At 43.9% G+C, this 48,733-nt stretch carries 36 protein-coding genes, 3 tRNA genes and 1 rRNA gene (1 of these 40 running past the window's edge); 15 read left to right on the top strand and 25 right to left on the bottom strand.

Going from position 1 to position 48,733, the window contains the following annotated elements; translation table 11 throughout:
- Positions 1-135 (bottom strand): 16S ribosomal RNA (locus tag A3GI_RS0108905); the annotation flags it as partial.
- A gap of 127 nt (positions 136-262) precedes the next feature.
- Between A3GI_RS0108905 and A3GI_RS0108900 the strand changes: the two genes are divergently transcribed.
- Positions 263-571 carry a hypothetical protein gene (locus tag A3GI_RS0108900; RefSeq protein WP_018360710.1) on the top strand — a complete coding sequence of 103 codons (309 nt, stop codon included), beginning with the start codon at positions 263-265 and terminating at the stop codon, positions 569-571.
- A gap of 305 nt (positions 572-876) precedes the next feature.
- On the opposite strand, the gene A3GI_RS0108895 is transcribed toward A3GI_RS0108900, so the two are convergent.
- From A3GI_RS0108895 to A3GI_RS0108865, 7 genes are all read right to left on the bottom strand, one after another.
- Complete coding sequence (locus A3GI_RS0108895) at positions 877-2,556, bottom strand: SulP family inorganic anion transporter (protein ID WP_018361105.1); 1,680 nt, start codon at positions 2,554-2,556, stop codon at positions 877-879.
- A gap of 108 nt (positions 2,557-2,664) precedes the next feature.
- Complete coding sequence (gene folB, locus A3GI_RS0108890; RefSeq protein WP_018361104.1) at positions 2,665-3,030, bottom strand: dihydroneopterin aldolase; 366 nt, start codon at positions 3,028-3,030, stop codon at positions 2,665-2,667.
- Entirely contained in the window at positions 3,020-3,949 is a 930-nt protein-coding gene (locus A3GI_RS0108885; protein ID WP_018361103.1) for a cation diffusion facilitator family transporter, read from the bottom strand. The genes folB and A3GI_RS0108885 overlap by 11 nt, the downstream gene beginning before the upstream one ends.
- 57 nt (positions 3,950-4,006) lie before the next feature.
- The gene (locus A3GI_RS0108880; protein ID WP_018361102.1) at positions 4,007-5,476 is read right to left on the bottom strand and encodes a potassium/proton antiporter; all 1,470 of its coding nucleotides are present in this window, start codon (positions 5,474-5,476) and stop codon (positions 4,007-4,009) included.
- 73 nt (positions 5,477-5,549) lie between these two features.
- Positions 5,550-6,371, bottom strand: a complete 822-nt coding sequence (locus tag A3GI_RS0108875) for a purine nucleoside phosphorylase I, inosine and guanosine-specific (protein WP_018361101.1) — start codon at positions 6,369-6,371, stop codon at positions 5,550-5,552.
- Between the two features lie 15 nt (positions 6,372-6,386).
- Complete coding sequence (locus A3GI_RS0108870; protein WP_018361100.1) at positions 6,387-7,652, bottom strand: amidohydrolase; 1,266 nt, start codon at positions 7,650-7,652, stop codon at positions 6,387-6,389.
- Between the two features lie 12 nt (positions 7,653-7,664).
- Positions 7,665-9,029, bottom strand: coding sequence for a dipeptidase (locus A3GI_RS0108865; RefSeq protein WP_018361099.1), 1,365 nt, complete (start codon positions 9,027-9,029; stop codon positions 7,665-7,667).
- Between the two features lie 439 nt (positions 9,030-9,468).
- Here A3GI_RS0108865 and secDF point away from each other — a divergent pair, with 439 nt between their 5' ends.
- Both secDF and A3GI_RS0108850 read left to right on the top strand, forming a co-directional pair.
- Positions 9,469-12,360, top strand: a complete 2,892-nt coding sequence (gene secDF / locus A3GI_RS0108855; RefSeq protein ID WP_018361097.1) for a protein translocase subunit SecDF — start codon at positions 9,469-9,471, stop codon at positions 12,358-12,360.
- Positions 12,361-12,538: 178 nt separating this feature from the next.
- On the top strand, positions 12,539-13,633 hold the full coding sequence (locus A3GI_RS0108850; RefSeq protein ID WP_018361096.1) for a TlpA disulfide reductase family protein: 1,095 nt from the start codon (positions 12,539-12,541) through the stop codon (positions 13,631-13,633).
- A 1,011-nt stretch (positions 13,634-14,644) separates the two neighbouring features.
- On the opposite strand, the gene A3GI_RS0108845 is transcribed toward A3GI_RS0108850, so the two are convergent.
- Together A3GI_RS0108845 and ftsH are read right to left on the bottom strand one after the other, a co-directional pair.
- The gene (locus A3GI_RS0108845; RefSeq protein ID WP_018361095.1) at positions 14,645-15,490 is read right to left on the bottom strand and encodes a phosphatidate cytidylyltransferase; all 846 of its coding nucleotides are present in this window, start codon (positions 15,488-15,490) and stop codon (positions 14,645-14,647) included.
- Positions 15,491-15,507: 17 nt separating this feature from the next.
- Positions 15,508-17,616, bottom strand: a complete 2,109-nt coding sequence (gene ftsH / locus A3GI_RS0108840; RefSeq protein WP_018361094.1) for an ATP-dependent zinc metalloprotease FtsH — start codon at positions 17,614-17,616, stop codon at positions 15,508-15,510.
- A 612-nt stretch (positions 17,617-18,228) separates the two neighbouring features.
- Between ftsH and A3GI_RS0108830 the strand changes: the two genes are divergently transcribed.
- The 5 genes from A3GI_RS0108830 to A3GI_RS0108810 all read left to right on the top strand — a co-directional run bounded on the left by A3GI_RS0108830 (position 18,229) and on the right by A3GI_RS0108810 (position 22,965).
- The gene (locus A3GI_RS0108830; RefSeq protein WP_018361092.1) at positions 18,229-19,230 is read left to right on the top strand and encodes a tetratricopeptide repeat protein; all 1,002 of its coding nucleotides are present in this window, start codon (positions 18,229-18,231) and stop codon (positions 19,228-19,230) included.
- Between the two features lie 11 nt (positions 19,231-19,241).
- Positions 19,242-19,868, top strand: coding sequence for a ribonuclease H1 domain-containing protein (locus tag A3GI_RS0108825; RefSeq protein ID WP_018361091.1), 627 nt, complete (start codon positions 19,242-19,244; stop codon positions 19,866-19,868).
- A complete protein-coding gene (locus A3GI_RS0108820) occupies positions 19,865-21,022 on the top strand; it encodes a hypothetical protein (protein WP_018361090.1) in 1,158 nt (385 codons plus the stop codon). Before A3GI_RS0108825 ends, A3GI_RS0108820 begins: the two co-directional genes overlap by 4 nt.
- Before the next feature lie 11 nt (positions 21,023-21,033).
- The gene (locus A3GI_RS0108815) at positions 21,034-21,366 is read left to right on the top strand and encodes a nitrous oxide-stimulated promoter family protein (protein ID WP_018361089.1); all 333 of its coding nucleotides are present in this window, start codon (positions 21,034-21,036) and stop codon (positions 21,364-21,366) included.
- Positions 21,367-21,471: 105 nt separating this feature from the next.
- Positions 21,472-22,965: a helicase HerA-like domain-containing protein gene (locus A3GI_RS0108810; RefSeq protein WP_018361088.1), complete on the top strand. Its 1,494-nt coding sequence runs from the start codon at positions 21,472-21,474 to the stop codon at positions 22,963-22,965.
- 247 nt (positions 22,966-23,212) lie between these two features.
- On the opposite strand, the gene A3GI_RS0108800 is transcribed toward A3GI_RS0108810, so the two are convergent.
- The 10 genes from A3GI_RS0108800 to A3GI_RS0108755 all read right to left on the bottom strand — a co-directional run bounded on the left by A3GI_RS0108800 (position 23,213) and on the right by A3GI_RS0108755 (position 37,724).
- Positions 23,213-24,121, bottom strand: a complete 909-nt coding sequence (locus A3GI_RS0108800; protein WP_018361087.1) for a TIGR01212 family radical SAM protein — start codon at positions 24,119-24,121, stop codon at positions 23,213-23,215.
- 17 nt (positions 24,122-24,138) lie between these two features.
- Entirely contained in the window at positions 24,139-26,019 is a 1,881-nt protein-coding gene (locus tag A3GI_RS0108795; RefSeq protein WP_018361086.1) for an ABC-F family ATP-binding cassette domain-containing protein, read from the bottom strand.
- Positions 26,020-26,025: 6 nt separating this feature from the next.
- Positions 26,026-27,441, bottom strand: a complete 1,416-nt coding sequence (locus A3GI_RS0108790) for an MltF family protein (RefSeq protein ID WP_115087312.1) — start codon at positions 27,439-27,441, stop codon at positions 26,026-26,028.
- Between the two features lie 961 nt (positions 27,442-28,402).
- Complete coding sequence (locus A3GI_RS0108785; protein ID WP_018361084.1) at positions 28,403-30,070, bottom strand: hypothetical protein; 1,668 nt, start codon at positions 30,068-30,070, stop codon at positions 28,403-28,405.
- A gap of 21 nt (positions 30,071-30,091) precedes the next feature.
- Positions 30,092-32,065 carry a fimbrial tip adhesin FimD gene (gene fimD / locus A3GI_RS0108780; RefSeq protein WP_018361083.1) on the bottom strand — a complete coding sequence of 658 codons (1,974 nt, stop codon included), beginning with the start codon at positions 32,063-32,065 and terminating at the stop codon, positions 30,092-30,094.
- An 18-nt stretch (positions 32,066-32,083) separates the two neighbouring features.
- Entirely contained in the window at positions 32,084-33,400 is a 1,317-nt protein-coding gene (locus tag A3GI_RS0108775; RefSeq protein ID WP_018361082.1) for a fimbrial protein, read from the bottom strand.
- Between the two features lie 21 nt (positions 33,401-33,421).
- Entirely contained in the window at positions 33,422-34,309 is an 888-nt protein-coding gene (locus A3GI_RS0108770) for a FimB/Mfa2 family fimbrial subunit (RefSeq protein ID WP_256592979.1), read from the bottom strand.
- 165 nt (positions 34,310-34,474) lie between these two features.
- On the bottom strand, positions 34,475-35,605 hold the full coding sequence (locus A3GI_RS0108765; RefSeq protein WP_018361080.1) for a fimbrial protein: 1,131 nt from the start codon (positions 35,603-35,605) through the stop codon (positions 34,475-34,477).
- A gap of 53 nt (positions 35,606-35,658) precedes the next feature.
- A complete protein-coding gene (locus A3GI_RS0108760) occupies positions 35,659-37,128 on the bottom strand; it encodes a DUF3868 domain-containing protein (protein ID WP_018361079.1) in 1,470 nt (489 codons plus the stop codon).
- Positions 37,129-37,139: 11 nt separating this feature from the next.
- Positions 37,140-37,724, bottom strand: coding sequence for a DUF3575 domain-containing protein (locus A3GI_RS0108755; protein WP_018361078.1), 585 nt, complete (start codon positions 37,722-37,724; stop codon positions 37,140-37,142).
- An 821-nt stretch (positions 37,725-38,545) separates the two neighbouring features.
- On the opposite strand from A3GI_RS0108755, the gene A3GI_RS0108745 reads away from it, so the two are divergent.
- From A3GI_RS0108745 to A3GI_RS0108730, 4 genes are all read left to right on the top strand, one after another.
- Positions 38,546-39,232 (top strand): tetratricopeptide repeat protein, encoded by a 687-nt coding sequence (locus A3GI_RS0108745; protein ID WP_018361077.1) that lies wholly within the window; start codon positions 38,546-38,548, stop codon positions 39,230-39,232.
- Between the two features lie 27 nt (positions 39,233-39,259).
- Positions 39,260-39,790 (top strand): 6,7-dimethyl-8-ribityllumazine synthase, encoded by a 531-nt coding sequence (gene ribH, locus A3GI_RS0108740; RefSeq protein ID WP_018361076.1) that lies wholly within the window; start codon positions 39,260-39,262, stop codon positions 39,788-39,790.
- Between the two features lie 44 nt (positions 39,791-39,834).
- A tRNA-Tyr gene (locus A3GI_RS0108735) sits at positions 39,835-39,917 on the top strand.
- A gap of 30 nt (positions 39,918-39,947) precedes the next feature.
- Positions 39,948-40,020, top strand: a tRNA-Gly gene (locus A3GI_RS0108730).
- Between the two features lie 79 nt (positions 40,021-40,099).
- Here A3GI_RS0108730 and A3GI_RS0108725 read toward each other — a convergent pair.
- From A3GI_RS0108725 to A3GI_RS0108705, 5 genes are all read right to left on the bottom strand, one after another.
- Positions 40,100-40,759 carry a YceI family protein gene (locus tag A3GI_RS0108725; RefSeq protein ID WP_018361075.1) on the bottom strand — a complete coding sequence of 220 codons (660 nt, stop codon included), beginning with the start codon at positions 40,757-40,759 and terminating at the stop codon, positions 40,100-40,102.
- A 293-nt stretch (positions 40,760-41,052) separates the two neighbouring features.
- Positions 41,053-41,127: transfer RNA gene (locus A3GI_RS0108720), tRNA-Met, on the bottom strand.
- Positions 41,128-41,219: 92 nt separating this feature from the next.
- Positions 41,220-42,764: an MBOAT family O-acyltransferase gene (locus tag A3GI_RS0108715; RefSeq protein WP_018361074.1), complete on the bottom strand. Its 1,545-nt coding sequence runs from the start codon at positions 42,762-42,764 to the stop codon at positions 41,220-41,222.
- 6 nt (positions 42,765-42,770) lie between these two features.
- The gene (locus A3GI_RS0108710; protein WP_018361073.1) at positions 42,771-44,006 is read right to left on the bottom strand and encodes a GDSL-type esterase/lipase family protein; all 1,236 of its coding nucleotides are present in this window, start codon (positions 44,004-44,006) and stop codon (positions 42,771-42,773) included.
- On the bottom strand, positions 43,993-45,447 hold the full coding sequence (locus tag A3GI_RS0108705; protein WP_018361072.1) for a GDSL-type esterase/lipase family protein: 1,455 nt from the start codon (positions 45,445-45,447) through the stop codon (positions 43,993-43,995). Before A3GI_RS0108705 ends, A3GI_RS0108710 begins: the two co-directional genes overlap by 14 nt.
- 776 nt (positions 45,448-46,223) lie before the next feature.
- On the opposite strand from A3GI_RS0108705, the gene guaA reads away from it, so the two are divergent.
- The 3 genes from guaA to panB all read left to right on the top strand — a co-directional run.
- Complete coding sequence (guaA, locus tag A3GI_RS0108690; RefSeq protein ID WP_018361069.1) at positions 46,224-47,750, top strand: glutamine-hydrolyzing GMP synthase; 1,527 nt, start codon at positions 46,224-46,226, stop codon at positions 47,748-47,750.
- Positions 47,751-47,825: 75 nt separating this feature from the next.
- Positions 47,826-47,969: a hypothetical protein gene (locus A3GI_RS11670; RefSeq protein ID WP_018361068.1), complete on the top strand. Its 144-nt coding sequence runs from the start codon at positions 47,826-47,828 to the stop codon at positions 47,967-47,969.
- 172 nt (positions 47,970-48,141) lie between these two features.
- Positions 48,142-48,733, top strand: the 5' portion of a protein-coding gene (gene panB, locus A3GI_RS0108680; protein WP_018361066.1) for a 3-methyl-2-oxobutanoate hydroxymethyltransferase. The gene runs 233 nt beyond the window's last position; the window shows 592 of its 825 coding nt (coding positions 1-592); it begins with the start codon at positions 48,142-48,144; its stop codon lies off the right edge, out of view.

The raw sequence follows: 48,733 nt of genomic DNA, 5'->3' as shown, positions 1-48,733 counted from the left end.
AGTTACATACGCGTTACGCACCCGTGCGCCGGTCGCCATCAATCTTAGCAAGCTAAGACCATGCTGCCCCTCGACTTGCATGTGTTAAGCCTATCGCTAGCGTTCATCCTGAGCCAGGATCAAACTCTTCTCTGTTATATCTTTTTATTTCGTTTTTTCCTTATACGCCCAAAAATAAACCACCGTTATCGAATCTTATCGAAACCTTTAAGTTCTGACGGGAAAATATATATTCCCCTGTACTACACTTTTCGTTTCTAATATGAATTATGTCGAAGATCGCTTGTGCAACAAAACCCGAACCTTAAAAAATCCAAAACGGGTTTCGGCTTGCAAAGGTAAACAAATTTTTGTCTGCCGCAAGACTTTCGGAAAGAAAAAATCAAAAACAAAAAAAATATTCAATAAAATACATCCGTTCCTGATCTCACCATACCGCGAATCGATGTCAAAACAAACAACTCTCGTCCGAATTGCGATTGCAAAGGTAGAGATTATTTTCATTCCTGCAAGAGATCAAAACAAACATTTCAAACAAAAAGACAAAAACAAACAAACTAAAAACCTATGAAACAAACAGATAACCAACAAAAATATTTTTCAAAAAAATTAAAAAAATTCACAATAAACACGCATAAACAACCATAACAGATCTATTCCCCATGGAGCCGGATAAACAAACAACCCGGTTTTCAAAACATGAAATCAACCTCATAACACTTTATCACCCCGCTTTCTCCTATACCCCCCATCAAATAAAACAACGCTTAAACGCAAGAAGAAAGAGGGTGAGCTGAAAATAATTTCGACACCCCCTCTTTTGAAATATTTATGAAATACTTTTTACAGCAATTTGCGAAAATCGAAAAAAGCCGGCTACTTGTCCGGCAGCAAAGCCTTTGCACGCTCCAAAGCTTTATAGATATCTGCGCATATATCCTGCTCATCAAGTAGTGTTTGTACTTCTCCGGCAATGAGCGTGTTTCGTACATCTTCATTTACTCCCGACAAAACCACATGGATATGTTCTTCGCGAGAGATTTTAATCAGCGATGTAAGGTTATTGATTCCGGTAGAATCCATAAATGGCACCTTTCTCATTCTAATGATACGCACTTGCGGCTTACTGCCCAGCTGTCGAACGATTTCATCGAATTTATTGGCAATCCCGAAAAAGTAAGGACCGTCGATTTCGTAAACCTCTACCTGTTTGGGTATGATAAGATGCTCTTCTTCCGTTTTTACTTCAGCACCTTCATTGGGTTTCAACTTATCCCGGAATACAGTGATGCGTGTGCTTTCGGTAACTCGCTTAAGCAGCATCACCATAGCAAGCAGCATACCCACTTCAATGGCAATGGTAAGATCCAGAAGGACTGTTAAAGCAAAAGTTATCAACAAGATGAGAACGTCGCTTTTGGGATGCGAGAGCAGTTTTCTGAATGTATGCACATTACTCATATTATACGATACGACCACGAGGACACCGGCGAGACAGGCCATAGGAATATGTTTGGTAAGCGGAGAAAGGAACAGCAGGATAAGCAATAAAACGAAAGCATGAATAATACCGGCAACAGGCGTGCGTCCCCCATTGTTTATATTCGTCATGGTTCGGGCGATGGCTCCCGTGACGGGTATCCCCCCCAGAAACGGAATCACCACGTTGGCCATACCCTGCGCTATCAGTTCGGTATTGGAATCGTGCTGCTCTCCGATAACACCATCGGCCACAGAAGCGGACAGCAGAGACTCAATGGCTGCCAGCATAGCTATGGTAAAAGCAGAGGGAAGAAGCAATCTGAAAGTAGCAAAATCCATGGACAAGGATTGGATAGCCGGCAGAGAAGCCAAAATCTGAAAGCGATCTCCGATCGTTTCAATCTGCTCCACACCCAGATTCGTCTTTAAGAAATACGAGGCTACGGTCATTAAAATAATGGCAATCAACGACCCGGGGATTTTTTTAGAAAATTTCGGAGTGTACACAATGATCAATATGCTGACAAGACCGATGCCCAGCGCCCAAAAGTTTACAGAGGAGATACTGCCTGCATACGCTATCCATTTGGCAATAAAACTGCCGGGGATTTTCTCGATCTGCAAACCCATCAAATCCGGTATCTGGGTCGTAAAAATGGTCAACCCGATACCAGCCGTGAAACCCACAATGATAGGATAAGGAATAAACTTAATTATGCTGCCCAACTTTAGAAATCCCATAACCAGCAACAGTACGCCTGCCATAAACGTGGCAACAGCCAGACCGCTCAGGCCGAAAGTTTCGATTATGCCATAAACAATGATGATAAATGCGCCGGTAGGCCCTCCGATCTGCACAGAACTTCCGCCCAACGCAGAAACGATGAAACCACCCACAATGGCGGTAATCAATCCTTTCTCTGGGCTCACCCCGGATGCTATACCAAAAGCAATGGCCAAAGGGAGGGCCACGATACCCACAATAATCCCGGCCATCAGGTCTTTATAAAAATGTTGCCATGAATAATTTTTCAGACATAGCAACAAACGCGGAGAAAATACAAAAGAAGACATTTCTTTATTATATGTAATTAAATTAAAATACGGTTACTTAAAATAACGACTGTTAGAGACATCTCTCTAAACAAAAAACTTTACGGCAATCAGCAAAGCACAGGTCGCTCAGGCAGACTGAAATACTCGTTTGATTCTGACGGCGGCTTCCTTGACATCTCCGCCAAAAGGAGGATTGAGTTTGGCCAGTCTTACGTCCACGGATCTTACCTGCGTTTCCCATCGTTCATGAATAGCAGAGATGATGCGTCCGCACACATGTTCCAACAATCCGGACGGTATCCGCATCTCGGCCTGCACTATTTGAAAAATATCGGCATAACTGATCGTATCGGACAAATCATCACTGATTACAGACTGTTCGGCATCCGTTTCCAGACCGATATCCACAAGGAAATTATTCCCCACTTTGCGCTCTTGCTCCATTACGCCATGATAGGCATAGAATTTCATCTGTTTTAATTCAATCTGCATCACGATCTACTTCTTCTTCAGGTTCAACATGTATGATAATATGTGTTTGCTCTCCGAATTTTTCTCTCAGCCTGTCCTCTATCTGTTTGGTTATGTCATGCGCTTCGGAAACGGAGATATAGCCGTGTACCCTGATATCGACTTCGATAGCATAGCGGCTGCCGATGCTACGGGTACGCAACCGGTGGTAACTCAATATCTTTTTTTCTTCCAGAAGCAACGCATGTATTTGATCTTCCACTTCTCTGGGCAAACTTTTCTCCAGCAGCTCTTCAAATGCAGGAATTAACAGTTTGATACCGGTATAAATAATAATTATACTGACCAGGGCTGCTGCAACCGGCTCCAGAATAGCCCATCGGTTATCTAAAAACATGGCAGCACAGATGCCGATCAAGACGGCCAAAGAAGTAAAAACATCATTCCAGTGATCATAAGCCTTGGCACGAAGGCCGGAACTCTTCAATACCAGGCTTTCCTTTTTAGTATACCTGAAAACGATGAATTTGGAAAGAATCGATATGATAGCGATGATAAGCGCAAATTTTTCGGGATGAAGAATATTCTCTTCCCGATAGAGAACACCCGTTATCGTTTCCGCGGAGTTGGCAAGAAGCGATGCACCCACCACGATCATGGCGACAGCTATCAGGGCAGAAGATAAGGTCTCATATTTTCCATGCCCATATCGGTGTTTTTCATCCGAGGGTTTACTGGATATCCGGATAAAAATCAGCATGGCTATATCCGTAATGATATCGGAGAGCGAATTAGCCGCATCAGCTATCATCGCGCTGCTATGCCCCCAAATACCGGCGACAAACTTCAATCCCATCAAAAGGATGTTGAGTGTGCTGCCTATAATTGTTACACGAAAAATTTCTTTTTCTCTTTTTGTGTAAAAGAAACTTTTGAACATGAATACTTGGTATATCGTTTAAGTGTAAAGCAAAAGAGAAATGAATAAATTCCATTTTTAATTACCGGTCTGTTCCTTGACCGCAGTGCTATCGGACACGATGAGGAGTATATCCTTCGGATAAAGCTCCAGTTTCCCTTTCGGCACCATGAATTTACTCCCCCGTTTTACCAAAATGACCAGTTCTTCATCCTTCAGGTCCAAATCCATCAGCATACTGCCTTCTTTTATCATTTCGGGCGTAACCTTCCGTTCTTCCATTTTTGTTCCGATTTCATCGGGAATTTCAACACCAAAAAAAGTTTTCTTATCCGGTACCGGCTCATCGAGTTTCAGCCATTTGGCCACTACTCCGATGCTGCTGCCCTGTATAGTCAAAGACAGTATCGTAATGAAAAATACGATGTTGAACAGCGTTTCGGCTCCCTGAATATCACTCATCATCGGATAGGTAGCGAAAATAATAGGCACAGCGCCCCGCAGGCCGACCCACGACAAGAAAACCCTTCCTCTGATGCTGTATCTTTTGAATGGCAACAAACTGACAACAACGGCCAAAGGCCTTGCCACAAAAATCATCACAAGACCGGCCAGTAAAGCAAAAGGCGCAACGGTCAAAAGGTTTTCCGAATTGACCAGCAGGCCAAGCATTATAAACAGAATGATCTGCACAAGCCAGGTAATACCGTCGAAAAAGGTTTTAATACTTTTTTTGTGCACCAGCCGACTGTTACCCACGATGATACCGCTGATATATACAGCCAAATAACCGTTTCCTCCTAATACGGCGGTAACTGCAAAGGTCAGAAAAACCATGCAAAGCAGTACGATGGGATACAGCGAATCATTGTAAATATCTATCCGATTGAGAAAGAATACACTCAAACGCCCCATCAGGAAACCGATCAATCCGCCCAGAAAAAACTGCATAAAAAGCGTTCCGATAATGAGCCAGATGCTTCCACCACCGCTCGATACGAACTGTATCAAGGCTATGGTCAACATATATGCCATAGGGTCGTTACTTCCACTTTCGAGCTCCAACGTAGGTTTCAGGTCTTCTTTCAAGTGCATCTGCCGGCCGTTAAGCAAAGCAAAGACAGAGGCAGAGTCCGTACTCGACATGGTAGCCGCCAAAAGCAAAGCAATGGGAAAAGTCAGATGAATGGGTGAAACGGGAATAGTACCCATTAAATAAAGGATACCGCCGAAAACCAAAGTCGTAATCACCACGCCCAGAGTGGAAAGAGTGATACCGGGACCCATTACCCGCTTGATATCGCTAAAACGGGTATCCATACCACCGGAGAAGAGAATGACACTCAAGGCCAAAACACCCACAAACTGTGCCGAACCGGCATCGTCAAACTGTATGCCGAACCCTCCGGAACCAAACAGCACGCCTGTGGCAAGAAAAAGGAGCAAAGCCGGCAATCCGAACTTCGTTCCGATTTTTCCGGCCATAATGCCAACCAAAAGAACAATCGAGCCGATTAAAAGGAAGTGTTCCGGAGCGATACTAACCATTCTGTTAAATAAATAGAGGTGTACCCCATTTCTTTCGATTAAGAGTACACCATAAATAGATTATGAGTAATTATTAAATCTCTTGAACCAGTGCTATGAATATTTCACCCATTTTTTCAGAAGCCGCATTGGCTGCATCGATAACATCCTGAGCATCATTCACGAAATCATCGGCAAAATGATATCCTTCATTGGTGATAACAGACATACCGAAAACCCTGATGTCTGCATGGCGGGCCACGATAACCTCAGGCACAGTGCTCATGCCGATGGCATCGCCTCCTACTTTACCCCAGAAAGCATATTCCGCCGGAGTCTCATACGAAGGGCCGGTCAGTCCTACATAGACACCTTTTTTAACGGGAATCCCCTTCTTGCTGCAAATGGCTTCTACCTTCGCAATGAATTCGCGATCATAGGCGCGGGTCATATCCGGGAAACGAGGACCGAACATTTCCATGTTTCTACCAATCAGGGGATTGGGCAAATTGTTGATATGATCGCGAATAATCATTAAATCGCCCACCTTGAAAGTGTTGTTTATCCCTCCGGCAGCATTTGAAACCAAAAGGTTCTCTATACCTAAAAGTTTCATGGTACGAACGGGGAATGTAACCTGATCCATGCTATACCCCTCATAGTAGTGAAAGCGTCCCTGCATGGCCAAAACCGGCACGCCTCCCAAAAGACCGGCGATCAGATTTCCTTTATGTCCCACTGCCGTAGATTGTGCAAAGTGGGGAATTTGCGAATAGGGAATAACAGTAGCCTCCTGAATGCTGTTTGCCAGATTGCCCAAGCCGCTACCCAATATTATTGCGGTACGTGTTTCTCGAGAAATCCTCGAAGCCAGAAACGAAGCGGCCTCGTGGTAATGTTCTTCTTGCATGTTCATACGTATATCTCTTTATTATCGTTTTATAAGTCTGCGAGCTATCGCTCTTACTTTTTCTTTTATTTCTTCTTCTCCTTCCACTACCCGATCCAGCATCACAATCCGACCGTTAATAACAGTCGTTTTCACACAACTTCCGTTGGCCGAATAAACCAGATTGGAAGTAAGATCATGCAGCGGTGTCATTTCCGGCAAGCTCAAGTCCACAAGACACAAATCGGCCTTGTAGCCCTCTTCCAGTTTACCAGCACCGGTGCGCAGTATGCGAGCACCCGTTTCCGTGGCACTGCGGAATATTTCAGGAGCACTTACTGCCGTGCTGTCATAACGCCACACCTTGCCCAAAAGAGAAGCTAACTTCATGGCCTCCAGCATATCCAAATTGTTGGACGAAGAGCAGCCATCGGTACCCAGACCGACATCTATACCCCTGCTCCTCATCTCCTCATAGAGAAATTTGTATCCACTGGCCAGCTTCATGTTCGACGCCGGATTGTGTATCACATTCACCCCATTGGCAGCCAGCAAATCCAATTCTTCTTCATCCATCCAAAGACCATGCGCAATGGTGAGGTTCGGACTCAAGACGCCCAATCGATCAAGATACCTGATAGGAGTAGTATTGTGCAACTTCATACACTCGTCCACCTCTCCTTTCGTTTCCGACATGTGCAGGTGAATAATCACGTCATGCTCTTTTGCAAAGTTATGACAAAACCGGAGTTGTTCTCCGCTAACCGTATAAATAGCATGAGGTCCCACTGAAAAACGGATGGTATCGGGGTACATCTCCTGAAACTCATACAAATACTTCAAAGAATTGTCACGATCCTTTGCAGCACGTTCTTCACTGCCCTGATCAAACAGCGTATAGGAAACCACTGCTCTCATACCCGTATCCACCGCTGCTTGTGCTGTGCTGTGCGGGTTCATATACATATCCATAAATGCCGTGGTGCCGGATTTGATCATCTCCAGGCAGGCCAGCCGGGCTCCCCAGTAACAATCTTCCTCCGTCATCTTTGCCTCCACAGGCCAAATATATTCTTCCAGCCACTTCATTAGAGGCAGATCATCTCCATAACCTCTGAAAACAGTCATGGCCGAGTGCGCGTGACAATTATGGAAGCCGGGAACGGCTGCCGTATTCGCCCCGTCGATAATCCGTTCACAGTCGGCCGGTGTTTCGATGATCGGAGCAATTTTAGCTATGCGATCTCCTTCGATCAAAATATCTTGAACGATACCGTTCAATAAGGTATTCTTTATCAGAACTGACATGTCGTTCAGAATTTACCGTTCGGGAAAATAGTTATAAAACTCGGCTGCGGCTTCTATACCTTTACGCCAAATATCCAGCCTCATATTCTCATTGGGTGAATGTATCGCATTGCTCTCCAGACCGAACCCCATCAGTACGGTCTTTACCCCCAGCACTCTTTCAAAAGCTGCTATAATAGGTATGCTACCCCCTCTGCGTACAGCCAGCGGACGTTTTCCGAATGCCACTTCGCAGGCTTTCTCTGCAGCCTGATATGCCGGCAAATCGATAGGACACAAATAGGCTTCGCCCCCGTGCATCGGTTTGACCTGAACCCGTATATATTTCGGCGCAATGGATTGAATATAGTCTGCAAACATTTTACTGATTTTCTCATGATCCTGACTGGCTACCAAACGGCAAGAAACCTTGGCATAGGCTTTACTCGGCAATACGGTCTTGGCGCCCTCTCCGGTATAACCGCCCCAAATGCCGCAAACATCGAAACTCGGACGACAGCTGTTTCTTTCCAGCGTATGGTATCCTTTTTCGCCGAACAGTCCATCCACGTCCAAAGCTGCTTTGTATTGGTTTTCATCGAATGGCACCTGCGCAATCATGTTACGCTCTTCATCGCTCATGGGCACGACATCGTCATAAAAGTGCGGAATAACGATACGGCCGTCGGCATCCACCACCTGGGCAATCAGTTTGCAAAGTTCGTTAATGGGGTTTGCCACAGCTCCGCCGAAATGGCCGCTATGCAAATCCCGGTTAGGCCCGGTAACCTCTATTTCCCAGTAAGCCAGACCTCTTAAGCCCGTGGTCAAAGAAGGGGTTTCGGCACTGACCATACTGGTATCGGAAACCACGATAACGTCGCTTTTGAGCATTTCCTTATGTTTCTTGCAGAAGTCTTCCAAGTGGGTAGAGCCGATTTCCTCCTCCCCCTCGAATATGAACTTCACGTTGCATCTGATGAGTCCTAACTTAAGGGCTGTTTCGAAACCCTTTACCTGTATCATGGATTGCCCTTTATCATCATCGGACCCGCGCGCCCAGATTCTACCGTCTCTGACAACTGCCTCGAAAGGTTCGCTGTTCCAAAGCTCCAGGGGCTCCGGCGGCATTACATCATAGTGGGCATATATTAATATGGTAGGCAGGGAAGCATCGATGATGTATTCTCCGTAAACAATGGGATTGCCGTCCGTAGGGAAAACTTCGGCTTTTTGTACCCCCACTCCCAGCAAATGAGACTTCCAGTGTTCGGCACAGCGGATCATATCCGGTTTATGTTCACTTTTTGCACTTACAGAAGGTATTCTGATCAGGTCAAACAGCTCTTGCAGGAAACGAGGCTCGTTGGCAGCTATATACTCTTTGATTTGAGACATGATGAATTTGTTTATTTATGATTTTATCAAAGATAGGAAAATAAGTAGTATTTATGTTCAAAAGATTTTGTAGGACTTCCTCGGACAGGCAGCAAGACATCGAGTAGTACTTTTTATTTATGCGCAAAACATCCTTTTTCAGCACAAGTCAACTCCTTACTGATAGCAGAAATTCTTTGTCTGAAGAATTTTATCCATCAGGCAAAGAATTTCTGCTCCTCCCCGAGATAGAAAATTTTCAAAGAAAAAACAACTCGAAAACAACCCGTCGATATCCAAAAAGAACACGGCACGCAAAACGGCCGTCATAACGCATCCGGCTATTTAATAAATGCTCGTCTGTGTTTATTCCTTTGTTTTAGAATTTTAGCTAAATTTGCACCCTAATAAATATGGTACAGGATTAATACTAAAAAATATAAATAAAAGGACAAACACGATGCAAAACAAAGGATTTGTGACTTTTGTCACAACAGCTCTGGCCCTTATCTGCGCGTTCTACCTTTCTTTTTCTTTTGTAACCAAACATTATGATAAGAAAGCAGAAGCCATGGGCGAGCAAGCCGGAATGGCCTACCTCGATTCAATGGCTTCGGAAAAAGTATGGATGGGCTTTACCCTGAAAGAAGCGCGAAATCAACAAATCGGCCTTGGCCTTGACCTCAAGGGAGGTATGAACGTTGTTCTGAAGCTGAATGCCGCAGATTTATTACGCAACCTCGCAAACAACAGCACAGACCCCAATTTCCTCAAGGCTCTGGAGCTGACTTCTGCAAGTGCAGCTCAAAACAACTACATTGACGAGTTTGTAAAACAATACGCAAAACTGAACCCGGAAGGACGCCTGACCGTACTGTTCGGTGCCGGAGACCTGCGTGATCAAATCAACTCGAAGACCACAGATGCACAGGTAGTGGATATGCTGAAGCAAAAGTACAACAGCGCTGTGGATGCATCGTTTAACGTATTGAGAACCCGTATCGACCGTTTCGGTGTGGTTGCACCGAACCTGCAACGCCTGGAAGGTCAAGGACGTATCCTCGTGGAGCTACCGGGAGTAAAGGATCCGGAGCGTGTGCGCGAGCTACTCCAGCGCAGTGCGAACCTGCAGTTCTGGCGTACCTATAACTATAGCGAAATCGAGGAAGACCTCATCAATGCCAACGCCCGTCTCAGCGCCATGACAGCAACAGCGCCGGTAGACACAACGGGTATGAATGAAGAAGAAAAAACGGCAGCCATGGGAAAACAGGCCAAAGAGAACAATGTTCTCTTCAGCTTGCTTACTCCGTACAACGGAGGTGGCGCAGTGGTCGGTATAGCACCGCGGGCTGCCATGAATCGTATAGACTCTTTGCTCAAAGTAGCCAAAGAACAGAAAATGATTCGTGAAGATCTGACTCTGATGTGGGGCGCAAAACCCATGATAAACTATCAGACCAACAAACTGACAGACAACTATGAGCTGTATGCGATCCGCACAAACCGCACCGGCGAACCGGATCTTAGCGGCGACGTGGTAACATCGGCAAAAAGCGATATTATCAACAACTTCGGTAAATCGGAACCGATCGTATCGATGTCGATGAACGAAGAAGGCAGTCGCAAGTGGGCACGTCTGACGAAAGATAATATCAACCGTGCTCTGGCCATCGTACTTGATGGCGTAGTATATTCCGCCCCTAACGTATCGAATGAAATCACAGGCGGACAGTCTCAAATCTCAGGACGTTTCTCCATAGAAGAGTCCGGCGACCTGGCAAACGTGCTGAACTCCGGTAAAATGGAAACCACCATCGTCATCGAGCAGGAAAACGTTGTCGGTCCCACCTTGGGACAGGAATCGATCCGCAACGGTTTCATCTCATTCATCATAGCCCTGGTATTACTGATGATTTACATGTGCCTGTTCTACGGCTTCAAACCCGGTATGGTTGCGAACGGTGCACTCATTGTAAATACATTCTTCACCTTAGGTATTCTGGCCTCTTTCCATGCAGTGCTGACACTCTCCGGCATTGCCGGTTTGGTACTCACATTGGGTATGGCGGTAGATGCAAACGTGCTGATTTTTGAACGTATCCGCGAAGAATTGGGCAACGGCAAGAGTATGAGCCGTGCCATTACAGACGGTTACGGAAATGCTTTCAGTGCTATTTTCGACTCGAACCTCACCTCCATCATTACCGGCATAGTGCTCTTCTTCTTTGGTACGGGAACGATCAGAGGCTTTGCCACCACATTGATTATCGGTTTGATTTCCTCTTTCATCACGGCTGTATTCCTGACACGTATGGTATTCGAAGCCATGGACAAGAAAGGCATGATGGAGAACATCACTTTCAGAACCGGATTTAGCAAGAGTATTCTGAATAATCCCAAATTCAATATTCTGGGCAACCGCAAATGGGGCATGATCCTGCCCGGATCAATTATTCTTCTGGGTATCGTTTTCATGTTCATTGTGGGTTTGAACCCCGGTATCGATTTCTCCGGAGGTCGTAACTATATCATCGCTTTCGATCAAAAAGTAGATAACATTACCGTTCGGAAAGCATTGGAAGGGCCTCTGGAAGGCAAACTCGTAGTAACGACTATCGGTACGGAAGGTACCCAAGTACGCGTAGCTACGAACTACAAGATTAAAGATGACAGTCAGGCTGTCGAAGAAGAGTTGAGCCAAAAACTTTATGAAAATCTCAAAGGTCTTTACAAGACAGCGCCGACATACGCGCAATTCATCCAATCGGATATCGTAAGCTCGCAAAAAGTAAGCCCGAGTATGTCCAGCGATATTCGCCGGGGTGCTATCATTGCCGTACTTTTGGCATTGGTGTTCATGGCTTTGTACATCTTACTGCGTTTCCGCAATATCTCATTCTCTATCGGAGCTTTTGCTTCTGTTGCAGTAGCCACGTTCTCCATTATTTCTCTGTACACGATCCTGTGGAAGATAATGCCCTTCACCATGGAAGTAGACCAAAACTTCGTAGCAGCCTTGCTGGCTATTATCGGTTACGCCATCAATGACGTTGTGATTATCTTCGACCGTATTCGTGAAACACTGAAGAAATACCCCAACCGCGAAAACTTCCAACTATTCAATGAAGCGATGAATGTCACGCTGGTACGTACTTTGAATACATCTTTCACCACGCTTCTCGTTATGCTTATCATCTTCCTTTTGGGCGGTGCCACACTGCGCAGCTTTACCTTTGCCATCCTTTTGGGTATCCTCATCGGTACATTCTGCACGCTTTTCGTAGCCAGCCCCATCGCTTACAAGATGTTAGACAAACAAGAAGACAAATCATCGAAAAGAAAAAAATAATCCTTTCTGACTCCATAAAGTCAGCCGGCTCTAAATCAAATTAGAGCCGGCTGATTTTATAAAGACAAGTTCGAGAAATACATCTTTCACAAAAAGACTTAAATAGCAGCCTTATCAAATTAATTACTTAATAAATATTTCTAAATTAGTAGCCTGTTTCACTCATAAAAACAACAATATGGCAAAAAAGCTTTTACTCGCAGCCGGCGTCATCTTCGCATTGGCTTCATGTAACAAACAACCGGCTAATACTTACACCATTAGCGGAACACTTTCCGACAGCCTGCAAGCCGAAGGCAAAATTGTTTATCTGTACAAGGGAAAAGAAGCCATCGACAGTACAGCGGTGGTTAATAATGCTTTCACTTTCACTGGTACAGTTTCAGATTCCCTAAAATACGCAACTGTGTTAATGAAAAAAACTTTCAGCTCTTTGGTATTCATGGAACCGGGTAAAATCACAGTAGACGCAACTGAAGAAGCAGCCACAGGTACCCCTCTGAACGATGCCTATAGCAGCTACAATAAAGAGATGAAAAGTTTGCAGAAAAACATGAGAGAGAAAATCGAACCTCTGACAAAAGACTCCACAATGGATGAAAAAATTGCAGAGAAAATGATAGACTCTATCTACCAAAAATACACGGCTGATGTAAAAGACCTCAACCTAAAGCATTTCGATAAGCATACAAACGACATTATCGGAACGCTTATCTTCATCCAGATTTTAAATGGAGATTTAACGCCCGAACAGTTCGCCGAACTTAAAGGAAAAGCCGGAGAGTACATATTGGCAGACGAGAATGTCAAGAATGCAATCGAACGTCAGGAAAACCTCATTGCAACGCAACCGGGTGCCGACATGCGTGACTTCAACGGTGTAAACGATGAAGGCAACGAAGTTAAGCTGAGTGACTTCGTTGGCAAAGGACACTATGTGCTTGTCGACTTCTGGGCATCATGGTGCGGCCCCTGTCGTCACGAAATCCCCAATCTGGTTAATATCTACAAAGAATACAAAAGTAAAGGTCTGGAAATCGTAGGAGTAGCCGTATGGGATAAAATGGAAGATCACCTTAAAGCCGTTAAAGAATTGAATGTAACATGGCCTCAAATCTTGAATGAGAAAGAAGCAACACAATTATACGGCATTGCGGGTATTCCTCAAATCATCCTGTTCGGTCCTGACGGCAAAATCGTAAAACGCGATCTCCGTGGCGAAGACATCAAAAAAACGCTTGATGAAATTATTGCTGAGAAAAAAATGCTCTAAGAGCACTATCCTTTCCAATATAAAATAATCCCATAGGGAGGTGTGTCAAAACTCCATTCTCCCTAAATCAACTTCATTTGTAAAGAATAATCGCTATCAGAGAGCTAAAAACTCAATGATAGCGATTGTTTTATTTGATTAGAAAGGGTTGTAACTATCAATATGAAATGAAACTTCTCCCAATTCCATGTTTTGACACAGCCCCTTTCACGTGCGTCAAAATGCGTAAAGTACAAGGTGCTAAGACTGAGGCTCAACGGAGCGAACTGAATTACCCTAACCAAGAAATGTCGCAAGGGAATCAGCAATTTGCGCATTATCACACACCGTCCTATTCTTTATGCCTAACTTACAAGCTATCCTGACTTTCGCACACCTTCTCTTCTCATACCACGTAAAACTCATCGACTTTGCTCTTTTCTTCAATCCAAACGATACCTTCACGTTTTTTCTCTTCGCAGGTTAAATGATTTTAACCATCCAACTCGATGTACACCGACAGGTATTGACAGGCTAAGAGGGAGATGATGCCGGGCTTTACTTCTCCGGCTATTATCTTTAATTTGAAAATCTCTGTTCAAAAATGGCTAAAAAACTATTGGTGTCCGATAAAAAACAACCAAACATTGCCCAATAAGCCTACTCAACACCTCTGTTTAGAAGACCTATCAAAAAATATCGAATAGCTGTCTAAAATGTTAAAAACACGTTCAAAGAAAAAGAGGATGCATCGAAAATAAATTCGATACACCCTCCATTGAATCTTTATACGGGAATTATAAAACAAAGATGATCCAAAACTTCTATTTTGGCATACCCTCTCTTCGATAATGTTTTTTACGGATTAGAGCCTATCAAGAAGCGTTTCAAATCTTTTTCTTAAAAATTCTTGATAAACAGAGTACAGCAACAAGAATACTCCCTAAACAGTCGACGCTTTACTTTCGGTCTCCGGAAGATAAAACTCCCCGGTAAACAAACTCCTATCCCGGCCGGGGAAAAGAGTATTTGCTAAAGGCCGACAATCTGAATGGTAATATACGACAGCGGCAATGCAAACAAAAGACTGTCGATACGGTCTAAAACACCACCGTGACCCGGAATTATCTTGCCCGAATCCTTAACGCCGGCAATACGTTTGAGACGCGATTCGAAAAGGTCTCCCCAAGTAGCTGCCACAGCAACGACAGCACCTAATACAGCCCACAAATACCACGGTTGCAGGCTTTGCACAAAAAAGTCGCCCAGCAGAACGGCACCGATTACCGAAACGACAACACCGCCTGCAAAACCTTCCCATGTTTTCTTGGGTGAGATGATTTTGGCCATCTTATGTTTTCCCATTAAAGAGCCTACCAGATAAGCCCCCGTATCATTCAGCCAAATAAGAATAAAAATCGTTAACAGAAAATATGTCTGAAAGTCTGTGAAGTCCGAACTGATTTTAGAGAAAGCAATAAAATTAGCCATACTTAATCCTCCCGCAATATACAACTGCCCGAAAACAGTTTTCGACAAATCTGAGGGGAATGTATCGGACTCTGTAAACAAGCCACGGATAATGACATAAATCAGATAGAAGATATACGGAACAAACATAATTCTATCTGGCCCCGAAATGCTTGCAAAGAGCGTAGCGGAAAAAAGATAAGCAGCGGCCAAGCCGTCCAGGATATGCCTCAACGGTCTGGTACGGTTATTTTTTGCGAGCTTGGAATACTCCCAAATACCCACAAGTGCAAATAAGGAGAACAGAGCTACATAGATGGCCGGGTTTTTGATCAATATCGCAAAAACGATGGCAGCAACGTATGCACTGCCCGATAAAGAACGAATGAATAGATTCCTTGCTTTCATAAATTTCGTATTGTTATTTATTGCTCCTCATTTGTTTTCTTAGTATCGTTGTCGGGAGAATCGGATTTGGCATCACCGTCCATCTCTCCTTCACATGATACTCCGGCTTCGTTCTCTTCAATATCGGTAGTAATGCCAGTTTCCTCCTCTTTTCTCTCTCCGGCTGGTTCCACAAGAGGTTTCTTTCTTTGAATGTTGGTCATAATCTCTTCCGTTCGAGAGATCCAGGGGCGTTTACCGAATATATTTTCCACATCTTCTGTATAAATAACCTCTCTTTCCAACAGCATATTGGCCAGCTTGTGATGCCCTTCGGCATACTCTCTGAGGATAGCCTTGGCTCGCTCGTACTGAGTGGAAATAATTGCCTGCACCTCCCTGTCTATAAGTTCTGCCGTATCTTCACTGTACGGTTTGCTGATGCCCCAACCGTCATTTTGCATTTCGTAATAATTTACGTTCGGCATCTTGTCGCTCATACCATAGTAAACCACCATGGCATAGGCCAATTTGGTGATACGCTCAAGATCATTGGCCGCTCCGGTAGATATACGCCCCAGAAACAGTTCTTCGGCTGCACGCCCGCCCAAGGTAGCACACATCTGGTCCAAAAGGGCTTCTTTCGTCGTAATCTGGCGTTCTTCCGGCAGATACCAGGCAGCCCCCAATGCTTTACCACGCGGCACGATGGTTACTTTTACCAAAGGATTGGCATACTCCAACATCCAACTGATAGTGGCATGCCCTGATTCGTGTATGGCAATACTGCGTCTCTCCTCCTCGGTGGTCATTTTGTTTTTCTTCTCCAGTCCGCCGATAACCCGGTCTACGGCATTCATGAAGTTCTCCTTGTTCACAAAATCCCGACCTTCACGGGCTGCGATCAATGCGGCCTCATTACAAATATTGGCAATATCGGCCCCGGAAAAACCCGGAGTTTGTCTGGCCAACAGATCCACATCCACCGTATTGTCTATTTTAAGAGGTTTGAGATGTACGAGGAAAATTTCTTTACGGTCGTTCAAGTCCGGCAGATCCACGTAGATTTGTCTATCGAAACGGCCGGCACGCAAAAGAGCTTTATCCAAAATATCCGCACGGTTGGTTGCTGCCAAAATGATAACACCGCTATTGGTACCGAAACCGTCCATTTCCGTCAACAACTGGTTCAACGTATTTTCACGTTCGTCGTTACCGCCGAAGTTGGCATTTTTTCCACGAGCACGTCCGACAGCATCGATCTCATCGATAAAAACGATACACGGAGCTTTTTCCTTAGCCTGCTTGAAAAGGTCGCGTACACGGGATGCCCCCACCCCCACGAACATTTCAACGAAATCGGAACCCGAAAGCGAAAAGAACGGCACGTGAGCCTCTCCTGCTACAGCTTTGGCCAACAACGTCTTACCCGTTCCCGGAGGACCTACCAGCAATGCACCTTTGGGTATCTTACCGCCAAGTTTGGTGTACTTCTCAGGATTTTTCAGGAAGTGCACAATTTCCTCTACCTCTTCTTTTGCTTCATGTAAACCGGCAACATTGTCGAATGTAACATGTACGTTTTTCTTATCGTATAGTTGGGCCTTGCTTTTTCCCACACTGAAGATACCTCCGCCTCCGCCGGCATTTCCGCCTCCACTCATTCTACGGGTCATCCATATCCAGAAGATAATAAGCAAAATGAAAGGTCCGAAGCCTATAATGATACTCCAGATATTGAAACGGTCATGCTCATACGAGACCTGCGCTGTCAGTTGGTTTTGATCGTAAAAGTCGGAAAATTTGTCAACAGACGGAATTTGTGTGGATATAGTAAATACTTCCGCTGACTTTCGTCTGGATTCCGGTATCTCTCCTGCTTTGAAAACAGAGTCTACCATTTGCGGTTTAACCTGAGCTGTCAGTGTATTCTGATCCCTGTTAACCGTTATTTTATCAAAAGCTCCCTTGATGGCCACCTGCTGGAACTCATTCCAGCTCATGGTTTTTGAAACACCGTTCAAGCCATCCATAAAAAACAATGCGGTGAGTATCAATAATACGATACCGTAAATCCACATTTCATTAAATTTGAGAGGTCTTTTTTTCCCTTTATTATTGTTTGTCGGTTTGTTGTCTTGTGCCATATAATTCAGTGGGCGGTTTATTTTCTTTAATAGCGTTTATTGAGAAAGAAACAAGTGGACGGCACTTTTCGTTCTTGCATTTTATGACAATTTTTATGCAAAGTTAACAAAAAGAGTCCAGCATCTTGCCTTATGAAAAAGACTATCAATAAGCGTGCCAATACTTTTTCTTCCCCGGATATGTCATGCGGAGAAAAGAGATTTTTGTTTTGAGAAATAATATCGACGGAATAAAAGACAGAGAAAGGAAACAGCCGGGAGCATCCGAGTGGAGATTTACGAACAAATTCCGGGTTCTTTTTAATATGGAATATGTTACGTCGACTTTTATTGTCCAATCATCCCGGAAGAGATTGGGAGAAATTCTTTGCTATTTATGAAGAAGTTCCTCCTAAACACAATCTTTTCGGATGGAGGCTCGGTAATACGAAAAATGTCCTGAAACAACAAAATCATAAGTCTCAAAAGACCTTTTCTATCCTCTCAAAGTTTTATCGAACACCAATGACTTCTACGACATCCGTTCAGTCGAATCGTTGGGAGTATGAGTTCTGAATAACTTTTTTGTTACTTTGTATCCTTGAAAACAGATACGGCTAACACAAAAAGAAAATGAAAATCTTTAAGAATATTTTCGGCAAACAGCATTCCGATGACTCTCCTGTCACAGAAAATACAACTGCCAATAGAGAACAAACTGCTGCAAATACACAACAAACAGAAAATAAAGAAGCCGTTCGACAGGCCGATACGCTGAAATTCGATGCCATACGGGCACTCAGGATAAACGAAATAGATTTCGCCATCAATGCTCTACTGAAATCCATTGAGCTTGCACCTCGTTTCGAAACACATTATTACTTAGGTACGGCATACCAGCAAGCCGGAGAAATCGATTCAGCCCTGAAACAATTCTGCAAAGTTTTGGAAGAAGTACCGACTCACTCATTAACGCTTCTTCAACGAGGCAACATCCTCCTGTCTCGCAACTCCGCCAACGAGGCATTGCAAGATGCCTTGTCGGCTCTGGAAAATGCCGAGGAAAGCGAACAAAAAATATCTGCTCTGAAATTGGCAGCGGAAGCAAAAGCTCTCGAAGAAAAGTGGGAAGAAGGCATAGAACTGCTAAAGCGCGCCCGCGAGCTTTCCGATGTAAATCTCTATGACATTTTCGTACTCCAAGCCCGCTACCAGCTCCGGATAAACGATTTTGAAAATACGGAAAAGTCTTTAAAAGAAATCGAAGAACTCAATCCCAACGAAGAGCTGGTTCCGCTGATGCGTGCCCACATAGCCAAAAGCCTCGATAATATCGAAGAAGCCATGCAATACTACCAATTAGCTCTGGACATAGATCCGTTCAATGTGGCAGCTTTTACGGGTATTACAGAGTTGATGACAAATCGCACAGAGGCACTCGAATATATACAGGCAGCTTACGACGATCAGCCTCACAATTTCTATCTGGGTAAATTATTAGTGCAGTTGCTCGAGGAAAACGACAAAACCGAAGAAGCCGGGAAGCTGGACAAAGAGTTGGCAGAGTTCAACCCCGAAGAGGAGGGGTCGCCCAAAGATATTGCCCAGGGCATGTATCAGGGAGGTATCTACTAAATAAAACATCTATGGGCAGGGGGAAAAAATGGTATGTGGTCTGGCAGGGAGTGGAACCGGGTATTTATGAGAGTTGGACGGACTGTAAACTGCAAATCAACGGATATCAGGGAGCGCGCTATAAAAGTTTCCTGACTTACGACGAGGCACGCGTAGCCTACGAAGACGGGCCGGATGCTTTTTACCGTAAAAACTATGGCTCGGAGCAACAGGCACACACGCTCTCTCCAAAAGTTATTCTGCCCAGTTTATGTGTAGATGCCGCTTGCAGCGGTAACCCCGGTCCGGTGGAATACCGGGGTGTGCTAACAGCCAATCGTGAGCAAATATTCAAGATAGGTCCTCTACAAGGAGGTTCGAATAATATCGGGGAGTTTCTGGCCATCGTACATGCTCTGGCTTTTCTGAAAAAGCAGGGGGCGGACATGCCTGTTTACTCGGACAGTGTAACCGCCATGAACTGGGTACGTAACAAAAAATGTAAAACATTGATACCGCGTACTCCGCAAAGCGAACCGCTGTTTAACCTGATAGCTCGAGCCGAGGACTGGCTGAAAAGCAATACCTACAATAATCGGATCATCAAATGGGACACTCCCAATTGGGGAGAAATACCCGCAGATTTCGGTCGTAAATGACATTACCCCGCATACTCGTCTACAATCCCGGGCATGAAGAAGCTCTACCCTTAGCCCCAAAGGCAACTTATAGCCCGCCGCGCATCGTTTGGCGCATGATGGCGGATTTAGGCTTACTGGCACGGTTCGAGGCAACCCCGGAAGATCTCATCTATATACCGAACGGCTCTTTTGAGGTATTCACGCTACACGACCATAAAGGCAATTCAATTCCCACGGAATCGGTCACGGATACATACCGGCTTTCTTTGTGGGGCGCAGAACCTCACACGGCAGAGTATATTCGATCAAGCCTGCAGGCCAAAGGCATAAACGTTCTTTCACCTGTATTTCCGACCGATATAGCCAAACTTTCGCACCGTGCCTTAGCCGCAGCAGGTATGCACAGCATGGGATTGCCCGCAAGAAATATACCGGTATGGATTTCTTGTCCTGAAGAAATGGAATGCACTCTGGCCAATTTCGAGAAACAGGGAATAACGCACCTACTGGCCAAACTGCCGTTCACCGGTTCGGGAAGAGGACTTATCCCGATAGAATTGCCTGTGGAAAAACAGTTTGAAGAAAAACTGCTGAAAGCATTAAAGAAGTATGGGAGTATAAGCATAGAGCCTTTTCTCAATGTATCCGAGAACTGGGCAACCGAGTGGTATTGCGACGGTAAGGGAGGTGTCGTATTCACGGCTTTATCGCATTTCATTACACGCACCAATGGGGCTTATGACGGAAATATTCTCGCTCCGCAATCCCGTTTATACAATCTTCTGGAAAGCAAATGCCGGTCGGCCAAAACAGATCTCTCCGACTTGTTAGACAAACAACAGCGTTTTCTTTCTTCTGTTTACAATAATTACAACGGTTTTCTGGGAGTGGATATGTTCTTCCATACAGATGACACCGGTAATACTCACCTGCACCCGTGCGTTGAAATAAATGTAAGACAAACAATGGGATTACTGGCACATCAAATCTACGAAACGCTGAGCCTGGCTCCTAAAATATATCGCTTTTGTCTGCATATTGCCGCCAATCCTCTCAAACTCGAACTGCATCTGCCGGATATAACCGGTGTCGACGGCTATACTCCTCTCACTCCCATACAAAAAGAAACGACGGCACATGCTTACCTCCTGCCGTATACCGGAACATTTTAAGCGGAAACAATATGTTAAGAAAAGATATCGATAAAGAAAAGGAGGTGGTGCAGTGCATGATTGAACTTTATTGCAGAGGCAATCATAATCCCCAAAAGAACCGGCTATGCGTTCAATGTCAGGAACTCTCGGATTATGCGCTCAAACGACTCGATCTTTGTCCGTTCGGAAACAGCAAACCTTTCTGCAGTAACTGTAAGATACATTGCTACCGGAAAGACATGCGTATTCGCATCAGGAATGTGATGCGTTACTCCGGGCCTCGAATGCTCTTCTATTACCCGCATCTGACCATCAGGCATCTGTTCCTCGGTATCACCCGCAAAGTACGCCGGCAAAAATAACCGACTCGAAAACCTCCTCCGCCCTTACGCAATCAAAGATTAACAGATACAAATTTCTTTCGTTACCTTTGCTTACAGAGGTAAACCAATAAGTTTCAATTAATTATGTACGACAAGAATGGCATGGCTTTCATAGCCAAATCAGACCAAAAGGATATACATATCATACCCAAGATGGCCAATCGCCACGGCCTTATCACAGGGGCTACGGGAACGGGTAAAACCGTTACGCTGCAAACACTGGCAGAAACATTCAGCCGAATGGGTGTACCGGTTTTCGCAGCCGATGTAAAGGGCGATCTTTCGGGAACAGCATCTGCAGGTGGAAATAAGTCCAGTGTCGTGGAGCGTGTGGAAAAGTTCGGTTTGACGGAACAGGGCTTCAAATTCCAAGGCTCTCCGGTGGAGTTTTGGGACGTATTCGGTGCTCAGGGACACAAAATGCGCACAACGGTTTCGGAGATAGGCCCGCTGTTACTCGAACGTCTTTTGGGGTTGAACGAAACACAAGGTGCCGTACTCTCCCTGCTTTTCAAGATTGCAGACGATCAGAACCTGCTGTTACTGGACATGAAAGACCTGAGGGAAATGGTCAACTATGTAGGCACGAACCGTAAAGACTACATGAATAATTACGGCAACATATCTCCCGCAACCATCGGTGCCATCCAGCGCAGTCTCATGCGTTTGGAAACCGAAGGGCTTTCCTGTTTCTTCGGAGAGCCTGCATTGTACATTGCCGACCTTATGCAAACCCGAAACGGCATGGGAGTCATCAATATTCTGGCTTCGGATAAACTGATGCACCATCCGAAAGTTTATACCACGCTCATGCTCTGGATCTTATCCGAGATCTTCGAGCAGATGCCCGAAGTAGGCGACCCGGAGAAACCTAAAATGGTATTCTTTTTCGATGAAGCACATCTCCTTTTCAGCGATATGTCCAAAAATCTTCTGGAACGGGTAGATCGCATCGTACGATTAATCCGCTCAAAAGGGGTGGGTATCTATTTTGTCACACAAAATCCGGGCGACGTACCGGAGTGTATCCTCGGTCAGTTGGGCAATCGCATACAGCATGCTCTCCGAGCCTATACACCCCGTGATCAAAAGGCCGTGAAAATAGCGGCGGATACTTTTCGTTCAAACCCGGCTTTCGATACACAGACGGCAATTACAGAACTGAAAATAGGCGAAGCTTTAATATCGGTATTGGATGAAAAAGGAGCTCCGACAATAGTAGAGCGAGCATCCATATTACCTCCCGAAGGACAAGTGGATCCCATAGATAATGCTGCACGCCGGCAAATGATGAACGAATCGCTCCTGCAAATGAAATATGCACAGGAGATCGACCGGGAATCGGCTTACGAGGTTCTAACGGCACGTCTTCATCGGGATGCCGAAGAGAAAAAAGCAGAAAAAACCGCACAACAACAAGCGAAAGAAACAGCCGGAAGAACCCAAAGCAAGCCTCAAGATTCTTTTGTGGAAGATATGGTCAAGAATGTCGGTCGAAGCATGTCTCGCCAGATTGGGAACAACTTGGCACGCACCCTTACGCGCGGTATCATGGGAGTACTTTTCGGCAAGAAATAAACTCGAAACGAATACTGTAAACCACATTTGTAAACAATATCATATCGACAACCCATCAAAGACGGTTTGTCATCATGCGCAAATTACTGCGTTGCTTGCGAGATTCGGCTTCGGTCACATACTCTATCAGTATCCTCCCTTCAGTCTCAATCTTAGTGCCTTGTACTTCACGCATTCTGACGTATCTAAAAGGTGCTGTGCCAAAAATGAAATTTGACACAGCATCTTTCACTTCTCCGAAATCGGACTATGACTTTACACGAATACCGGCAGCACGCAGACGATGACGGAGCCTGTTGGCAAACTCATAATTTTTCAAACCCCATTGAGGAGCAAGCACCAGCTCGGGCGGAGACTGCGAAACGAAGCGCTCCAGAACGATACCGTCACGAAGGCGCAGAGCAAAACGCACACACAAGTCGATATACTCACTCTCACTGAAAAGGCGGAAGCGTTCCGGGTGCAGTCTGTACTCCTGTGCCATAATCGTCCCCTTGATAATCTGCAGCTGGTGAAGTTTCAGCGTATCCAGAGGCAGTTCGTTCAAACGGTCTGCATGGCTAAGCAATTCTTCTTCCGTCTCTCCGGGTAAACCCATAATCAGATGAGCACCCACCAAAATACCCGCGTCATGCGTTTTGCATATAGCCTCCGCACTGCAAGCCCAGTCATGCCCCCGCCGTACACGCTCCAGAGTTCGACCTATGGTGCTTTCCACTCCATACTCGATCATCACAAAAAAGCGTTCGGACAGCTTTCTCAGACGCCTTAACAACTCCTCGGGCATACAGTCCGGACGCGTGCCGATAATCAGTCCGACCACTCCGGGATAATTCAGTGCCTCCATATATTGCGCCCAAATCTGCTCCACCTCTCCGTAAGTGCTCGTATAGGATTGAAAATAAGCCAGATAGCGCATATCGGCATACTTACGGCTAAAGAATGCTATACCCCGCCGAAGCTGTTCATGCACCGGATCGGCTGCCATGGCATACGAGGGGCTGAAACTCCTATTGTTGCAGTAAGTACACCCGCCACGACTCAGCGAGCCGTCCCTTGTGGGACAGCTAAAACCGGCATTAATGGAAATCTTCTGCATCTTCCCTTCCGGAAAGTACCGTTTCAGAAACTCGCTAAACTCTATCCACTCCGTCATCGCTCATTCAAGATAATTCAAGAATACTCTTCCAGCTCCAGCTGCCGAAGTATCAGTTCGTCTATCTTCCGGATAATCTCCCCGATGCGCTCACCTGCTTTTATCAATTCATCATTTGAAAGTGTACCGCTGCTCATCCGCTGCTCCAATTCCTGCTGTTCGACTTCTAATTCGGGCAAGAGACTCTCAATATCTTTCAGCTCCTGCTGTTCCTTATAGCTCAGCTTTCGGGGCCTTTCGGTGCGGTCACGCCTACCCTCTTCTACCGGTTTTTCTTTCTGTGAACGTACGGCAAGCTCGGCTTCGGCATCCCTCATTTCACAATATTCCCGATATTGTGAATAATTTCCCGGAAAATCGCCTATCCTACCGTCTCCCTCGAAAGTCAGAAGATGGTTAACCACCTTATCCATAAAGAAACGGTCATGGGATACGATCAGCACGCAACCGTTAAACTCCTGCAAAAACTCTTCGAGAATATTCAACGTAACGATGTCGAGATCGTTAGTCGGCTCGTCCAGTACCAGAAAGTTCGGCATCGTCACCAACACCGTACAGAGATATAAACGCCTGATTTCCCCTCCGCTCAATTTTCTTACCTGCGTATACTGCTTCTCGGGAGAGAACAAAAACAGGGTCAGGATTTGCGATGCACTCAACTGCTGCCTGCCGGTATCCGTGGAATAAGAAAACTGCTCGGCAATATCCTTGACCACGTCAATCACTCGTTTTTCGGGTGAAAAATCGGGTGCCTGCTGCTTATAGTGACCGAAACGTACCGTTTCGCCCACATCGACATATCCCTCATCCGGCAACAGCTCTCCCGTAATCAGTTTTATAAAAGTCGTTTTTCCCACACCGTTGGGACCTACGACACCCACTTTATCACGGCGGGCAAAAATATAATTGAAGTCTTTCAGAATAATTTTCTCACCAAATCGCTTGCTCAAGTGACAGGCCTCAAAAATCTTATTACCGATATGTCCCACATCACCACTCCCTAAAGCAATCTCACGATTCGTACAGCGCGGTTTCTGCAGCTGTGCCTGCAATTCATTGAAAGCATCGATACGCGCCTGCGCCTTACCGGCACGCGCCTGCGGTTGCCGCCGCATCCACTCCTGTTCTTTTCTGAACAGATTCCGGCGTCTTGCGGCCAAAGCATTATCCGCCTCTTCACGCTCGGCTTTCTTCGTAAGATAATAGTCGTAGTTTCCTTTGTAACGATACAGTCCTTCAGGCTGCAACTCAAAAATAGTGTTACAAACTCTGTCCAGAAAATAACGGTCGTGTGTTACCAGAAGCAACCCCATGGTAGAACGACTCAGGTATCCCTCCAGCCATTCGATGGTACTCAGATCCAAATGGTTGGTAGGCTCGTCCAGCATAAGCAAATCGGGTTGTCCGATCAAAGCTCCGGCCAAGGCTACACGCTTGGCTTCTCCACCCGACAGATTCGCCACAGAACGTTTGGTATCGGTAAGTCCAAGCTTTCCTAAAATCTCCCTTAACCGCTGCTCATAGTCCCACGCTCCCAAAGCCTCCATCCGGGGCAGAAGCTGCTCCATCACCGCATGATCCTCTGCCGTAGCAGCTCTCTCCCACTCTTTGAATAACATCGCCACAGGGTCGAACGGGCTTATACAGGCATCGAGCAAAGTTCCCTCTTCAGGCAACCGAGGTTGCTGGGGAAGATAAGCCCAAGTAATACCGTTCTCAAAAGTAATCTTCCCGCTGTCCGGCATTTCGGTACCGGCAAGGATATTCATCAAGGTGGTTTTGCCCACTCCATTGGGAGCAATCAGCCCTACTTTTTCGCCGCGATCGATACCGAATGAAACATTCTGAAAAAGGACACGCTCGCCAAAACTCTTGGCAAGAGATTCAACCTGAAGCATATAATTCTATTTAGAGGTCTTTTGTTGATATACTTTCATACGCCCGAATACATTATTGACATAATTGAGCGTTTCCGTTCCACGGAGGTACCCCGACTTACAGACAGGGTCGTTGTAGTATTTCGGCTCCCGTTTCAATTTGATGCACTCTTCCACATTGCCGTCCCATACACCGGGATCGTAGCCAAACTTTTCAGCCAGACGGCGGGCATCGGCCAAGTGACCGACTCCGGCGTTATAACCGGCCAAAGCCAACTTAAGTTTTTGCTCTTCATCCACAACGGAAGTAAGATATTTGCGAATCTCCAAAAGACAGGATACCGAAACACGTACGGATACTTCGGGGTCGAGCAAGGCAGCTTTATCCGCACCGTATATTCGCCCCGTAGCCGGCATGATACCCATCAAACCACGTGCCCCCGACCAGCCGATAATTTCCGGAGTAAAATTGGATTCGAAATAAGCAATAGAGGCCAACAGCTGCCAAGGCCAATGAACGAGCCGTTTGGCCTCCTGTTGAAAAATATGGTCGAAATCAGATATAACACCGCTTCTAATCAGTTTTACCGGTGCAAGGTATGCACCTTTGCTCAATTCAAAATAACGCTTATAAATAGACTGATAGTTATTGTTTTGCGGTATATCGGCCGCCAGCGAATCGAGGGTTTTAGCTAAAACCGAATCTTCGGGACGCACGATCCATTGAAGTTTCTGACGAAAACCGATCTCTAAAGACACATCGAGATTACTGTAATAAGTACGAACCAACTTGGCCAACATCTGGTCTGCAACGGTATAATCTATATTTCCCAAAGCCACCTCGCCCATCAAACTTTCATCAGTGACAGTATCTCCCTGAAGCACATTAACATCGATATGGCTACCGATCTGCTCCGAAATGTGCTGCAGCCGCTCTTCATATCTGTGGTCGTTTACAATGGTAATCCGTTTACCGGCCAGACGGGTTATCTTATCCAGCCGATCTGCAGGATTTTTAACTTTTCTCTGCACCAGCACCAACCCCGAAAGTTGCTCCGGCCCCGTATAACGCCAACGCTGCCTGCCCGAGCGGGTAACAGCCTGCGGGATAATGCAGAGGTCGACTTCTTTCCGTTTCAGCATATCCAACATGGTTTCCGTATTCGGAGCCACATGAATTTTAATCGGAATCTCGAGAGAATCGGCAAAAAGAGAAATCAGCTCATACTGATACCCCATGGGAGCATCCTTGTAGGTAAAATAGGTGGTAGAACCGGAAAGAGTAACAATATCAAGAGTATCCGGAAGTCTGTTGAATATGGCTTCATCATCTCTCAAGTATCCGATATATTTTTTCGAACTCAGAAAATATACGCCGAATGTGAGCAAAAAGCCAGCAGCCAGCAGCACAATCTCCATATACGGACTTCGTATCTGTTTCATTCTTTTAGAAATATTCAAACCTCAAGTATATTATTACCCCTAAGATAACGACTTTTATGCTTTACGAAGATTAACTCCTCCGAAGCGGCTGACAGTGAAATGATTTTTCTTAGTTTGAAGACAGGAATTGACACAACTCAACAATAAAAACACCTGATTTTTTAATCTCTTGAGGTCAAACATGAAGTAAAAATTAGATTTTTCACAAACAAAAGCCTGACTTTCTGTTTTTTTTCATTTCCAAGAAGTCTGATTTAATGCGGCATCGGTGAACTGTTGAAAACTTTTTTGTAAAAAAATGCACTTTTTCTTGAGAAAAGTATGCTTTATAACATAAAAGTTACTATATTTGCAATGTGTTTTTCATGGTATTAGATTTAAGGTTAACGAAAAAGATTGGTTGTCGGGAGACAACCAATTTTTGTTTTTATACCTTTCCCTCTCCAATCCATCCTAAAGTCAAAAGCCTTTGATAAACAACAATTCTTTTCGAATTTCCGACAATCGCTTATAAATATTTGAAAAAAACCTCTGCAACAGAATAGTCCCATACAACAAAAAACTCCCCGGCTATACAGAGAATAATACATAAAAACCCTTAACGAAGATTGCCTCCATAATTTACAACATGGTGAAAGTTCCATTGGAGGGAAAATCTCTGCCTGACCGATAAAAATCCGTAGCGCTACGGATTTTCAATGAAGTTAACTTGGATTTTTTTTCTTTGCCTGAAGAATTTTGAACCATCAGGCAGAAAATGACGTGTACTGAAAAAACTCAAAAAAACATACACGAGAAAGCATCGAGCTAAAGCTCTTCCTTAAAAGATTTTCGAATGGTTTACAGGCAAACTTTTTTCCTATGTCAATGAGTCCACAAAAGAAAACGTGTCGGCAAATTACCGACACGTTTTCTTTATTTAGCTTCCCTTAGGCCAATCTTATCCGGTATAAACAGTTTTTTAGTTTTTTACTTTTATGGTAAAAGGATTAAAGATATTCCTTTTAGTATCGATCTTAATATCTTCAGCGGATACGGCTTTATTGGATTTGAGTCCAACTTCAATAATTCTATTTGCAGGAATTTGTGTAAGTAAGTAATTCCAATAAGTTTTCCCTCCATCGAAACCTAAAGCCAAACCTCCGCTAACAGGGTAAAAGTTTTCGGTATAAAAACGGAAATTAAGCGGCAGAAGCATCTTGCTGAAATCGTTCGGCAAAGTTAGTTTGAGTGAAAGAGAAGCATTTTGAGTTTCTGCTACGGTACACCGAACCGATAAACCGTCTGTAGACTCCGTACCGTTAGCGACCACAGAAGCAAAGCGGTAATGGTCTCTAATCGAAATACGTATAATTCTCTGCAATTCCGGTTTACCTTGCACCTTTACAATAACTTCGGTTCGTAATACGGCACCCTGCGTATCAAGATTATCGGCAAAGGTAATTGAAACCAGACCCTCAGAAGAAACAACGGCATTTGTAATGATACCATCGGCAGGATTAACCCTCTCGACACGAATTAAACCGTTATTCGTATAGGCTGTGTTATTTTTATCCGGATAATAAGCACATCGAAATTTCAACTCCGATGCATCAGCAAATAATACATAGTTTGTCTTTTCGACCCTCAACACTCCTTCACCATCGGAAAAAGAAGGATATTGTTGCATCTCCTCCGAAAGGGCAAAGTTGTTGTCGGGAATGGCCTGTAAAGCTTTAGCTAAAGTTTGATGTCCAGCATTTGGAATATCCTTTACCTTTTTAAGAATCACTTTCAACAGCCAGTTACGCTTGATATCAAAGCGTTTCGTCTTATCATTATTAACCAAATCCAGCTTAAAATAGCGGAAACCTGCGCCTGGATAGTTTTTGAACCCGGCCTTTATTATCAGATAAGGATGCACTTGAGCATCACTTTGATTGGATTGTTCATAAGCATAAAGCGGCTGACCGGCCGGAATAAAATCGGCATCACCGAGAACACTGACCAAATGAGAGGTTAGCGGCGTGAGAGCCTGTTCATCAAAAACACCATTGGCAAACGGCGCTATTGTGCCCGTACCGTGATTACGGTACAAAGCATAAGAAACATTTTCCAATCCGCTCGTCTGTGCTACCTCCAGCATAAACTTTCCTTTATTTCGCAATAGTTCAACAGTGCCCAAATCTTGATTTTCAGCAGCAATAGATGCAAATTCCAGACGTTTCCACATAACAATGGGCTGAGACAATCCTACCTCTATGGAAGGAATAACCTCTCTTTCATCACGTCCGATCCAGGCCGTGGCGGTAGCTTCCGGTAAAGTATAATTGGCCACGAAGTGAATTTTACGTTTTTCAATCGATTTATTTACCCGGGCTGTAAAACTGTATCTGCCACTTCCCTCATCTCTAACTGTTGCCACAGAACGCTGAAGAAACAGTCCGGATTCATTGAAAACCCACAATTCCAACGTCTTAATAACGGACTCGTTTTCTTCTATAGCACGAAGAGTATTATAGTCGGGTATATTCACCGTAAATGTAACCTGATTTTTCTCCCGACAATCTTCAAGATGCTCTCCCGATTGCTCTTTGGCGCAACCGAACAGGAACAACGGAAGTAATATAATATATAACAATCGTTTCATAGATAAATCCATTTTTAACAGTTAGAATTCATATTCCTTAACATCTCGAACACAACGGGTATGGGCACTCGTTGATGAGCTATTGCCTTCTCCCTGTTTCAACTTCACAGCACCACTTGCAGACCAATACCATTTTCCGGTCATGATGGCCTTCACAGAACCGTTATGTTGTAATTCGTCGATCAACCTGATCTCAGCCTCCGTAGGCAAGCGCCAATCATCCAGAGTTTGCTCCCTCCCGTTTACGATACGAGTTTCTGTATACGACGCACACACATGCATTGCATAACTCCTTTGGATATCATAATTATCAGGCCCATAATACCGCAAATAATCTGTTCCACGCCATTTTATATAAAGATACATGGGTATGGTTGCACCCAACTGAGATGCCAGTTCAAAAGAGGGAGAAACCGTTTTTTTTGTTTCTTCAGAGTCAGATGTGATATGATCATCATCCATTTCTTTATTATAATAAGAACCCGACTTGCTATAAAATGATCTTGTTTCAGTTTTCGGAAATCCCAAAATCATCTCTCCATCTTTGGGAGGTATCAATATGACGATATGGTACATGGCCTTGTTGTTCAGTCCCGGAGCAAGGGTTCCATCGGGCCTCCAGCTCGATTTCTCACCAAAAGTATAGACTATGTACTGACCGGGATATTGTATCACGTGCACATTGTCTTTCAAGCCCTCCGAATTCTTCAATTCTATGGTAAAATGCTTAGGTACATTATTGGTTTGTATTTTAGCGGTAAAAGAGATATGAGTATCAGATGTGGAAAGAACAGGATAATACTGGTTATCGGACGGGATATTGTCCTGCACCACCTGACCGTGTTCATTTACATACTGATAATAGCATTTGGTTATTCGTGGAGTAACGAGGCTTGACGATTTGTAACCGACACGATAATTATCCACCACACTCATGATAACGTTATTCTCTTCTACCAAGAGATATTTGGGCGAAGAAATATCCGAATCCACATCAGGATAAGTACTCCACTCCTTTATACTCACCCGGCTGCTTTGAACCGTCACAGGAGAATCAGGTCCGGGCCCGCCGAGTGTCTCGATGGTGACAAAAAGATCATATAGCACATTGTTTTTCAAACAGGCCTCCGAGGCTTTGACAGGTACGCGATAATAATACTTATTTGCTGCCTGATTTTCTCCGGTTCGCTTCAGGCTTATTGCCAACATGATATACGGAGCTTCATTTTCATTGGTATTGCTCCATTCAGAATAAAAAGAGTAGTAACGCTTACATTTCTTATTCCCGTATAATTCATTTAAGAGCGAATACTGCTCCATGTTTATCAGACTTCCTGCGTTCTCTGCCTTATCGAGATACCCTTGAGTTCTGAAATTACAAAGTTTGGCCTCCGGTTCGCCCTCTAATTCATAACCGGTCAAATCCAATACCGGCATATTGAACCGAATCTTGGAAAGGATTCTTTTGAGACTTATTTGACCGAGGTCTTTGCTTTCGGGATGAGCTGTATTCACAGCTTTCTGCGTAACACCGAACATCACAAAAGATTGTAACTGCACCTTGTTGAGGTTCTTATTTTCCAGCAGATAGCCTTTTAACGCTTCGACAGTCTCAGGTTTTACACCCGTGCTGAAATCATGATTGGCCACCAGATAAATGTCCAATACATCGCCATTCAGTTGTTGCTCCTGCTCCGCTGTTATGGCAACTTTATATCTGTTGCCTTCTATAGGCTCGCAAGAAGCTCCGATAAAAAGATTGGCCTGATTTTTTTTATTGGCAAAAAGCCATAGTTTTTCAATCTTATTTTCATTAAACAAATCTTCTCCGGCCTCCGTTGCCTGCCTTACGCCATGTTCACCGATGTTTATATTAAAAACAAACGCTCTTTTTTCAGTCGGTTGTTTTGCCGGTTCTGCATCTTCTTTTATACAGTTGCTAAACAATCCGATAAAGAGGAACAATAGTGCTACTGAGTACAATTTAATTTTCATTTCTTTTCCTCCTGTTGATTATCCTACCGGTTGAACAATATTTATCCTGGCATATTGATTGGAACCTTCGCCCAATATGACAAACTTTCCATTTACAGTAAAATAGACATGAGCATGGCGGGCTTTCGAACCGCCCTCTCCTTTAGCCAACACCTTAATCGTGTACTGTGTTGTTCCGTCGGCCAAGCCTTCAACTGCTCCCTCAAACTTGAAATGCAAACCGTCAGAAAGAGTTGCTTTCCAAATATCTCCCTCCAGAGCTTTAATCCTGACTTTGAACTCTATCGGATGGGTGTAAGTAACCTGATGCTCTTGATTAGCAAAGCCTTCAGGTTCAATATTCACAAGATACGGTTTGAGAAATTTATATGTCAACTCCTCCTTATTCCACGGCAAAATCTGAGTAGTAAGCAACATGCCGTCATATTCTCCGATCTTGGAGATGGTAGCATCAAGTTTATAATGATGATTTCTAACAATCTGATATTGTCTCTCACCGGCATCGGCATTGATATAAGACTTGTATACAGACTCTATGCCGTTATACAGCGTCTTCACATATAAGACAGGAGCACGACCGGCCGTATCGGCAACAGCCGATGCGAGGTTTTCATAAACATACAGGGTATTGTCTTCGATAATAGAAGTGGCTACACCATGATTAACAAGCTGCTTGTCGATATTATTCAATTCCCAGTTCCACAGATGAGTCTTATTGACAGGTTTATCGAGAGGCATTAAAAACGACTCACCGGCATTTCGAATGATATTTACCGATTTGATTTGCACAACATCGTCATTGGCTGTATCCTGTTTGATATTCAATGTTATTTTAGCCACAACACGGTTCAGAGAAACCTCCACCTGAGATGTTGGATGTTCATTTATATCGACTCCGGTTTTCTCACCAATCATCACAAGCGGAATCTCCTGAGATGCACCAATCTTTGGAAGCATCTCGTTTTTTAACCGGTGATAGAAGAGAATATTGTCAAGAGAGCTGCTCATTACATCAGGTTCATTGGCTATGACAACGATCCGGCGCCCGGTTCCCACAGTAGTCTCGAGTTGCACCTGAATATTCAATGTCGGACCCTCAAAAACTTTTTGCACATCAAGGGCTGCTCCTCTAAAAACCATTATTCTAAGTTTGGTTATCTTAGCATCTCCGTTAAACAAAACACCATTACGAAGTACGGCATCGGTGAGATTAAATATCACCCCGACTTTTGTTTCCGTCTGCTCATCCGGCGCCTCTTTGGTACACCCCGACAGACCCAATAATAGAAAGGCAAGTAACAAAGGGGCAATTATATTCACGTATATATTTTTCATAATCAATACATTGTTTCAAGATTAATACACTACGAATTGATGGACTTCATTCCACGGAGTTATAACGACAGAAACATGGAGTTCGGCAGATTTCAAGTCGATAAAGATATTAAGCATTCGTCCGGCTTCGGGTATGAGCATCTTTCCATCGGAAGCCTTATTAACTCTCAACTTTTCCTCTCCTTTTATCCATAAAGAAAGATCCAGAGGGTTTTGAGCCAAAGTAGGATAAATAGTAAACACCGGAGTTAAAAGATCTCCGTCTTCATTAATTCGTCCATTAGGATGATATGCAACCAAATCTCCGGTCAATTCACCCAAACCTGAATAAGTATCGGGAGTTTTACCCAATTTTATCGAGCCGACCGTAAAAACGAACGGAGTCACATTATGGATCGTGGTTTCTGTTCTTTCTACCCATTCTTCATAACCTCTTATAACAATGTTCACTTGGGAGGTTTTGGGGTGTATATCAATAGTTTTGTCGATGTCATCTACAACATCTCCATAAAGTATTTGCGTTGTTAATGAACCTTGAAACAGATTAGGTGCTGCCTCTGAAACGCCATTCTTCGACAACAGTCTCATTTTAACATCTTCGATTCGATTTACGGCATTCAAATCCTCATGCATACGATCTGAAAGATTGGCACAAACCAGAAAAGTCAGAGACTTGAAGTCAAAATCTTTAAGACGGATGGGTTTACGATTAACGATATCTCCTTCGCTCATATCGAAACGTTCGACTTTTTTCCCGCTCTCGTCAAAGACAAAAACTATTGCACGCTTTATCTCACCGGAAGAAGTTATATCTTTTTGATCTGCATCCAAAACACGCACACGCACATTAAACGGACGTGGACATTCGGATAAATCTTCCTTTAAACATGAAGATAGTGTACAACACATCATCAATAGAGAGCATAGGATGAAGAAATATTTCTTTGTGCAATACATTTTCGTTTGATTTTAGAGATTGAAAATAAAAAAGCGGGGAGCAGAGCCGATAAGGAGCTTGTGCTCCCCACGTTTATAAAGTAATTTTAACTTGGTCGACAATCAATCAGCGGCTTATTACCAGGTCACATTTTGATCAACAGTAACCCACTCTACAACTTTACACTTAACATCGAGATTAGATATTTTCTTTTCTTCTTCAGGCTTGTTCGTACCGGGACCTGTAATGGTAAGAGAAATTTTATAGTAATGGTTACGTACGATAGAATTCATAGGTTGGTGATTTCCCTCATATTTATACTTAGCATTCACCCAATTAATCAAGACAGGATAATAAGTCGTGGCATCGGTTTCTGAAACAATCCAGCCGGCTGCAAAAGCATCCTTTTTTTCCTGATCTGACAGCTCACTTCCATCTTGATTCTTCAAAGTACCGGCCAGACATAACATGGTAGGATGACTTCCGTCATTGTTCTCGATCAAATAGAATCCCATGTTTTTATCAGCCAGATCTTCACCTGTGCCTTTGTATTCACGTTTCAAACTCGGTGCTTCTTCATAGTCCGCAGGTGTATAAGAACCTTTGTCCGTTTTGATACCATAGAGGTACGCAGGATGGGCATTAACCAAAGGAGAACCGAAAATAAAGGATTGTTTTTTGGCAATCAATGCTGCCACCGCTGTATAATCGACTTTATACTTTTTGAAAGCCGGAGACATCTTTTGAGTAATGCTTACAAATTCGGCACGAGCATGAACACGTTTCAATTCAAGGGGTTTCTTTTGGCTTAAATCACCGGGATCGTCATACCCGTATTTATTTACACCCTCTTTCAATGTAATTTCCTTAATTTCAGAAGTCATCAACAAGTCCACAGGTTGTGCGTCTTTTTTCAACTCTTCTGTCAAAGCTTTCAAATTTTTTAAGCTCAAACCTTGCAGCGTGCGGTCACCAAAATTTGCAACGACAACCAAAGAGCGGGTACCCGCAACACACTCAATGTTTTTCACTTCAAGAGCATTTTGAACTTCCTTATAAGCTTCCTGAGCCTGGCCATTGTAAATCATTGCAGCCAGTTTTACCACTTTTGCAGATTCTTGCTGATTCAGACGAAGCAAATTGCTTGAAGCAATACGTACACTGACGGAAGCATTCTTTTCTCCTTGGGAAATCTCCTCTTTTTCCTTGTTACAGGCAGCCAAAGACAAAGCAGCTGCAATTAATAGTAGATACTTTGTAAGTTTCATCTTTTTGTAATTTAAATGATTAAACAATCGTTTACACTTATCAATTTTTCTTTTTAGAAATTATCCTTTATATACTTTTGCATTTCGTCAAGATTATAAGCGGCCTCCTTATCTCCATTTTTCCTGGCTTTTTGCAAGTACTTTTCTGCTTTTTCCCAATTCTGATTATATGCATAAGCCAATCCCAGCATACCCCAAACCCAGGAGTCATTACTTCTCTTTTCTAATTTTTCCACAGCCTGATGATATCTTCCGGCTTTAATATCCAGGACAGCCACGTTAATCACCGGCTCCACATTTTTAGGGAAAGCCCTGTCGGCAATAACCCATACTTCATACTGTTCTTTACTGCCTTCAGGATAACTCTTTGCTACGGCATAAACTTCTGCAAGACTCAGGCGAGACGGATGTGCTTTTATAATTTGCCTTGCTTTTTCCAGAGAAAAACCTTTAACCTGAATATTAAAAATCAACTCCGTACGACGAAGAGGCGGGTAGACTTCTTCTAAAAGCATGGAATAAACTTTACCATTGCCCAGCTTCTTAAGTGCCGGCGTACGTTGCTGAATGGGCAATTCTAAAATATCAAGCACTTCGTCTTTCGCCGAGAAAGACATATTGCGAACTCTTTTTTTCAACCCCTCCCAGTCGGCTCCTTTCCATTCCGAATGAAGCCGCCCCCTCAGCATCGGATACTGAGAAGAAAGATAACCGGCAAAAGACTCGACACGCTTTTTAGACAACCGGTCATTAAACTCAGCCCCTCCTTCGGGAGAAGCATAACCAACCAAATCGAGCTTGTTAAACGTTACATCTTCATTACCTCTAAGTTCATTCAGTTTTGCACGAATGCGTGCCAATTCTTGCGAATTATTTTGAAAATCAGGCAAGATATCATACTTCCCAATGCGGAATGAAATATGAGCATTGAGTATCTCTTCACGATTTTTAACAAGTTCCCCTTCCGGAATAATTATATTGAACTTATATTGTGCCTCGTAAAGAGGATAAAGAGCTTTTTGGGTAAGCGTTTTCTCTCCGCTTCCTAAGGGACAGTCGGCACATCCTGTATCTTCGACCCTGAATATGAGGGAAGCATTCTTCATCCATGGTTCGTAAGCTATGGTCGTTTGATAATGAAGCTGCTGAGATGAACCGTTCTTACGAGGTAGGATAATGGTATTCTCCGTTTGATCGGGAACAGTTTTATAGCTGTTATCAAAACTGATTCTACGCCTAATGATGCTGTATCTGTTACGGCCTGCCACAACAAAGGAAGGCATCAAAAATTCCTTTTGGCTTTCATTGGCACGAAGAACAGGTGTAACAATTCGCTTAAGGTTGCTTCCGATAGCCGGCATCTCAGTCAAATCAACCTGCATATTTACATCAACAGTACGTCCGCTTTTACGAGCGGGGTATTCTTTTTGCAACTTGATACCCTCCAGATTAATATTTTGGGCATAAATTGAAATACTGCCAAACAAAAGCAGTAAAACCGATATATAACGAGTCAGCTTCATGTCTACAAGTATTACTTAATGAAATAAATCAACGATAGAGTGGCTTTAGTAAGGCCAAAATAGTTGTAATTACCCTCACTTATTTTTTCGCCGCATTTAGGACATTTAAACTTTTCATAATCGAAATAACCGTAGCCTGCACTTACGGATGCCTCCAAATTCAACCTCTTACTGAGAATCCAGTGATAGCCATATGTCAGGCCGGCGCCAACAGCCCAACCCTCATAACGATAGTCTTTCAATTTTCCAAATCGGCCAACAGGAATATCTATACCTCCAACATTGTATCGACCTCCGATGAAATGAAAGCCTAAAAAATGTCCCGTATAGGACTCACAAGTCCACCATCTTATTTCCGGAAACACTATCCAATGTTTGAGTTTCCGGTTCTCTTTAAATGTAAAAGGATTATATCCCCCGGAAATATCCATCGTCCACTTATCCCCAATCTTAAACTCCATACCCAAATTGGGAGTCGTAGTGGCCCAATGAAACAAGTTCGTCTTCAATGAAAAACTTTGAGCAGAAACAGTCAAAGATGATGTCAGGATCAAGAACAAAGATCCCAAGACCAAAAACTTTAAAATCTTGTACATATTTTTCCTTTTAAACTCTATTCCCAAGAGCCGAGATTAAACAATTAACGTGTCTTATATAAGTTCAGACAAAGAATTACTCTCAAAAAGTCTTCACAACAACAATAAGGAGAGATTATAACAACCAAACAAAATACTTTGGCTTAAAATCCAAATAAATTCAACTACACAAACAATTAAGACAGACTCACGATCAAAAATAAAATTAAGATTGAAACCGATCTGTTGCTTTCTAATCGTAAAAATAAATAAATATTCTAAAAAAACAATAACTTTTGAAAAAATTATACAAAAAAAATGAACTATGTTGAATGCAATCGTCAATATATGAAAAAACAAGAATGTCTTTCCATTATACACCAATAACAACATTTTCAAATACTTAGGACAACAAAAAAAGAGAAAAAATTATTTTCTTCTAAAAAACATAAGAAATCAACTAAATAAATATTATATAAAAAAACACATATATTCATTGAAAAAATAAAAACACACTCTGAAAAACGAGCGTTTACACAGTACAAAATCCATATAAATAACAAGAAATCACATAAAAATCATATAGATATAATGCATTATCCCACAATCGACAGAAAGATTCTTAAGGAGAATAAAAATTCTTCAGGCAAAGAATTTTCAACCATCAGGCAGAGAATTTCGATTCTTTCATCATGATTTTTTTCAAGTATCGAAAGGCCTCCCCAAATTACCCTTCACCCGTTTTTGAAGTATACAGATAATTACTTCACTGCAACGTACTTATTACGGAAAAGTATTACCTTTGCCGCATAAAAAGAGAACAATAAGATTTTAACGATAATATGGCTCAAAAGAACATTAAAAATCAGGAAAAGAACGCGGAAGAAATTGTTTCTAAGTCCGAACAGTTCGTCGAAAAAAACATCAACAAAATCATCATTGCGGTACTCATAGTCATTGCCGTTGTCGCCGGTATTTTTGCTTATATGCATTTCGTTAAAAAGCCTCGGAATGAAAAGGCTTCCGACAAAATTTACGTTGCCGAAGATAAATTCATCATGGGCAATGACAGCGTGGCATTGAACGGTATGGGTATCGGCAACGCCGGTTTATTGGAGATCATCGATAAATATAAAGGTACCGATGCCGCTAATCTGGCAGAAGCTTATGCCGGCATCTGTTACTTCGATATGGGTAAATACGCAGAGGCTTTGGAGCATTTGTCAAAATTCAAATCCAAAGAAAATATCGTATCTCCTTCTATCATGAGATTGATGGGGGACTGCTACGTTCAACTGGATAAACTGGAAGATGCGGCAAATGCTTTTATGAAAGCGGCTCAACTGGCTTCCAACGAGGCTGTTTCTCCAAGCTGTTTACTGAAAGCCGGTCATGTATACGAGAAACTGGGTAACCATAAAAAAGCTCTTGAAGTATACGAAGAGATAAAGACCAAATATTATATGTCTCCCGAATCGGCACAGGTAGAAGCCGATATCATTCGTGCGAAAGCAGCTCAAGGCAAATAAGTTCTTATTGCAGATAATAAATCACTTATGGCTACTGAAGCTAAACTTACCGAAATAAATCCCTTTGACCTAAGGACCCCCAGCGGCAAAGGTTTGCACATCGGCATTGCCGTTGCCGAATGGAACGGACAAGTCACCCATGCTTTGCTGGACGGTGCAATGGAAACTCTTATTCGACATGGGGTCAACAGCAAAGATATTACCGTGTGGCAGGTGCCCGGCGCTTTCGAGTTGACTTATGCTTCGGCACAGTTGATGAGAAAAGAGGGAATCGATGCCGTCATTGCTCTTGGCTGTATTGTCAGAGGAGAGACGCCGCACTTCGATTTCATCAGCCAGGGAGTTACATTCGGTATCACCCGGCTGAATATGGGCATTATGCCGGAGATGGTATCAGGTACACTTTTCAATTTGCAGAGCAAGCCTGTTATTTTCGGCGTTTTGACCACAGAAAATATAGAACAGGCTTTGGATAGAGCAGGTGGCCGTCTGGGCAATAAAGGAAGTGAAGCTGCAGAAGCTGCAATTAAGATGTGCAATTTGGATAAATTAAAATAATTTCACTATCTTTGCACCGCTTCATCAGAGAATGGAGAGGTTAAGGGCAGTTACCAGAGTGGCCAAATGGGGCTGACTGTAACTCAGCTGGCTTACGCCTTCGGTGGTTCGAATCCATCACTGCCCACTCGATTTTCAAAGAAAGCAACATTATTTTGCGGAAGTAGCTCAGTTGATAGAGCATCAGCCTTCCAAGCTGAGGGTCGCGGGTTTGAGCCCCGTCTTCCGCTCTAAGTAAAAAAGTAGTTGACAATTGTTTGTCAACTACTTTTTTTATGCCCGATCAGGAAGCGATTTCCACAAGAAAAATTACTCTGTAACAAGATTCACCTGAATATCGATATTTTCATCAATCAAATTATCTTTTAGATTTTTGAATACATTCTTAGAACCATAATTGACACCCCACAGAGTTCTGTCCAATGTAATCGAATCGCTTGCTGCCGCAAATACCTTTCCATCTCGTTGTGCTCTGATTTCAAAAGCAATACTTAGCGTGGTTTCTTTCAACGTAAGATTTCCCGTAACCCGGAAGCATCCTTCTTCAGGCAATTGCTCCACCGATGTGATTTCAAAAATGCCTTCGGGATATTTGGCTACATCGAAAAAATCCGCACTCTTCAAGTGGGCTTCCAATTTTCCTTTACCTCCTTTCTCATCCAAGTCCAGACAATTGATCGTGTTCATATCCATCACGAAACGTCCGCCCACCAGAGACGAATCTGCCGGAACGATGTATACTTCTCCGCTTTTGAGCTTCAGGTCGCCGTTATGCTGCCCGCCCGGCTTATACCCCTGCCATTGTATGGAACTGTTTGCAAGGTCTATCTTCAACGTATCGGCTTTCTTATCCGAAACCACAGCCATCATGGCTTCTCCTGTTTTATTGACTGTTCTGTTATTTTTACAGCTTCCAAGCCCTACGACGGCCATAGAGGAAACCAGGAGCAAATAAATCGTTTTTCTCATAATGCTAATATGTAATAGTTCATTGTATAAAACCCTTTCCGTCTGTTCTTTGTTCGTCAAACCGTTGTCCGGTCGGCCGCAAACAAACAAAAAAACATAAAAAAAACGAATAAAAGAAAAAGACGGTGTGTCAGAATTCGCAAATTATTATGTTCCCTGCGACATTCGGCTTCAATTCAGTACGCTCCCTTCAGCCTCGGTCTTAACGCCTTGCACTTTACGCATTCTGACATACCTGAAAAGGGCTGTACCAAAAATGAGTTTTGACACAGCCCTTTTACATTATAAATAAATGGTTGCGGAGGCAAGACTCGAACTTACGACCTTTGGGTTATGAGCCCAACGAGCTACCACTGCTCCACTCCGCGATATTTTGATGGCACAAAGGTAGTTATTTTTTTTAGATTATCAAATAAGGCCTGTTATTTACACAAATTTATGTTTTTCTCCGCTCCACCGGTTAAAACTGAAAGTATATAAAAGGCTGAACTCCTGCACTTTGCACCTGAAAAACAATCACAATGGCAATAAGAAGATAAAGAGCCTGAAAGACGAAATGACGACGTCCCATGCGTACTTGCCAGGCCTGCTCTGTACGTCGTGGCACGAAATGCAGGAAATAGCCCAAAAGCATTAACATGAAAACACCTTTATAACCTGAAACAAATTGCCAGATTACCTCCGGATGGAAATGGAAAAGAATACGGTCGAGAACTTCAAAGCCGGTATTCATCGAGTTTGCACGGAAAAAGATCCATCCGAAGCAAACGAAATGGAATGTTGCGATCACCCCGACAATACGCCATAGCTTCTTCATTTGCGTTCCTTCAGGTTTACTCCGGGGGAAAAGATTCATCCAAAGCTTATGCAAAGCCAGTCCGGCTCCATGCCATGCCCCCCACAGGATAAAACGAGCGGCAGCGCCATGCCATAAACCGCCCAAAAGCATCGTAATCATCAGATTGACATACGTGCGCAAACGTCCCTTTCTATTTCCTCCGAGAGAGATATAAAGATAATCTTTCAGCCAGCTGCTTAACGAGATATGCCATCTACGCCAAAATTCGGTGATGGTAGCAGACTGATAGGGCGAATCGAAGTTGATGTTGAAACGAAACCCCAGCATCAAGGCTATACCGATAGCCATATCCGAATAACCGGAAAAATCACAATAAATCTGCAAAGCATATCCATAAACACCCATCAGATTTTCAAAACCGGTATAAAGGGAAGGAGCATCGAAAATACGGTCTACAAAATTCAAACTGATATAATCGGAGATGACGGCTTTCTTAAACAAACCCGCCACAATCAGACAAAGGGCTTCACCGAATTCACTGCGGTTCAATGCAGGCTTGCGATGTATTTGCGGTATAAATTCACGGGCTCGAACAATCGGACCGGCAACCAATTGAGGGAAAAACGACACATAAAAAAGATAATCCACCCAACGATGGAGAGGTTTGATACGTCCCCGATAGATATCAATGATATAACTCATCGTCTGAAAAGTATAGAAAGAGATACCCACCGGCAAAAATATATCCCGATGACTCCACGTTATTTCTTCTCCGGATACTGCCCCGAACCATCCTCCGACCTCATTGATGAGAGCTGTAAACATTTCACCCAGAAAATTGAAATACTTGAAGTAAGACAAAACGCCCAAATTAATTATCAGACTAAGGATTAGCAGAATTTTCCGTTTGAGATGTTTTCCGCTGTTTTTATCCATCAGGGAAGCAATGATAAAATCGCTCGTGGCTGCAAAAACAAGCAGCAGTACGAACACTCCGCTACTCTTGTAATAGAAATAAAGAGAGAAAAGCGTTACATAAATGATGCGCGCCGTGGTATTCCCCCGCAACAACAGATAAACAGGAATAAAAAACAGCATCAACACAAAAAACAGCCCGGAAGAAAAGATAATCGGGCTTTGTGCATTATAGCTCAATATCGAGGGCAACAACTGCCAATCTATCTGATTAAAAAAAGAGTCGAACATATCAGTTTATCGATCAAGATGAGAAGATGTGAATAACATTGGAGAACTCTTCGTCTTTATCTCCGAATTCATCGACTTCAGCAAAGCCGTTGCCAACAGTTTGCCATGACGGGCATAACCCTGATGGGTATAATGAATTCCATCGGCACTGATTTCACCCGACTTCTTCATAGCAGGCAGAACCTCTATTCCCCCCAAAACTCCATACAAATTGAAGGCAGCGCAGTGTTCTTTTCCGGCTATACGCATAATCAATTCAGCCATTTTTCGGGTATTCTCATTCGGATACAGATGATACTGTTTAACCCGTTTTCTATTTCTCCTGACGGTATAAGCCTTACGGATGTAAGCCGGGGGAGGTGTTGTCAGTAATAATTTTGCATCCGGACAGCTTTCTCTCAACAGGTGTATTAAAGATCGCACCCGCCATTCCACCTCCGCAGTCTCCCATTTATACGTGTAAGCATCATTGCTGCCCAGAGAAACGATAATGAGCCGTGGGCGCAGAGCCTGCAACGCATCGGTATACTGAGAAACGGCATAATGATCGAGCCGCGCACCGTTTAATCCTATCGCATGAAACAAAAGCTTCTGCTCCGTATTCATCAGCTGCCAGCCGAAATATTTTGCATTCCGCCCGTTCCCCTGCAAGGTTATGGAAGATGAGGGTTTTCGCAGTTCCAAAGTATCGACAACAATATCATTAACCCGGCATGATCCTCTGAGTATAGCTTTATCATAGTCCTGCATAGGCGCCGTGTCAGCCGTTCTGTAAACCAGCACCCGGTTAAACAGGCTTCCGTCCTGTGTTTCTATGCTGAGGAGGTGATGGGCATTACCCGGCTTAAAGACCAAACCTCCGGGACCGGGAGTGCTGCAACCCGCAACCTGGGTAAGCCGCTCCGTAGCCCACCGTCGGGGTGTTGCCAGAAATTTCAGCTCTCCCACTTGATTGGAGCCGTAAAGCCTGTGCCCCCCGACCCAGCCGTAGCCGGATAAATCGCACTTCTGTTCCAATGTTCTTCTAAGGGGCTGTGAAAAAAAACCGGCCTGCACATGGCTGTCCCCCAAATGGACAATACTGACCGGCTCACTACCCTCCTTTATCTGTTTCCAAACGGCATCGAGCGTATGACCGGGGTCTGTTATACGCTGTGCAAACGATGGTGCTGCCAACAATACTCCGCACACAACAATACACAGCCGCAGAAAATGATATTTGAATTGTTTAGAAACCGTCATAATAATTCTTTTCTCTCTCCAGAGATTCCACAAATCTACGGGCGATGACCCGCCCTCCTGCAAATCCCAAATGAGTATAATCCTTAGCCGCAAGCCCCTGTTGAGCAAAACGTATCATGCTGCCGGGGCCTCCCATGGCGCGCAGAGTGTCCCAGTAAACAACACCTTTTTCCTGAGCCAGTTCGCGCTGGGCTCGGGCCAGATAGAGCACGCCGGGCATGGTGCGCAGAGATCCGTCCGAAGAGCGTTCGGCACGATCGGAAACACCCATCAGCACAATGGTTGCAGCAGGATATACCCTACGCATATAATCAATCATTTTGCCCATGCGCTTAATATACGTACCATAGTCTTTCTGTTTACTCGATGCCACGTTAAGCCCGTATTGCAATACAATCATATCCATAGGTCTTACCCGGGCATACACAGAGGCTGTCTGTTCATTCATACCCAAGAGCTGAAAACCGGCATTTCCGCGCAAAGAGTAATTGTCCACCACCACACCCCGGTCACCGTCCAGAGCCACACCATAAAGCATCAATCCCTTCGGCTTAGAAAACGACAACCTCAAATGCCGGGAGTGCATCGACAAAGTTATGGAGCTCAAAAAGCTGCCTGTGGCAGGTAAACGTACAGCCATGGAGTCTTTGTTTATATGAACCTCCGAATCCGTTTCGGCCTTATAGTAAATGGAGACTTTCCGATAAGGCTCCACCCTGTCCGGCAAACGATACTCCACCATAGCCCCATCATTGGGTCGATAACAGTGCCCGGAGAGCATATAGGCCTGCTTCGAATCATGCAGAATAGAATGATCTTTCCAGCCCTTAAAGCGGTGTTGAACGGTATTTCTAAAGCCGGCAACTTCGGAAGTTATCGGCAACCATCCCACACCACTGCCGCCCAATCGGGCATGCAACAGTTCTCTTACGCTGCCTGTGAACACATCTCCCTCTATAAAAGAATCGCCACAAAAAGCAATATGCAAAGCACCTTCTTTTTCCGTTCTTTTCATCATGCTGAAAAAACCGGAAAGCCCTCGCCCGTCGGTACTGTAATCGAAGAAAAACTTCAACGAATCGGAATCCGGTTCTATGGAGCCATCCCCCTCTTGTATATCCGGTATTGTTTCCCCTTGCGGCAAATCCTTCTTTTCGGGATAAACCGGTTCTTCTTCGGATTTCACAACCCGTACATCCTCAGGTTCTTCTGCCTTTGCTTTCTCTATACCTGTACCGGATTTTGCCACACTCATATACTGCTCATAAACCAATGAGTCGGCTGTCGTATCCTCCTTGCGCAGCGAAGAAAGCATATCGATCTTTTTAACTTCGAGCGTACCTATTTGCTCCGGCAAATAATATAATAGAACTAACCCGACGCTTACAAACAATAAAAGTAACCAGAAGCGAAGCAGGTTATTGCCTTCTCTCTTTTTCAAAATTCAATAGACGTTTTTATAAATTTCGCTCACAAAGGTAATTAAGATTGAACAATCAAACGATTGATTGTCAAAGATTTGTTATCAAAGATTCTATTAAGCAAGATTTTCCTTTCGCGAATCACGCAGTAAACTTCGTTATCAAGAGCAAAAACATCACGACGAAAGCAGCCAATGCAAAAACCAACAGCAGGATGTAAACAAAAAATTGCAACGTACGCCAAAATGTATTCCACCAATCTCTTCTGAAAATCTGTTTATAATTCAGGCAAAAGATGAGAAAAATCAACCACTCCGGTATCTCGTACCAGTCATTTATGGCAACTTTTCTTTTGAACAGCAGTATCACAATACTTAAGAGCAACAACTGGCAGGTGACGTGTACTGAAAAAATCTCTGCCTGATGGTTGAAAATTCTTCAGGCAAAGAAGAAAAATCCAAGTTAACTTCGTTGAAAATCCGTAGCGCTAAAAATTTTCAGCCATCAGGCAGAGAATTTTCCATTCTGCTCAGGCTCTTTTTCAACAGCCTTCTCCAAACGGATAAACGTCTGTTTGTCAGCAAATTAAGGATTATCAGTTTCAAACGGCATCAAAACTCGAAAGAAATAATATCTCTCATCCGGTCTTGCAACAAAAAGAATAACCGCTACCGGCAATATCTTTGCATAAACACACATAAACATCCGGCTACGGTCTATAAAGAACTTCGGTTTTTACGTACCTTTGTACAATGAATAACGAACAAACAATTCCTATCCAAACAAAACACGGTATATGCAGGAGAAAATTCTAATCTTGGATTTCGGTTCGCAAACCACACAACTGATCGGTCGCCGGTTAAGAGAGCTGAATACCTATTGCGAAATTGTACCTTACAACAAAGCACCTGAAGATTTGCAAGCGGCAGGCATACGCGGGGTGATCCTGTCGGGCAGCCCTTACTCCGTATACGATAGCAAGGCTTTCCACACGGAGCTTTCACGCTTTCGCGGCAAACTGCCTTTACTGGGTATTTGCTATGGCTCGCAAAGTCTTGTCCATCAGGCCGGTGGAAATGTAGAGCCGAGCAACAGTCGGGAGTACGGACGTGCGCATCTGCACCTCAACGAACCGGGCAATCCCCTGCTGAAAAACATATCCGAAGGCAGTACTGTTTGGATGTCGCACGGTGATACCATCACGAAAATTCCGGCAGGTTTCAGATTGATTGCCGCTACCGAAGATGTTCCGGCAGCAGCATTCCAAATCGAAGGAGAAGAAACATGGGGCGTACAGTTCCACCCCGAGGTTTACCACAGCGAAGAAGGGCTGAGATTACTGGAAAATTTTGTAGACCGTACAGGTATCAAAGGACAGTGGAGCCCTGCCTCTTTTATCGAACAAACGGTAAAAGAGTTAAAAAAACAATTGGGTGACGACAAAGTCATTCTGGCGCTTTCCGGCGGAGTGGATTCGTCGGTAACAGCTGTTTTACTCAACAAAGCCATCGGCAAAAACCTCACCTGTATCTTCGTAGACCACGGCCTGCTACGTCAAGGAGAATTCGAACGCGTGCTCGAAGACTATGAGCATTTGGGCTTGAATGTAACAGGCGTAAATGCCCGGGATAAGTTTATGAAGGCACTGGCCGGAGTAACGGATCCGGAACAAAAACGCAAAATCATCGGCAAAGGTTTCATCGACGTATTCGATGAAGAAGCACATAAGCTCAAAGACATCAAATGGTTGGGACAGGGAACGATTTACCCCGACATTATCGAAAGCATCAATATAACCGGCATGGTAATCAAAAGCCACCACAATGTGGGGGGGCTGCCCGAACGTATGAACCTGAAACTGGTAGAGCCGTTGCGCACTTTATTCAAGGATGAAGTTCGGCGTGTAGGGTTAGAACTGGGCATGCGGCCGGGGCTGATTCATCGCCACCCATTCCCCGGTCCCGGTTTGGGGATACGCATTCTGGGGGAAATCACTCCGGAAAAAGTACGTATCCTGCAGGAAGCGGATCATATTTATATGAGCCTGATGCAGGAATGGGGCTTGTACGACAAAGTATGGCAAGCAGGTGCCATACTGCTACCGATTCGTTCGGTGGGTGTAATGGGCGATGAACGCACCTACGAATTCACCATTGCCCTGCGTGCCGTAACCAGCACGGATGCCATGTCTGCCGACTGGGCACATTTGCCTTACGATTTTCTGGCAAAAGTAAGCAATGAGATTATCAACAAGGTTCGCGGTGTAAATCGAGTTGTTTACGACATTTCCTCCAAACCGCCCAGCACCATCGAGTGGGAATAACAGAAACAAAAAAATCAAGGATGTAAGGAAAATCGACCGAAAAAACCTTACATCCTTTTTTAATAATAGGGGATCATGATTAACGGTAAAATCTATGAGTTCGATGCCGTGATATGCAAGGTGCCGGATATGGGCGGCGCTTATATCGAAAAACCGGCAGAAAAAGTGCATGTAATGCTGAAAGAACGGGAAAACTCCATAAACAGAAAAAGAGAATGAAAAGAAAAAGAGTCTCGCATATATTAAAAAAATTTCTTATTAAGTTGATTTTTATAGTACCTTTGTCTCTCACTAAGAGACTTAAGCATACGGCTTCTATTCTGCCTGCACGGAACAAAAGCCTGCGCATGGACTTTTTTCAGAAATAATCAATCTAAAGGACTATACAGCAGTGTCAACACAACTGAATTCGGCCGAAAATCGGAAAGTGACCACAAAGCGGCTGAAAGAGATGAAAGAGCAGAAAGAAAAAATAGCCATGATCACCGCTTATGACTACACCATGGCAACATTGGTGGATGCGGCCGGCGTGGATGTTATTCTGATAGGAGATTCGGCCTCGAACGTGATGCAGGGCAATAAAACCACATTGCCTGTCACAACGGAGGAAATGATCGTTTACGCAAAATCTGTGGTACGCGGAACGAAACGGGCTTTTGTGGTGGTGGATATGCCTTTCGGCAGCTATCAAAGCAATCCCTATCATGCAGTGGACAATGCAATAAAAATAATGAAAGAGACCGGAGCCGATGCCGTAAAACTGGAAGGAGCACAAGCCATCGGCGAAGCGCTCAGACTCATTATAACAGCAGGCATACCGGTCGTCGGACATTTGGGACTGACCCCGCAAAGTATCAATCAGTTCGGCTCTTATGGTGTCAGAGCCAAAGAAGAAGCCGAAGCGGCTCAATTGATTAAAGATGCACACTTTCTGGAAGAAACCGGCTGCTGTGCACTGGTGCTTGAAAAGATTCCGGCCGTTC

The sequence above is a fragment of the Porphyromonas macacae DSM 20710 = JCM 13914 genome (assembly GCF_000379945.1).
In the GTDB taxonomy this organism is placed as follows: domain Bacteria; phylum Bacteroidota; class Bacteroidia; order Bacteroidales; family Porphyromonadaceae; genus Porphyromonas; species Porphyromonas macacae.
The sequence above is the reverse complement of the archived record's forward strand: the minus strand, read 5'-3'. Positions and strand labels throughout refer to the sequence as shown.

Bases quoted from the DNA above. Each gene is read 5' to 3' on its own strand.
- A3GI_RS0108900 (WP_018360710.1), top strand. From the start codon at position 263: ATGAATTATGTCGAAGATCGCTTGTGCAACAAAACCCGAACCTTAAAA.
- A3GI_RS0108895 (WP_018361105.1), bottom strand. From the start codon at position 2,556: ATGTCTTCTTTTGTATTTTCTCCGCGTTTGTTGCTATGTCTGAAAAAT.
- folB (WP_018361104.1), bottom strand. From the start codon at position 3,030: ATGCAGATTGAATTAAAACAGATGAAATTCTATGCCTATCATGGCGTA.
- A3GI_RS0108885 (WP_018361103.1), bottom strand. From the start codon at position 3,949: ATGTTCAAAAGTTTCTTTTACACAAAAAGAGAAAAAGAAATTTTTCGT.
- A3GI_RS0108880 (WP_018361102.1), bottom strand. From the start codon at position 5,476: ATGGTTAGTATCGCTCCGGAACACTTCCTTTTAATCGGCTCGATTGTT.
- A3GI_RS0108875 (WP_018361101.1), bottom strand. From the start codon at position 6,371: ATGAACATGCAAGAAGAACATTACCACGAGGCCGCTTCGTTTCTGGCT.
- A3GI_RS0108870 (WP_018361100.1), bottom strand. From the start codon at position 7,652: ATGTCAGTTCTGATAAAGAATACCTTATTGAACGGTATCGTTCAAGAT.
- A3GI_RS0108865 (WP_018361099.1), bottom strand. From the start codon at position 9,029: ATGTCTCAAATCAAAGAGTATATAGCTGCCAACGAGCCTCGTTTCCTG.
- secDF (WP_018361097.1), top strand. From the start codon at position 9,469: ATGCAAAACAAAGGATTTGTGACTTTTGTCACAACAGCTCTGGCCCTT.
- A3GI_RS0108850 (WP_018361096.1), top strand. From the start codon at position 12,539: ATGGCAAAAAAGCTTTTACTCGCAGCCGGCGTCATCTTCGCATTGGCT.
- A3GI_RS0108845 (WP_018361095.1), bottom strand. From the start codon at position 15,490: ATGAAAGCAAGGAATCTATTCATTCGTTCTTTATCGGGCAGTGCATAC.
- ftsH (WP_018361094.1), bottom strand. From the start codon at position 17,616: ATGGCACAAGACAACAAACCGACAAACAATAATAAAGGGAAAAAAAGA.
- A3GI_RS0108830 (WP_018361092.1), top strand. From the start codon at position 18,229: ATGAAAATCTTTAAGAATATTTTCGGCAAACAGCATTCCGATGACTCT.
- A3GI_RS0108825 (WP_018361091.1), top strand. From the start codon at position 19,242: ATGGGCAGGGGGAAAAAATGGTATGTGGTCTGGCAGGGAGTGGAACCG.
- A3GI_RS0108820 (WP_018361090.1), top strand. From the start codon at position 19,865: ATGACATTACCCCGCATACTCGTCTACAATCCCGGGCATGAAGAAGCT.
- A3GI_RS0108815 (WP_018361089.1), top strand. From the start codon at position 21,034: ATGTTAAGAAAAGATATCGATAAAGAAAAGGAGGTGGTGCAGTGCATG.
- A3GI_RS0108810 (WP_018361088.1), top strand. From the start codon at position 21,472: ATGTACGACAAGAATGGCATGGCTTTCATAGCCAAATCAGACCAAAAG.
- A3GI_RS0108800 (WP_018361087.1), bottom strand. From the start codon at position 24,121: ATGACGGAGTGGATAGAGTTTAGCGAGTTTCTGAAACGGTACTTTCCG.
- A3GI_RS0108795 (WP_018361086.1), bottom strand. From the start codon at position 26,019: ATGCTTCAGGTTGAATCTCTTGCCAAGAGTTTTGGCGAGCGTGTCCTT.
- A3GI_RS0108790 (WP_115087312.1), bottom strand. From the start codon at position 27,441: ATGAAACAGATACGAAGTCCGTATATGGAGATTGTGCTGCTGGCTGCT.
- A3GI_RS0108785 (WP_018361084.1), bottom strand. From the start codon at position 30,070: ATGAAACGATTGTTATATATTATATTACTTCCGTTGTTCCTGTTCGGT.
- fimD (WP_018361083.1), bottom strand. From the start codon at position 32,065: ATGAAAATTAAATTGTACTCAGTAGCACTATTGTTCCTCTTTATCGGA.
- A3GI_RS0108775 (WP_018361082.1), bottom strand. From the start codon at position 33,400: ATGAAAAATATATACGTGAATATAATTGCCCCTTTGTTACTTGCCTTT.
- A3GI_RS0108770 (WP_256592979.1), bottom strand. From the start codon at position 34,309: ATGTGTTGTACACTATCTTCATGTTTAAAGGAAGATTTATCCGAATGT.
- A3GI_RS0108765 (WP_018361080.1), bottom strand. From the start codon at position 35,605: ATGAAACTTACAAAGTATCTACTATTAATTGCAGCTGCTTTGTCTTTG.
- A3GI_RS0108760 (WP_018361079.1), bottom strand. From the start codon at position 37,128: ATGAAGCTGACTCGTTATATATCGGTTTTACTGCTTTTGTTTGGCAGT.
- A3GI_RS0108755 (WP_018361078.1), bottom strand. From the start codon at position 37,724: ATGTACAAGATTTTAAAGTTTTTGGTCTTGGGATCTTTGTTCTTGATC.
- A3GI_RS0108745 (WP_018361077.1), top strand. From the start codon at position 38,546: ATGGCTCAAAAGAACATTAAAAATCAGGAAAAGAACGCGGAAGAAATT.
- ribH (WP_018361076.1), top strand. From the start codon at position 39,260: ATGGCTACTGAAGCTAAACTTACCGAAATAAATCCCTTTGACCTAAGG.
- A3GI_RS0108725 (WP_018361075.1), bottom strand. From the start codon at position 40,759: ATGAGAAAAACGATTTATTTGCTCCTGGTTTCCTCTATGGCCGTCGTA.
- A3GI_RS0108715 (WP_018361074.1), bottom strand. From the start codon at position 42,764: ATGTTCGACTCTTTTTTTAATCAGATAGATTGGCAGTTGTTGCCCTCG.
- A3GI_RS0108710 (WP_018361073.1), bottom strand. From the start codon at position 44,006: ATGACGGTTTCTAAACAATTCAAATATCATTTTCTGCGGCTGTGTATT.
- guaA (WP_018361069.1), top strand. From the start codon at position 46,224: ATGCAGGAGAAAATTCTAATCTTGGATTTCGGTTCGCAAACCACACAA.
- A3GI_RS11670 (WP_018361068.1), top strand. From the start codon at position 47,826: ATGATTAACGGTAAAATCTATGAGTTCGATGCCGTGATATGCAAGGTG.